This is a genomic window from Pseudomonas sp. 43NM1 (assembly GCF_002836905.1).
GTDB classification, from domain to species: Bacteria; Pseudomonadota; Gammaproteobacteria; order Pseudomonadales; family Pseudomonadaceae; genus Aquipseudomonas; species Aquipseudomonas prosekii.
In genome coordinates this window covers 1-41,596 of the sequence record NZ_MKGS01000158.1, presented here as the reverse complement: position 1 = coordinate 41,596, position 41,596 = coordinate 1, and the positions used below count along the sequence as shown (strand labels likewise).

Genomic DNA, 41,596 nt, shown 5'->3' with positions numbered 1-41,596 from the left:
ACGTGAAGTGCCGAGCTGGCCAAAAAAGCCCTAGGCATTCGCCCTCGATCTGACGCGGGGGCGAATGCCAGACCCCGCGCCGGAACGCTCGACCATGGCCGCCAAGGCAAACGTCGCGCAGCGCCACAAGGTTCGATCAACTGGCCCGGCACTTTGCTCAACGGCCGTCCGCGCCAGCATGAAGACTTGCTGTTTCACCTGCGCAGCCGCTCAGCGCATGAGTTGTGGCTGGTGATCGTCGACGCTTCGGCTTCGACCCGCCGCCATCAGGCGTTGAGCGATGCCAAAGGTTTGCTGGCGCAGCTGTTCGACGACGCCTATCGGCAACGCGCGCGCCTGGCGCTGCTGACCGCCAGCGGCACGGTGCCGAAGTGGCAGGTGCAGGGGCTGAAGGCTTCCAGCGGTTTGCGCGAATGGCTCGACGGGCTCGGCGCGGGCGGTGGCACGCCATTATTGGCAGCGCTGGCGGAGGCGGGGCAGTGGCTGGACGCGCGGCGCAAACGCTTTCCGGCAGAACAACAGCGTTTGTTGCTGGTGACGGATGGGCGGCTGAAGGACTGGCCGGGTTTGCCAGCGCTGGATTGCCCTGGGCTTTTGATTGATATCGAGCGCGGACCGATTCGGCTGGGGCGGGCGCGGCAGTTGGCTTCGGAACTGCAAGCGGAGTATCGGCATATTGATGAGCTGGTTATCGGTTGAGCGCTTCCGTGTCTGGACTGGCCTCTTCGCGGGCAAGCCTCGCTCCTACAGGGTATGCGCATGATTTGTAGGAGTGAGCCTGCTCGCGATTGCATCACCACGGTTGCGGATCATCACCCTCCATCCGCATCTATGCTCAAGCAGGCCAGCCATTCACAGGAGTGAACCATGCGCGTGCTCGTCACCAATCCCCAGGACGATTTCCGCGTCAAAGCCTATGCCGGCACCAACGGCGTGCTGCTGGCCATGGACCTCGCCGAACCTCGGCGCAAAGGCCTGCTCGGGTTTGCCATCGAGAAGCAAACCGGCAGCAAACCGTGGCTGTTTCTGTTCAACAGCCTGACCTTTCCCGGCAAGCCGCACACCTTCCCCCAATATCACGCGACCCCGAGCAATATCGCGCCGCTGCAGAAATTTCGCTGGGCCGATTACGCGGTCAATCCGGGGACAACGCTGCACTACCGCGTGCACCTCGCCTACGGCACGCCCGACGCGCCGCAACTCGCTGAATATCTCGAACTGACAATCACTTCCGACGACGGTCAGCCAAGCAATCAGAGCGTGATTTTCAATCGAGCGGTGGCGGCCAGTCAGGCGTTCCAGCGCAAATTCCCCGAGCTCGACGCGCAGATCAGCGCCAACCAACACTTGCCGATCGAAGCCTGGCCACTGGCGGCGCAGCAGTGGTTGGAAAACGGCTTGCTCGGGCGTTTGCTCGGGTTTATTCAGCGCGCGCAGGACTCGAATTGGGCGCTCGACATCGCGATCTACGAATACCAGTTGCAGTCGATTATCGACGCGGTGAACGACGCATTCGCCCGCGGGGTCAAGGTTCGGGTGCTGTATCACGCGCAACCGGACGACGAAGACACGGCAATCAACCAAGCCAGCCTGGCGAACATCCCGGCAGCGAACAAGCGCGGGCGCGTCACCCATAACATCTTCCACAACAAGTTCATCGTCCTCAGCCAACGCGATGGCGCCGGCCAGTTTCAGCCGCAAGCGGTGCTCTGCGGCAGCACCAATTTCACCGCCAACGGCATTTACCGCCAAGCCAACGTGGTGCATGTGCTGGATGATCCTCGGGTTGCCGCGAGCTATTTGCAAACCTTTGAACAGGTCTGGGACAACCCGGCAGACGCCGGCGCGACGCGCACCTGGCTCAACCGGCACAACCCGATAGATCCGACGCAGGCGCTGTTCGCCGGGTTCTCGCCGCGCTCCGGTCAGGCGGATTTGCAGGCGTTTATCCGGATCATCAACGCCGCGAGAAAGGACGTGCTGTTCGTGACTGCGTTCGCCTTGCCCGACGACATTCTCAACGCGCTGCTCGGCGCACCGCACGACAACATCCTGCGTTACGGACTGCAAAATACCGTCAGCCGCATCAGTGGTTTTCATGCCGACCGCACCGCCGAATTTGCGGCGACGGCGCTACTCAATACCGGGCTGGAAGGCTGGCTGCGGGAGAACATGAAAGGGCAGAAAGGCAATTTGCTGGTGCACACCAAAGCGGTGGTGACTGACTTCACCACGGACACGCCGACGATCATCAGCGGCAGCCACAACCTCAGCGCGGCGGCGAGCAATGGCAATGATGAGAACTACCTGATCATTCGCGGTGATACGGATTTGGCGGACCGCTACGGGTTGGAGTTGCTGCGCTTTTATGAGCATTACCGGTTTCGCTATTTCGCGAAAAAACTGGCGCTGAAAGAGGTGCAGCCATTGGCGGCGGATGATCGCTGGACGCACGATTATTATGTGCAGGGCGATTTGCGTGAGTTGTCGCGATTGCGCTTTTCTGGGAGGTGATTCGGCGCGGTCGATGGCCTCTTCGCGGGCAAGCCTCGCTCCTACGGGTCATGTGCAAAACCTGTGGGAGCGAGCTTGCTCGCGATGGGGCCAGTCAATCCAGCATCAATCTCAGCGGAACCAGTTAGTCCGCGCGAACGAAAGTACCTCGTCGCCACGCCCGCTCATCACCGCTTTGAGCATGTACAAACTGAAACCTTTGGCCTGCTCAAGCTTGATCGCTGGCGGCATCGCCAGTTCTTGAGTAGCGGTGACCACGTTGACTAGCACTGGCCCGTCATGCGCCAAGGCGCGACGTAGCGCCGGTTCCAGCGCTTCGGATTCTTCAACGCGAATCCCGAGTATGCCCATCGCATTGGCCATCGCCGCAAAGTCCGGATTGTGCAGGTCTGTGCCGGTGTCGAGCATGCCGCCAGCCTTCATTTCCATCGCGACGAAACCCAGCGAAGCGTTGTCGTAAACGATGATTTTCACCGGCAGTTTCAACTGCGCGAGCGAGATGAAATCGCCCATCAACATGGCGAAACCGCCGTCGCCGGACATCGAAATCACCTGCCGATCCGGGAACGCCGCTTGCGCGCCAATGGCTTGTGGCATCGCATTGGCCATCGAGCCGTGGTTGAACGAACCGAGCAAGCGGCGCTTGCCGTTCATTTTCAGATAACGCGCGGCCCACACCGTTGGCGTGCCGACGTCGGCAGTGAAGATCGCGTCGTCATCGGCCAGTTCGCTGAGCAGTCGGGTGAGGTATTGCGGATGAATCGGCCGGCCCGGCGCCGAGGGTTCGGCGAGGTCATCCAGGCCTTTGCGGGCTTTTTCGTAATGCTTGAGCGACGAATCGAGGAAGCTGCGGTCGCCGTTGTATGGCAGGCGCGGCAGCAGCGCGGCGAGGGTTTCGCCAACGTCGGCGGCGATCCCCAGATCCAGCGCGGTGCGGCGGCCGAGCGCTTCGGGGTTGTGGTCAACCTGAATGATGGTCGCGTCGGTGGGGTAGAACTGCCGATAAGGGAAGTCGGTGCCGAGCATCACCAGCGTGTCGCAATTGAGCATCGCGTGATAACCCGAGCTGAAGCCGATCAGCCCGGTCATGCCGACGTCGAACGGGTTGTCCCATTCCACATGTTCCTTGCCGCGCAAGGCGTGCACCAACGGCGCGCCAAGGGCGTCGGCCAGCGCCACAACCTGATCATGCGCACCGGCGCAACCGGCGCCGCACATCAGCGTCACCGCTTTGCTCTGGCTGAGCAGTTCGACCATTCGATCGAGGTCATCCGGCGCAGGCAGGTGTCGCGGTTGCGAGAGCGCCGGCCATGCCTTGAGGTTGTCTTCGACTTCCTGCAACGCGACGTCGCCGGGAATCACCACCACCGCGACGCCGCGATTGAGGATCGCGCTGCGCATCGCCCGGTGCAGCACCTGCGGCATCTGCGCCGGGTTGCTGACCAGTTCGACAAAATGGCTGCATTCCTTGAACAGCTCTTGCGGGTGGGTTTCCTGGAAGTAATTGAGGCCGACTTCCGACGATGGAATCTGCGCGGCAATCGCCAATACCGGCACATGGTTGCGGTGGCAGTCGTACAAGCCGTTGATCAAGTGCAGATTGCCCGGCCCGCAACTGCCGGCACACACGGTCAAACCGCCGGTCACCTCGGCTTCCGCGCCAGCGGCAAACGCCGCGACTTCCTCGTGGCGCACGTGCATCCATTCGATGCTGTCCATCTTGCGCAAGGCGTCGGTCAGGCCGTTCAGGCTGTCGCCGGTCAGGCCCCAGATGCGTTTGACGCCAGCCTGTTCGAGGGTGGTCGCGAGTTGCTGGGCAATGGTGATTTTCGCCATGGGATGCGGCTCCATTAATCGATGAATTGTCCTCGGGATAGAAAGAGGACAACTCAACGGCGGCCATGACTCACCGCAAATCATGAAGAATTGCTCATCTCGAGCTTATGGCCGCAGCGCCGCGCCGAGCGTGGAATGCGCCGGGATCGGGCTGCGCATCAACGTGCCGACCACCAGCGCGCCGAGCAATGCCAGTAACCCGGCGACCAGCAGCAACAGACTGAAACCGCCGACGAACGCTTGCCGGGCCAACGGCTCGACCGCCGCGCGCGCAGTTTCTGGCAACAAACCCAGCGCGGCGTTCATGTCGCCAGCGACCACCCGCGAGGCGATGCCGCGCGTCTGCTCCAGCCATTGACCGCCCAGGCTATTGCGCAGGAGCAATTCGGTGTGGCTGGCAAGCAGTGCACCGAACACGCCGATTGCCAGCATGATCGCGCTGAAACGCATGGTCGTGCTCATGCCCGACGCCATGCCGGCGCGGTCGCGCGGCACGCACGCCATGATGTTTTTCTGCGTGTCGCCATTCAGCAGTCCGGCGCCGGCACCGGTCACCGCAATCGCCATGGCAAACGCAGAATAACCGCCGCTGTTGACGGCCCAGGCACTGAGCAAATTGCCGAGGCCAACCAGTGTCAGCCCGGCAGCCATCATGCTTGCCGGGGACAACCGCCTGGCGAGGCGTGCGCCGATGCTCGGGCAGATAAGCATGGTCACGGCGAACGGCAACATGCCCAATCCCGAAGCAATCGCCGAGAATCCCAAGCCGTTCTGCAGGTAGAACGGCAGCAACGTCATCATCACTTGCGCGCAACCGGCGTAGGCAAACATCCCCAGCAGCGCGCCGATGAAACGCGGATGCTTGAACAATTGCAGATCGACCATGGGCCGTTGCTGCATGCGCTCGATGATCACAAACGCGCCGAGCAATGCGGCGCCACCGAGCAGTCGGGCATAGGTCAAAGGGCTGCTCCAACCGATGCGATTGGCCTCGATCAGGCCCCAGATCAGGCACAGCAAACTGGCGCTGAATGCGAGGCTGCCCCACGGATCGAGTCGCGCCGATTGGGTGTCGCGCGATTCCGGGACGTTGCGCCAGACCAACGCCACCAGCAACAAACCCACCGGCAGGTTGAGGTAGAAAATCCAGCGCCAGCCGATGTATTCGGTAATCAAGCCGCCCAACGTCGGCGCGGCGGTCATTGCCACGCCCATGCACGCCCCCCAGAACGCCCAGGCCTTGGCGCGCTCGACGTCATCGTGAAACGTGTGGCCAATCGAGGCGAGCGCCGAGGTCAGCAACAACGCCGCGCCGACGCCTTTGATTGCGCGGGCGATATCGAGCAGCAACGCAGTTGGCGCGGCGCCGCAACCGAGGGAGGCGAGAATGAAAATGCCCAGGCCCCAGAGCAGGGTTTTCTGCCGGCCAAAGCGGTCGGCGATGCTCCCCGCCGGCAATAACAGCGCGGCGAACGCGAGCATGTAGGCGCTGACCACCCATTCGATGTCGGCGAAATTGGCGCCGAGGTCGCGGGCAATGGTCGGCAGGGTTACCGCGACAATATTGGTGTCGAGGACGATCAGCGAGCAGACACCGGAGGCGGTCAGCAGTGTCAGACGCGGGTTGACCCGGCTCATGATCGAATTGTCTTTTGAGTAAGGTGGTTGACGTACATGGTCGGCTCTCTCTACTTTGGATGCCTTGGCAGCTTATCGCGCTCCATAGCAAATGATGTTAGCTGCCAGTCGGGACTTCATTACCTTTGAGCTAACGCACCATGGATATACGGCATTTCCGCTATTTTCTGGCCGTTGCCCGGCAGCGCAATTTCACCCGCGCCGCCGAGCAACTGGGGATCGCACCGCCGACGTTGAGCCGGCAGATCCAGGACATGGAAAGCGAACTCGGCACGCGTTTGTTCCTGCGTCAGCAACGGGAAGTCAGCCTGACCGAGGCCGGAGCCGCGTTGGTCCTCGAGGCCGAGGCGACCGTGCGCCAATTCGAGTTCGCCCAACGCAGCGCGCAACGTGCCGGGCGCGGCGATCTCGGCCATATCGAGCTGGGTTACGTGGCGTCGGCGGTGTATTCCGGTCTGCTGCAAAAACAGCTTCAGGCGTTTGGCCGCGAGTGTCCGGACGTCAGCTTGAATGTGCGTGAAAGCCCGATGGCGGCGTTGCCGGGCATGGTGGTCGATGGGCGGTTCGACATCGGTTATGTGCGTTCGCCGATGCCGTTGCCCGAAGGGCTGGAAGCGATTCGGCTGGATGCGGAAGGTTTTGTCCTGGCGCTGCCGGACGATTCCTGGCTGTGTCGTTTACCGCAGATCAGCCCAGCGCATTTGCAGAACGAAACGTTCATCCTTCCCGAACAAATCAACGGCACGCTGCAGGTCGCGGCGCAGGGCGGCTTCGCCCCGAACCTGGGCGCGCAGCCGGGCGGGTTGGTCGCGGTGATAGCGTTGGTTTCATTGGGGCAAGGAGTGGCGGTAGTTCCGGAATCGGTGGTCGGGCATGTCGGATTGCCGGGCGTGGTGTATGGGCCGATTGCCGGGTGTGAGGCGAGTTCGTGGTTGTCGATGATCTATCGCCGCTTCGAGAAATCGCCGGCGGTGGCCAGGTATATCGAGCAGATCAAAAAGCGCTGAAAGCATCGCGAGCAAGCTTGCTCCCACAGGGATCTTCGGCGTTCGATAGTCCCCTGTAGGAGCGAGGCTGCTCGCGATGGCGCCCTCAAGAACAGCACAATTCCAATCCATTACAGATTTTGTAATGATTTCCCGCTGTAGGAAATGTCGCTGTCCACTGTACGCTCCAAGTCCTTTTTTCCTTTCAGGATCTGCATGAACACCCTCTCGGAGCCTCCCAGTCAGCCACCCATCTCGCGCATTCGCGCGGCCCTGACGCACGCCAGACACCCGGTTTTCCGACCTCGGTTTCCTTCTTTAATCACAGCCCCACGGCCCTCGCGCCGCACTTTGCCGTGCCCGGCATTCTGAATTCGCTGAAGAGATCGAGACATTTTTATGGAATGGATAGCTGACCCCACCGCCTGGCTGGGCTTGTTGACGTTGATCGTGCTGGAGCTGGTGCTCGGCATCGACAACCTGGTGTTTATCGCGATCCTGGCGGACAAATTGCCGCCGCATCAGCGTGACCGCGCGCGAATCATCGGGCTGTCGCTGGCGCTGCTGATGCGTCTGGGCCTGCTGGCGAGTATCTCGTGGCTGGTGACCCTGACCCAGCCGCTGTTCGAGGTGTTCGACAAGAGCTTCTCCGGGCGTGACCTGATCATGCTGTTCGGCGGCGTGTTCCTGTTGTTCAAAGCCACCATGGAATTGCACGAGCGGCTTGAAGGCCACGTCGGCCAGCGCGCGAGCAACGCGGTTTACGCGATGTTCTGGCCAATCGTCGCGCAGATCGTGGTGCTCGACGCGGTGTTCTCCCTCGACGCGGTGATTACCGCCGTCGGCATGGTTGATGAACTGGCGGTGATGATGATCGCGGTGATCATTTCCATCGGCCTGATGATCGTCGCGAGCAAACCGCTGACGCGCTTCGTCAACGAACACCCGACGGTGATCATGCTGTGTCTGGGCTTCCTGATGATGATCGGTTTCGCGCTGACCGCTGAAGGCCTGGGTTTCCACATTCCGAAAGGTTATTTGTACGCGGCCATTGGTTTCTCGATTCTGATCGAAGTGTTCAACCAGATCGCCCGCGCCCGCCGCAAACGCTCGATGCAGGGCTTGCGCCCGTTGCGTGAGCGCACGGCTCACGCGGTAATGCGCCTGCTCGGCGGTCGCCGTTTGGCTGCCGAAGAAGTTGGCGAAGAAATTGCCGATTTGCTCGATCACGGCGAAACGCCGACTGAAGCGCTGTTCGACCGCCGTGAACGGGTGATGATCAGCGGCGTGCTGCAACTGGCCGAACGGCCGATTCGCACGCTGATGACGGTGCGGGCTGACGTCGATCACATCGATTTGTCCGACGATGCCGAGACTATTCGTACACGGCTGATGCATTCGTCCTACTCGCGATTGCCACTGATCCGCGATGGCGCGGTAGATGAGCCGTTGGGCTTCGTGCATAAAAAGGAGCTGCTGAAGGATTACCTGGGCGGCACCGAGCCCGATCTGCGGGACCTGGCGCGCACCACGATCAATCTGCTGGAAAGCTATTCGATCCTCAATGCCCTGGAGCAGATGCGCAAAGCCTCGACGCACATTGCCTTTGTGGTCAATGAATTCGGCGACTTCGTCGGCATTTTGACCATGACCGACATTCTCGAATCGATTGCCGGCGAGCTGCCGGACGCCAGCGAAATCGAAGGCCCGGACGTCATTGAAGAGCAGGGCGGGTTTATGGTCAGTGGTGCGTTGAACCTGACGCGAGTGCGCCAGTTGACCGGCTTCAGCGCCGAGCCGACCGACAACTACCAAACCCTCGCCGGGCTGGTGATGAGCGTGCTCGATCGCTTGCCGATGATCGGCGACAGCCATGAGCGAGACGGCTGGCTGATGACGGTTATGGCGGTTGAAGAGCGGCGGGTGGTGCGGGTGATGTTGAAGCGTATCGACGGCTGATTCTTCAGCGATTTTGCGGGCCTCATCGCGAGCAGGCTCACTCCTACATTGGATCGCGAATGAACACCAAATGTGTGTTCACCACCAATCCCTGTAGGAGTGAGCCTGCTCGCGAAGCTTTCCAACCGACGACACACCCCTCAAACCCCAACCAGCCCTCGCGCCCGCGGCACAGTGCACAACCCCCGCAACGTGCGCCGCAGCCACGCCAGATCATGTCGCGGTTTGCGCGCCTTGTGCCGGGGCCGCCCCCGGCCAATATGCGCAACAAAATCCGCCTCCAGCTTCTGCTGATTGCCAAACCCCTTGAGCTTTTTCAGCAGCTTCCCATCCCGGTAAAACAACACCGTCGGCGTCCCCGTCACATCCGGGTGCCGCGGCGATTCGCGGGTGTTCAACATATAAATGCTCGCGTGATGCCGATACGGCTCGGCGGTCTCGCGGAAAATCGGCGCAGCCTCTTCGCAAGCAGGGCAATGCTCGTTACCGAAATAAAGAATCACCGGCCGCCACGTGTTCAAGGCCTTGCGATACAGCGGCGGTAACGCCGTTGGAGAAGTTGTCGAACGCATGGAAATCTCCTTTTTCACAACGATCATCGAAGGCTCGATGACGTTAAAGGAGGGCGAGGGGTGGGTCTACTGTCAGAAATTACAGTTCGTTTTCCTACGCTCATATGGATTTGTCCCACTGCACTGCAGGACAGGCCTGACGGTAAACGCGGAAACGCAGGAGTGGCGGGCGTGATACTTTTTAGTCAATCGTTCAGGGTGATAACCAAGAGGCATTGAGTGCAGCGTTTATGCCAAAAGGACGGGCCGGACGCGCTTCAGAGTGCTATTTTTAGCACTTCTTAAAGCACCCCGAGGGACAAGGTTATGACACATATCGTGCTTTCGCAGGTTGTTGCGAGTATCTCTGAATTGAAGAAAAATCCAATGGGTACGGTTGCTGCGGGTGGTGGTCTGTCTGTCGCGATACTCAACCGTAACGAACCGGCTTTCTACTGTGTCCCCGCCAAAGAATACGAAGCGATGATCAATCGCTTGGATGATTTGGAGTTGATCGCCCTTTGTAAAGAACGGGAAAACGACCCGACCATAAAGGTCTCAATCGATGACCTATGAGCTGGAGTTTTCTGAAAAGGCTTGGAAGGAATGGAACAAACTCGGGGCGAATCTCAGAGAACAATTCAAAAAAAAGCTGCAAGAACGGATCTTGAATCCGCATGTTGCGGGCGACCGATTCCATGGGCTAGGAAATGCTTACAAGATCAAGCTGCAAAGCGCCGGGTATCGACTGGTATATCGCGTTAGAGATGAAGTTCTTATCGTCACCGTGATAGCCGTAGGCAAACGAGAGCGAGGAGAGGTTTATAAGGAGGCGCAAATGCGCCAATGCGTCACGGATTGACCGTTTCATCTCGCGTTCTCCTGCACTGCTGCGATGCACCCAGTGCGTCCGACTTCAATATTGTGGTGCAAATACCCGCTCAACTGAGGCAAACGGTAGCGCTCGCTAACCTGTGCATCCGGTAACGCTCTCTAGCGTCAGCCACCCATCCCCCTGATTCAAAACACATTTAAATCTCCCCCACATCCCGCACCCATCCTGTGGCACACTTTCTGCTGTCTATTCCGTTGTTACACACCGACGTCCGGTATAGCGGAATAAACATTAATCTGGAGTGCTTGCCATGCATCGCCGACCTTCCTTGTTTAAAGCGTGTGTCTTTCTGTTTGTGGCTACGGCTGCGGCTGTGGGTGTTGCCCAGGCGGCGGACAGCAAGCTTGATAGCGTGCTGGCCCGTGGAAAATTGATCGTCGGTACAGGCAGTACCAACGCGCCGTGGCATTTTCAGGGAGCGGATGGCAAGTTGCAGGGTTTTGATATCGACATCGCGCGGATCGTCGCCAAGGGTTTGTTCAACGACCCGAGCAAAGTCGAGTTCGTGGTGCAGTCCTCCGATGCGCGGATTCCCAATCTGCTGACCGACAAGGTCGACATGAGTTGCCAGTTCATCACCGTCACCGCCAGCCGCGCGCAGCAGGTCGCGTTCACCCTGCCGTATTACCGCGAAGGCGTGGGCCTGCTGTTGCCGGCGAACAGCAAATACAAGGAAATCGAAGACCTTAAAGCGGCGGGCGATGACGTTACGGTGGCGGTGTTGCAGAACGTGTACGCCGAAGAGCTGGTGCACCAGGCGTTGCCGCAGGCCAAGGTCGATCAGTACGACAGCGTCGATTTGATGTACCAAGCAGTGAACTCCGGGCGTGCCGACGCGGCCGCCACCGATCAGTCCTCGGTCAAATACCTGATGGTGCAGAACGCTGGCCGTTATCGCAGCCCGACCTATGCCTGGAGCCCGCAAACCTATGCATGCGCGGTTAAACGTGGCGATCAGGACTGGTTGAATTTCGTCAACACCGCGTTGCATGAAGCCATGACCGGCGTTGAGTTTCCGACCTACTCGGCATCGTTCAAACAGTGGTTTGGCGTAGACCTGCCGAGCCCGGCAATCGGTTTCCCAGTCGAATTCAAATGATCCCGTGAGAGCAGGGCGGCTGCCACAGCGCCCCGCTCAAGGTATTGCTGACCATGAATTATCAGTTGAACTTTGCGGCCGTCTGGCGCGATTTCGACACCTTGCTGGCAGGGCTCGGTCTGGGCCTGGAGCTGGCGCTGGTGTCGATCGCGATCGGCTGCGTGATTGGCCTGCTGATGGCGTTTGCCTTGTTATCGAAGCATCGCGCATTGCGGGTGTTGGCCTCGGTGTACGTGACGGTGATCCGCAACACGCCGATTCTGGTGTTGATTCTGTTGATCTACTTTGCCTTGCCGAGCCTGGGGATTCGCCTCGACAAGATCCCTTCGTTCATCGTCACGCTGTCGTTGTATGCCGGCGCGTACCTGACCGAAGTGTTCCGTGGCGGCTTGCTTAGCATTCCCAAGGGGCAGCGCGAAGCGGGGCTGGCTATCGGCCTCGGCGAGTGGCAGGTCAAGGCTTACGTGACCGTGCCGGTGATGCTGCGCAACGTCCTGCCGGCGCTGTCGAACAACTTCATTTCACTGTTCAAGGACACCTCGCTGGCGGCGGCGATTGCCGTGCCGGAGCTGACCTATTACGCGCGCAAGATCAATGTCGAGAGCTACCGGGTGATTGAAACCTGGATGGTCACCACTGCGCTCTATGTTGCGGCCTGTTACCTCATCGCCATGCTGCTGCGTTACCTCGAGCAGCGTCTGGCGATCCGCCGATAGGAGCCTCTCATGTACGAATCCCCCAGTTGGCTGCATGAGTTATGGATTGCCCGCGAAACCCTGCTGTCGGGGTTCATCACCAGCGTGCAAGTCTCGGCGCTGGCGATTCTGTTCGGCACCTTGATCGGCATTGTGGCCGGGCTGGTGCTGACTTACGGCAACGTCTGGATGCGCGCACCGTTTCGCTTTTACGTCGACATCATCCGTGGCACGCCAGTGTTTGTGCTGGTGCTCGCCTGCTTCTACATGGCGCCGGCGCTGGGCTGGCAGATCAGCGCGTTTCAGGCCGGTGCCTTGGGGCTGACGCTGTTTTGCGGTTCGCACGTCGCGGAAATTGTCCGCGGCGCCTTGCAAGCCTTGCCCCGTGGGCAGATGGAAGCGGGCAAGGCGATTGGCCTGACGTTTTATCAATCGCTGGGCTACGTGCTGTTGCCCCAAGCCTTGCGGCAGATCCTGCCGACCTGGGTCAACTCGTCCACCGAAATCGTCAAGGCCTCGACCTTGCTGTCGGTGATCGGCGTCGCCGAGTTGCTGCTGAGCACGCAACAAATCATCGCCCGGACCTTCATGACTCTGGAGTTTTACCTGTTCGCCGGTTTCCTCTTCTTCGTCATCAACTACGCCATCGAATTACTCGGCCGGCACATTGAAAAGCGGGTGGCTTTGCCATGACTCAGACTTCTATTGCAGCAAACGGCCAGGCCCTGCTGGACATTCGCGGCCTGCACAAACAATACGGCCCACTCGAAGTGCTCAAGGGCGTCGACCTGACCATGCAGCGCGGCAACGTGGTCACGCTAATCGGTTCCAGCGGCTCGGGGAAAACCACGCTGCTGCGTTGCGTGAACATGCTCGAAGAGTTTCAGGGCGGGCAGATCCTGCTCGATGGCGAATCGATCGGTTATGACGAGGTCAACGGCAAACGCGTGCGTCACGGTGAAAAAGTCATCGCCCGCCATCGCGCGATGACCGGCATGGCGTTCCAGCAATTCAACCTGTTTCCGCACCTCACGGCGTTGCAGAACGTCACGCTCGGCTTGCTCAAGGTCAAGAAGCTGCACAAGGACCAAGCCGTCGCGCTCGCGGAAAAATGGCTGGAGCGCGTCGGCCTGCTGGAGCGCCGCGATCACTATCCCGGCCAGTTGTCCGGCGGGCAGCAGCAGCGCGTGGCAATTGCCCGGGCGATTGCGATGAACCCGAGCCTGATGCTGTTTGACGAAGTGACTTCGGCGCTCGACCCGGAGTTGGTCGGCGAAGTGCTGAACGTGATCAAGGGCCTCGCCGATGAAGGCATGACCATGCTGCTGGTGACCCACGAAATGCGTTTTGCCTTCGAAGTCTCGGACAAGATCGTGTTCATGAATCAGGGCCGGATCGAAGAGCAGGGGCCACCCAAGGAATTGTTCGAACACCCGAAATCGCCGCGTCTGGCGGAGTTTCTGAAGAACACGCGTTTCTGATTTTTTCAAAATTTTACGAATTTTCAACCAGGAGAAACATTCATGAGCATTACTCGTTACGGCACCGGCAGCACCGCTGCTGGCGGCCAGCCTCGACCTTTCGCCCGCGCCGTTGAAGCCGATGGCTGGCTGCACGTTTCCGGGCAGGTGCCGGCGGTGGATGGCGAGATCATCACTGGCGGCATTGTCGAACAGACCCACCAGACCATGAAGAACCTGATCGCGATCCTCGAAGAAGCCGGTTATGGCCTGGAAGACGTGGTGCGCGCCGGAGTGTGGCTGGAGGATCCGCGGGACTTCAGCAGTTTCAACAAGGTTTTCTCCGAGTACTTCAAAAGCGAACACGCCCCGGCCCGCGCCTGTGTGCAGGCGAACATGATGGTCGACTGCAAAGTCGAGATCGACTGCATTGCGTACAAGAAAAAGGCCTGAGACTGGCGGTGACTGCTTCGCGGGCAAGCCTCGCTCCTACAGGGGAATGCGGTTTCATGTAGGAGCGAGGCTTGCCCGCGAAGGCGCCGTAACAGTCACCACCGTACTCTGGTTAAACTCCCGGCACTTTGAATGGGAACTTGAAACATGACCGAAGACACCATCAAGCGCCGGGCACGGGGTCTGGACCGGGCGTTCGATATTCTCGATTTCCTCAAGGAAATCGGCCAGCCGCTGCGCCCCAACGAAATTGCCAGTGGCATCGGCAGCCCGAAATCGACGGTTTACGAACTGGTCGCTTCGCTGCTCGAACGACGGATTCTCGAACCGGTCGGCAAGGACGGTCACGTCTACCTCGGCCGCCAGTTGTACTTCCTCGGGCAGGCGCACTTGCGGCATTTCGACCTCACTCGCGAGGCCGATCACGCCTTGCAGGAGATCGTCAGCCAGACCCGCGAAACCGCGCAGATGTGCCTGCTGAACGGGCGTAAATACACGGTGGCGCTGATGAAGGAGGGCGAGCGGCATTTCCGCATTTCCTCAGATATTGGGGAAAACGCGCCGATTCCGTGGACCGCTTCCGGGCGCCTGCTGCTGTCGCATTTGAGCGATCAAGCGATCGTCGACCTGATCGACCACGATGACTTCATCCTGCCCAACGGTGAACGCCTGCCGCTGGAGCAGTTTCTTCAAGAGATCCGCCAGGCCGGTGTCGACGGCTTTTTCTCCTTCGACAGCGTCGCCGACACCTTCACCCACTGCTTCGCCGCCCCGGTCAAAGACCCCAACGGCGTGGCCATTGCGACCCTGTGCATCGTCGCCCCACGGGCCGACGCAAAAAACAATTACAACGACTATCGCCGGGTGCTGATCGACAGCGCCAACAGCCTCGCCCGGCGTATCAACGAATAAAGCGGCTGCCTGCGGCCGCGAATGTAAGGAGTTCGACCATGTCTTCTGCCAAATCCGCTGCGCCATCCACTGCTCAAGCCACTGCGCAATCAACGGCCAACGTCGAAAAAGGCTTCGCGCCATTGGGCGCACACCTGGTGCGCGACGTCAGCCTGCCGGCGCTGGTGCTGCACCGTGAAGCGCTGGAACACAACATTCGCTGGATGCAGGCGTTTGTCAGCGACAGCGGCGCGCAACTGGCGCCGCACGGCAAAACCAGCATGACCCCGGCGCTGTTCCGGCGCCAACTGGACGCCGGCGCCTGGGGCATCACCCTCGCCAGCGCCACGCAGACCCGCGCCGGTTACGCGCATGGCGTGCGCCGGGTGTTGATGGCCAACCAATTGGTCGGCACACCGAACATGGCGCTGATCGCCGATTTGCTCGCCGACCCGACGTTCGAATTCCACTGCATGGTCGATCACCCAGACAACGTCGCCGACCTCGGCGCCTACTTCGCCTCGCGCGGCGTGCGGCTCAACGTGATGATCGAGTACGGCGTGGTCGGCGGTCGTTGCGGTTGCCGCAGCGAGCAGGAAGTGATCGAGCTGGCCAAAGCCATCACCGCCCAACCGGCACTCGCTTTGACCGGCATCGAGGGTTACGAAGGGGTGATTCACGGCGATCACGCGGTCAGCGGCATTCGCGAATTCGCCGCGTCGCTGGTGCGCCTCGCGGTGCAGTTGCAGGACAGCGGCGCGTTTGCCATTCCCAAGCCGATCATCACCGCGTCAGGCTCGGCGTGGTACGACTTGATCGCCGAATCGTTCGAAACCCAGAACGCCGGCGGACGTTTCCTCAGCGTGCTGCGCCCCGGCAGTTACGTGGCGCACGACCACGGTATCTATAAAGAGGCGCAATGCTGCGTGCTCGACCGCCGCAGCGACCTGCACGAAGGCCTGCGTCCGGCGTTGGAAGTCTGGGCGCACGTGCAATCGTTGCCGGAGCCGGGGTTTGCGGTGATTGCCCTGGGCAAACGCGACGTCGCCTATGACGCCGGTTTACCGGTGCCGTTGTTGCGCTACAAGGCCGACGTAGTGCCAGCGATTGGCGACGACGTGAGCGCCTGCAAAGTGACGGCGGTGATGGACCAGCATGCGTTCATGACGGTCGCGCCGGGAGTTGAGTTGCGCGTGGGCGACATCATTTCGTTCGGCACTTCGCACCCATGCCTGACCTTTGATAAATGGCGTACCGGGTGTCTGGTGGATGAGCAGTTGCAGGTGATCGAGAACATGCAGACCTGTTTCTAAGGATTGAGACCGAGGCGCGGCATTCGCGGGCAAGCCTCGCTCCTACGGGGGAACGCACCCTGCAGGAGTGAGCCTGCTCGCGATGGCATCCGCCCAGACAACATCGCATCACCAGAGACCCGAACAACCATGAACACCGCAAAATCCCCACGCATCGCCCTGATCGGCGAATGCATGATCGAACTGCAACAGCGCGCCGATGGCAGCCTGCAGCAAAGTTTCGGCGGCGACACACTGAACACCGCGGTTTACCTGTCCCGCGAACTGGCCGAGCGGGCGACCGTGGATTACGTCACCGCGCTCGGCGATGACAGTTTCAGCGACGCCATGTGCCAGAGCTGGGCCAGTGAAAACATCGGCCTGGGCATGGTTCAGCGTTTGCCCGGTCGTTTGCCCGGTTTGTATTGCATCCAGACCGACGCCGCCGGTGAGCGGCGCTTTCTCTACTGGCGCAACGAAGCGGCGGTGCGCAGCTGCTTCACCACGCCCGCCGCGGCGCCGATTCTCGCGGCGTTGCCGGATTACGACGTGTTGTATTTCAGCGGAATCACCTTGGCCGTGCTCGGCGAACAAGGTCGCGTGAAGCTCCTGCAAACGTTGATTGACGCGCGCCAGCGCGGCGCGCAGATCGTCTTCGACAACAATTACCGACCACGCCTGTGGCCGTCACTGGAAGAGGCGCGCGCGGCGTATCGCAGTGTGCTGCCGTATGTGGACCTGGCGCTGCTGACCGTCGATGACGAGCAGGCGCTGTTTCACTTCGCCGACAGCGATGCGGTGTTTGCTGCTTACGAACAGATCGGCACGCCGGAAGTGGTGCTCAAGCGTGGCGCCGAGGCTTGCCTGATTCGTTGCGCGGGTGAGTCGTTTGCAGTGCCGGCGCAGCGGGTTGAGCGGGTGGTCGACACCACGGCGGCGGGGGATTCGTTTAGTGCGGGTTATCTGGCGAGTCGGTTGCAGGGTGGCAGCCCGGTTGCGGCGGCGGAGGCTGGGCACGCGTTGGCGAGCAGGGTTATTCAGTTCCCTGGAGCATTGATCCCAAGAGATTGAACTATCACCATGGTGGCGAGGGGGGCGAATGCCGCATAAGCGGGGGCGAGCCCCCTCGCCACAGGGGAATGCAACCGATCAATCGCGGTAAAACACTTGCACCAGGTGATAGCCAAATTTGCTCTTGATCGGCCCGTGCACCACGCGCAGCGGTTTTTTGAAGATGACCGCGTCGATCACGCCAACCATCTGCCCCGGTCGCACTTCGCCCAGATCGCCGCCGCGCTTGCCGGACGGGCAGGTCGAGAACTTCTTGGCCAGCACATCAAACGCTTCACCCTTGGCGATGCGTTGTTTCAGTTGCTCGGCTTCTTCTGATGTTTTCACCAGAATATGGCGGGCTTGAGCTTTCATGGATACGTTTACCTTGCAACGGTGATGACAGCGGGGCGCGCGATTATGCCTCAACTCACTGTGGTTGGCCGATCATCGTGCGAATCTTGTTCGCCAACACCTCAATCGAAAACGGTTTGGCGACCATGTCCATGCCTTCATCGAGGAAGCCCTGACGCTCGGCGGCTTTCTCGGCGTAACCGGTCATGAACAAGACTTTCAGGTCCGGCCGATGCTGGCGGGCGATTTCCGCCAATTGCCGGCCATTCATGCCCGGCAGTCCGACATCAGTCACCAGCAAATCCACGCGCAGATCCGATTCGAGCAAGGGCAGGGCGGCGCGTGCGTCTTCAGCCTCGTGCGCGTGATAACCCAGCTCGTTGAGCAAATTCAGCACCAGCATCCGCACCGCCGGATCGTCCTCGACCAACACCACGGTTTCCCCTTCGATGGCCGAAGGCGCCGCGCCGCTGTCCGCGAGCAAAACGTCCTGCGGCGTGCCGAGGTGCAAGCGCGGCAAGTACAGGCGCACGCAAGTGCCTTGGTCCGGGACGCTGTCGAGGCTGGCGTGGCCGCCCGATTGCTGGGCAAAACCGTAGATCATCGACAAACCGAGGCCGGTGCCCTGGCCGATGGGCTTGGTGGTGAAGAACGGATCGAAGGCTTTGGCCAGCACCGACGGGCTCATGCCGGTGCCGTTGTCGCTGACCGCAATCATCAGGTAGTCGCCGGCCTTCACCGATTCCAGCGACAGCAAATCGCTGCCGTCGAGATAGACATTGGCGGTTTCGATCAGCAAGCGGCCGCCGTCAGGCATCGCGTCGCGGGCGTTGATCACCAGGTTGAGCAGGGCGTTTTCCAGTTGGCTGACGTCGGTGCTGACCGGCCAGACGTCTTCGGCGAGTTTCAGGTGCAGCTCGATATGGTCGCCTTTGGTGCGGGTCAGCAGGTCTTCCAGCGACTCAATCAGCTCGTTGGCATTCAGCGGTTTGCGGTCCAGCGACTGCCGCCGCGAAAACGCCAGCAAGCGGTGGGTCAGCGCCGCCGCACGGTTGGCCGAGGACACTGCGGCTTCCATGAACCGCCCGACTTCGGCCGCGCGGCCATCGGCGATGTAGCGCTGCATCAAGTCGAGGCTGCCGATGATGCCGGTGAGCATGTTGTTGAAGTCGTGGGCAATGCCGCCAGTGAGCTGGCCGACCGCTTCCATTTTTTGCGCGTGGCGCAAAGCGTCTTCGGCGCGCTCGCGCTCGACCATCTCGTTTTGCAGACGCTGGTTGGCTTCGGCCAGTTGCTGGGTGCGCGCGCCGACGCGCTCTTCGAGGGTTTCATTGAGATTGCGCAGCGCTTCTTCAGTGACTTTGCGTTCGCTTTCATCAATGACAAAAATGTAAAAACCATTCACTGCGCCGTCCGCGCCGTGACGCGGCAGGTAATTCATCAGCGCGCTGCGGATGCTGCCATCGCGATGTTTGGTGTCGATGCTGAACGAGCAGGGTTTGCCGGCCAGCGCCTCTTTGATGTATTCGGCACGCAATTGATACGCGTGCTCGCCGAGCACCTCCTCGATGGTTTTGCCGAACAGTTCCTGTGGCGTCAGCCCGTACCAGTCGAGGTACGCCGCGTTGTTCAAGCGAAAACGCTGATCCCGGTCGACGTAGCTGATCAGGATCGGCATCGCGTTGATGATCAGTTGCAGCTCGGTCTGGCTCTGGCGCAACGCCTGCTCGGTATTTTTGCGCTCGGTCAGGTCCAGCGCGGCGCCGAGGAAGCGTGTCGGTCGGCCATGGTGATCCTTGTAGCAACGCCCTCGGGCGAACACCCAGCGCAACTCGCCGTCGGCTTGCAGCAAGCGGTATTCCTCGGCGTATTCGGTGCCGTGGGTGATGCAATGCTTGATGCTGCGCGCGACCATGCTGCGGTCTTCGGGGTGCACGCCTTGCAGGTATTCACTGATCGGCAACTGGCTGGCCTGCGCCGGATCGACGCCGTGCAACTGGGCAAAATGCGCGTCGGCAATGAACCGATCTTCGCCGATGTCCCAATCCCAGGTGCCGACCGCATCGGTCGCGGCCAGCGCCAGTTGCAGACGTTGTTCGGTATCACGCTGGGCCTTGAGGCTGTCGGCGGAGCGCTGTTCGAGTTCGAGGGCGATGCGCCGGCGTTCGTTGGTTTCGATGGCGGTCACCAGAATCCCGGCGACCTCGGCGTTTTCATCGCGTATCGGGCTGTAGGTCAAATCGAGCCAGAAGTCAGAATTGCCTTCGTCGCGATGCAGGGTAAAGCGCTGCTCGCTGTAGGAACGCACCTGGCCTTGCAGGACGGCGCGGTAAATCGGGTCGGTAAAGTCTTTTAATTCAGGCCACACCAGGTGCGTAGGCTGTCCGAAAGCGTGCGGGTGCTTGCTTCCGGTCAACAGGGCGAAGCCGTCGTTGTAGATCTGTGTGAGCTGCGGGCCCCATAACAAAAGCATGGGCATCGGCGAATGAATCACGATGTCTACCGCGGTGCGCAGGCTCTGCGGCCAGCGACTGGCGGCGCCCAAGGGGCTGCGGCTCCAGTCGAGTCGGGCGATCAAAGCCTGGGCATCGCTGCCGGTCGGTGATGCGTTCATCAAAATGTCCTGCACGTCGGTCGCTGTGGCTACGTCTTTTTGAGGCTACGTCTACTTGTGGCTACGTCTACTATTGCTGCAAAGCGATAGACGCTGGATGGCCCGAGTCGTCACTGATTCGGGTCATATCTGTTCATTGAAAGCTTTGCAGGTGTTTTTTGCCATGGAAATTAATGCGCTGTTGCGGCAACTGGCCAGTCAGGACGGCTCCGATCTTTACCTCTCCACCGGCGCGCCGCCCAGCGCACGGTTCGATGGGGTGCTCAAAGCGCTGTCGGACGAGCGCTTCAAACCCGGCGAAATCGCCGCCATGGCCGAGTCCATCATGGACGCCGAACAGCGCCTGGAGTTCGATCGGGAATTGGAAATGAACCTGGCGATCTCCCTCGCCGGCATCGGCCGCTTTCGCATCAACCTGTTCAAGCAGCGCAACGACGTGTCGATTGTCGCGCGCAACATCAAACTCGATATCCCGCGTTTCGAAGACCTCAACCTGCCACCCGTGCTGCTCAAAGCGGTGATGCTCAAGCAAGGCTTGATGTTGTTCGTCGGCGCTACCGGTTCCGGCAAATCGACGTCGCTGGCGGCGCTGATCGATTACCGCAATCGCCACAGCAGCGGCCACATCATCACCATCGAAGACCCGGTGGAGTATATCCACCGGCACAAAAAATCGATCATCAACCAGCGCGAAGTCGGCGTTGATACCCGCAGCTTTCACGCGGCGCTGAAAAACACCCTGCGCCAGGCCCCGGACGTGGTGCTGATCGGCGAGATTCGCGACCGCGAAACCATGGAGCACGCGCTGTCGTTTGCCGACACCGGGCACCTGGTGATTTCGACATTGCATGCGCATAACGCCAATCAGGCGCTCGACCGCATCGTCAATTTCTTCCCGCAGGAACGCCGGGAGCAGCTGCTGCATGACTTGGGCAACAACCTCAAGGCGTTCGTTTCGCAACGCCTGGTGCGCACCATTGACGGCCAGCGGCGGGCGGCGGTGGAAGTGATGCTTGGCTCGCCGACCATTGCGGATTTGATCCGGCGTAATGCGCTGGATGAGCTGAAGGGCATCATGGAGAAATCGCTGGAACTGGGCATGCAGACGTTTGACGGGGCGTTGTATGGGTTGGTGGTGGAAGGCGCAATCAGTGAGGCGGAAGCGTTGAAACATGCCGACTCACAAAACAACCTGCGCCTGCGCCTGAAGCTGCACGCCGACGCATCGCCCACCCAGCCCCCCTCCGGCGAATGGGGCTTGATGGACTGAAATCAGCACAAATCCCTCATCCTGCACAAACCCCTGTAGGAGCTGAGCTTGCTCGCGATAGCGGTGGGTCATCCAGCGTTGATGTCGGCTGACACGACGCCATCGCGAGCAAGCTTTGCTCCTACATTGGTAACGCGCCGCACGCAAATCCCTCATCCTGCACAAATCCCTGTGAGAGCTGAGCTTGCTCGCGATGGCGGTGGGTCAGTCAACATTGATGTTGAATGTGCGGCAGCTTTCGCGAGCAAGCTTTGCTCCTACATTGGTTACGCGCCGCTCGCAGATCCCTCATCCGGCACAAACCCCTGTGGGAGCCGAGCTTGCTCGCGATAGCGGTGGGTCAGTCAACATTGATGTTGAATGTGCGGCAGCTTTCGCGAGCAAGCTTTGCTCCTACGGGTCGGTGTTCAGTCCGAGAGTTCTGGGCGATTGCGGAATTGTTCCAGGGCTTCGGGGTTGGCCAGCGCATCGGTGTTTTTCACCGCTTGCCCGTGCACCACGTTGCGTACTGCCAACTCCACTACCTTGCCGCTGATGGTGCGGGGAATATCGCTGACTTGAACAATCTTCGCCGGTACATGCCGGGGCGTGGTGTTGGCGCGGATGACTTGGCGAATCTGCTGTTGCAGCGTTTCATCGAGCGTCACGCCGTCCTTGAGCCGGACAAACAACACCACGCGCACGTCATCCTGCCATTGCTGGCCGATCGCGACGCTGTCCAGCACCTGCGGAATTTTTTCCACCTGACGATAGATTTCTGCGGTGCCGATGCGCACGCCGCCGGGGTTGAGCACGGCGTCGGAGCGGCCGTGAATCATCATCCCGCCATGCGCCAACTGTTCGGCGTAATCGCCTTGCGCCCACACGCCCGGGAACTGGCTGAAGTACGACGCGCGGAGTTTTTCGCCGTCCGGGTCGTGCCACAAACCAACCGGCATCGCCGGAAAGTGCCGGGTGCAGACCAATTCACCTTTCTCGCCGATCACCGCTTGCCCGGCGTCATTCCACACCTCGACCGCCATGCCCAGGCTTTTTTTGCCCATCATCTCGCTGCGGCGCACGGCGGACAGGGGATTGCCGTTGACGAAACACGAAACTATGTCGGTGCCGCCAGACATTGAGGCCAGGCACACGTCGCTTTTGAAGTCGCGGTAGACGAAGTCATAACTCTGCGGCGACAGCGCCGAACCCGTGCACAGCAGGGTTTGCAGACTGCTCAGGTCATGGCTTTGCCGAGGTCGCACGCCATTGCTTTCCAGCGTCGCCAAAAACTTTGGGCTGGTGCCAAAAACGTTGATGCGTTCGTCGTCGATCAAGTCGAGCAAACGCTCGGGGCCGGGATGAAACGGTGAGCCGTCGTACAACACCACCGCGCTGCCGACCGCCAGCGCCGAGACCAGCCAGTTCCACATCATCCAGCCGCACGTTGTGTAGTAGAACAAGCGGCTGCCGGGGCCAAGGTCGCAGTGCAAACCGTGTTCCTTGACGTGCTGCAATAACACGCCGCCGCTGCTGTGGATGATGCACTTCGGCACGCCGGTGGTGCCGCTGGAATACAGGATGTACAGCGGATGCGCAAACGGCACAGCGACGAAATCCGGCTCGCCGCCGACAGCATAAAAATCCTGCCACAGCGTCACGTTGGCCTTGGTGCGAAAGTCATCGCTGCGCGTTTGCGGCCGCGCGTACGGGACGATGATCAACTGCTGCAACGTCGGCAGGCGTTCAAGGATTTCGTTGAGTTTGGCTGACTGGTCAATGTCCTTGCCGGCATAACGATAACCGGCGCACGTGATCAGCACTTTCGGCTCGATCTGGCCGAAACGGTCGATCACTCCTTGGGTGCCGAAGTCCGGCGATGAACAGGACCAGATTGCCCCAAGGCTGGTGGTCGCAAGCATGGCCACCAGGGTTTGCCAGGTATTGGGCATGCACGCGGCGACGCGGTCGCCGAGGCCGACGCCGGCGGCTTTCAGGCTGTTCTGGAAACCGCTGACGTGGCTGGCCAGTTCAGCCCAGGTCAGTTGTTCGCGCTGACCGTTTTCGGCGATGGCGACCACCGCAACCGTATCGTCGCGCCGGCGCAGCAAGTGCTCCGCAAAGTTCAGGGTCGCGCCGGGGAACCACTCGGCACTGGGCATGTGCGAGCCTTCGCGCAGCACCGCGTCGGGTTGCTGGTGAAAACGAATGTCGAAGACATCGGCGATGGCTTGCCAGAAGGCTTCGCGCTGATCGATCGACCATTGATGCAGGGCAGGGTAGTCGGCGATTTCCAGCTGATGCCGCTGATTGATGAGGCGCCGAAACGCCTCCATGCGGGTCTTGCCGATGCGCTCGGCGCCGGGTTGCCACAAGATGTCGGACATGGCTTGCCTCTTTTTGCTTACCTGCACACACGCGGGCGATTTGTTGAACGGGCTTGCGTGGCGAGGGGGCTTGCCCCCGTTCGGCTGCGAAGCAGTCGTAAATCCATGCAACTCGGTGGTCCGAAGGAATGCAGGGCCCGCTGCGCGACCCAACGGGGGCAAGCCCCCTCGCCACAGGAAACCTCACGCATTCGGGGTCTAGTGCCTGGTTACTGCGCCAACCACCCGCCATCAATATTCCACGCCGCGCCACGCACCTGGCTGCCGGCCTCGCTGCACAGAAACAGCACCAGTTCGCCGAGTTGCGGCGGTGTGACGAACTCCAGCGACGGCTGCTTCTCGGCGAGCAAATCATGCTGCGCCTGCTGCGGGTCGATGCCTTTGGCGGCGCGGTCATCAATCTGCTTTTGCACCAGCGGCGTCAGCACCCAACCCGGACAAATCGCATTGCACGTCACCTGCGTGGTTGCAGTTTCGAGGCCGACCACTTTGGTCAGTCCAATCACCCCATGCTTGGCCGCGACATACGCCGCTTTGCCCACCGAGCCGACCTGGCCGTGTACCGACGCGATGTTAATGATCCGCCCCCAATTCTTCGCGCGCATTTGCGGCAGGCACAAACGGCTGCTGTGAAACACCGACGACAAGTTGATCGCGATAATCGAATCCCAGCGCTCCAGCGGGAAATCTTCCACCGCCGCCACATGCTGAATGCCCGCGTTGTTCACCAGAATGTCGACGCCGCCGAACTCACGCTCGGCGTAGGCGATCATCTCGGCGATCTGCTGCGGGTCGCTGACGTCGGCCGGGTGATGGCCGACCTTGCCGCCAAATTGCCCGACCTCGGCAATCACTGCCGTCGCATCGCCGAAACCATTGAGGACCACGTTGGCCCCAGCCTTGGCCAGGCTCAGGGCAATACCCAGGCCGATGCCGCTGGTGGAACCGGTGACCAATGCGGTCTTGCCTGTCAGAGTCGTCATGAATACCTCACACAATGCCAGTGGCGTAGAAAGTACCGATCACCACAAAAACCGCCAGGGTCTTGATCAGCGTAATACAGAAAATGTCTTTGTAGGCTTCGCGGTGCGTCAGCCCGGTGACCGCGAGCAGGGTAATCACCGCGCCGTTGTGCGGCAGGGTGTCCATGCCGCCGCTGGCCATCGCCGCCACGCGGTGCAGCACTTCCAGCGGAATGTCCGCCGCGTGCGCTGCGGCAATGAAATCATTGGCCATCGCCGCCAGCGCAATGCTCATGCCGCCCGACGCCGAGCCGGTGATGCCGGCCAACAGGGTCACGGTGATCGCTTCATTGACCAGCGGATTGGGAATGTTCTTCAGCCAGTCGGCCAGCACCAGGAACCCCGGCAAGGACGCGATCACCGCGCCAAAGCCGTATTCGGACGCGGTGTTCATCGCCGCCAGCAACGCGCCACTGACCGCACTTTTGCTGCCCTCGGCCAGCTTGCTGCGGATCGCCTGAAAACCAAACGCCAACACCATGAGGATGCCGACCAGCAGCGCCGCTTGCACCGCCCAGATCGCCGTGAGTTTGGCGATTTCAGTGGTGACCGGCGTCGCCATGCCGGGCAACGACAGGCTGTGGGTCTTGCCGTACCACTGCGGAATCCAGTGAGTGAACAGCAGGTTCATGATGCCCACCGCCAACAGCGGCGACAGCGCGATCCACGGATTGGGCAGCTTGATGTCGGCAGCGGTTTCCGGTTCGTTGCGCAACTCGGTGCCGTAACCTTCACCGGCACGCTGGGCCTTGTTGCGTTGGCGTTGCAGAAACAGCATGCCGGCGCAGAACACGAAGATCGTCCCGATCAGCCCCAGCCACGGCGCGGCCCACGCGGTGGTGTTGAAGAAGGTACTGGGGATGATGTTCTGGATTTGCGGGGTGCCGGGCAGGGCGTCCATGGTGAAGGAAAACGCGCCGAGAGCGATGGTCGCCGGGATCAGGCGTTTGGGGATATTGCTCTGGCGGAACATCTCGGCGGCAAACGGGTACACCGCAAACACCACCACAAACAGCGAAACGCCGCCGTACGTCAGCAGCGCGCAGACCAGCACAATCACCAGCATCGCTTGCCGCGTGCCGAGCAAACGGATGGCCGCCGCAACAATCGAGCGCGAGAAACCCGACAACTCGATCAGCTTGCCGAACACCGCGCCGAGCAGGAATACCGGGAAATACAGTTTGATGAAACCGACCATCTTGTCCATGAACACCCCGGTAAACGCGGGTGCGACGGCGGACGGATCGGTGAGCAGCACGGCACCGAGGGCGGCAATCGGGGCAAAAAGGATAACGCTGTAGCCACGGTAGGCAGCCAGCATCAGCAGCGTCAGCGCTGCCAAGGCAATGATCACACTCATGGGTGTGTCTCTCCTGAATTGTTATTTTTGTAGGGTGATGCTTGTGGGAGAGGGCTTTAGCGGGAATCGTGCCAGATGGATAAGGTGTTGAAATATAAGGGGAATATTTTCTGATGGGAGGCGTATTTTGAAATTTGTCTCGGTTTTGAGATTTACTTTGTTGGTGAGGACGCCTTCGCGGGCAAGCCTCGCTCCTACAGGTGCGACGCCGGCCTTGTAGGAGCGAGGCTTGCCCGCGAAGGGGCCCTGTCTACCAACAGAGATCGATATCTCTCTACAGAGACTCAACAATCCCCAACGCCACCATCTTCTTGTACAAAGTCGACCGCCCCAGCCCTAATCGCGCCGCCGCTTCAACCACTTTGCCGCCACATTGCGCCAGTGCCGCCTCAATCAACTGGCGATCAAACCGCTCCCGCGCCTGGCTAAACGTTTCCAGAACCACCGGCTCAAACACCGAATTCGCCACACGCTCAACCGGCGTAAACGTGCCAATCGCGCCGCGCATATCCGTCGCCGTCAGCACCAGGTCATCACTCAACAACGCCGCGCGCTCCAGCACATTGCGCAGTTCGCGAATATTCCCCGGCCAGGCATGCTGCGCGAGCAACTCCAGCGCTTCGCGATTCAATTCATGCTGACTGCGCAGCTCTTCAAGAATCGCTTCGCTGAGCGCCGGAATATCATCCAGACGATCACGCAGCGGCGGCACCTGGATCGGCAACACGTTGAGCCGGTAATACAAATCCGCACGAAACTCGCCGCGCTTGATCGCCGCTTCGAGGTCGGTAGACGTCGCCGCGATCACCCGCACATCGCTCTGGATCACTTCGTTGGAGCCCACCGGTTCGAACTCTTTTTCCTGCAATACCCGCAGCAGTTTGCTTTGCAGCGGCAACGGCATGTCGCCGATTTCATCAAGAAACAACGTGCCGCCCTGGGCGATTTGCAGTTTGCCGACTCGGCCCTTGCGATCGGCGCCGGTGAACGCGCCGGGGGCGGTGCCGAAGAATTCCGCTTCCAGCAACGCCTCGGGAATCGCCGCACTGTTGATGCTGACAAACGCCTTGTGCGCGCGCGGCGAAGCGCCGTGAATGGCCTGTGCCAACAGCTCTTTGCCGGTGCCGGTTTCGCCGAGCAACAACACCGGCGATTCGGCGCTGGCACTGCGTCGGGCGCGGCGTTTGACCTCAAGGCTGGCGGCGCTGGTGCCGATGAAATGGGCAAAGTTGTATTTGGTCTGGCGCGCACGCAGCAGCGAACGGGTCGAGGCCAGTTCTTCCTGCATGCTCAGGTAGCGCTTGAGCATCGGCGACAGGCTGCGCAACTCGTCGAACAAGGCAAAACCAATGGCGCCAATCACCGCGCCGGCGTCGTCGTGGATCGGCAGGCGCATCACCACCAGCGGTTCCTTGGGCGTGTCCTGCATGTCGAGCAGGATCGGCCGCCCGGTGCGCACCACTTCGCGCAACAGACTGCCGGGGATCACGCTTTCACAGGATTTGCCGATCGCCACTTCAGCGGACTCCAGACCAAAACGCCGGGCGTAGCGCTCGTTCATCCAGACGATGTTGGCGTCGCGGTCGACAATCACCGTGCCTTCGCTCGATTGCTCGATGATCTCAAACAACGAACGGATCGCCAGCAAGCGCACGCGCTGGTAGTCCTTGAGGCTTTCGCTGGTGTTCATGTTGGTCAGGTCCGGAAGTTGTGTGTTTTTCAGGGCGCTATCGCGAGCAAGCTCGCTCCCACATTGGATTTGTGAACGCCACAGATCCCCTGTGGGAGCGAGCTTGCTCGCGATGGCCGCACCTCGGTTACAAGGCCTTACACCAAATGCGCCGCCGCCAGCAGTTCCTTGGTGTACGGATGCTGCGGCGCATCGAATACGTCATGGCTGGCGCCGCTTTCCACGACTTTGCCGTCCTTGATCACGATCATGTCGTGCGCCAGCGCGCGCACCACCGCCAGGTCGTGGCTGATAAACAGATAGGTCAGCCCATGCTTTTCCTGCAGATCGCGGAGCAGGGCGACCACTTGTTTTTGCACCGTGCGGTCGAGCGCCGAGGTCGGTTCGTCGAGCAGGATCAGCGCCGGTTTCAGCACCAGCGCGCGGGCGATGGCGATGCGTTGGCGCTGGCCACCGGAAAACTCGTGCGGATAACGATGGCGGCTCTGGGGGTCGAGGCCGACCTCCTCGAGTGCGCGAATCACTTCAGCCTTGCACTGTTCGGCGGTCAGCTGGCTGTGCACTTCCAGGCCTTCGCTGATGATCTGCGCCACCGACATGCGTGGGCTCAAACTGCCGAAAGGATCCTGGAACACCACCTGCATTTTCTTGCGCCACGGTCGTAACTGTTTCTGCGTCAGCCCGTCCAGCGCCTCACCCTGAAAGCGAATGCTGCCTTCGGAATCGAGCAACCGCAGGATCGCCTGACCCAGCGTCGACTTGCCCGAACCGGACTCACCGACGATGCCCAAGGTCTTGCCGCGCTGCACGTTGAGGCTGATGCCATCCACCGCGTGCAAATAGGTCTTGCGCTGAAACAAACCGCCGCCCATGGCGAATTTGACTCGCAAGTCGTCGACCTCCAGCACGTTCTCGCGCTCATCGCGCGGCAACGCTTCACCCTCCGGTTCGGCGTTGAGCAGCACGCAGCTGTAAGGATGTTTCGGCTCGGTAAACAGGGTTTCGCACGGCGCTTGCTCGACAATTTCCCCGGCCTTCATCACGCACACACGCAGGGCGATGCTGCGCACCAGATTGAGGTCATGGCTGATCAATAACAGCGACATGCCAAGGCGTTGTTGCAGGGATTTGAGCAGCAGCAGAATTTTGCGCTGCACCGTGACGTCGAGCGCGGTGGTCGGCTCGTCGGCGATCAGCAATTCCGGTTCGCAGGCCAGGGCCATGGCGATCATCACCCGCTGCCGTTGGCCGCCGGACAACTGATGCGGATAAGCCTTGAGCCGTTCCTTGGGATGTTGGATGCCGACCAGTCCGAGCAACTCAAGAATCCGCGCCTGCGCCGCTTTGCCCGCCAGGCCCTTGTGCACCAGCAGGGTTTCGCCGATCTGCTTTTCGATGCTGTGCAGCGGATTCAGCGAGGTCATCGGCTCCTGGAAAATCATCGCGATGCGGTCGCCGCGCAACTGACGCAAGACCTTGGCATCGGCGCCGACCAGCTCCTGGCCGCGATAACGAATGCTGCCAGTGGTCACGGTGCCTTCTTCGGGTAGCAGTTGCAGGATCGAATGCGCGGTCACCGATTTGCCCGAACCCGACTCGCCGACCAGCGCCAGGCACTCGCCGGGGCGGATGTCCAGGCACAGATTGCGCACCACGGTCTGGCCGCTGAAGGCGACGCTGAGGTCACGGATTTCGATGAGGTTTTCAGTCATGTCCAGTGTCCGCTTCATGATCTTGGGTCGAAGGCGTCACGCAACGCCTCGCCGATGAACACTAATAAAGAAAGAATCAGCGCCAGAGTGAAAAATGCAGTCAGTCCCAGCCACGGCGCTTGCAGGTTTTGCTTGCCTTGGGCGATCAGTTCGCCCAGCGAAGCGCTGCCGGCCGGCATGCCGAAACCGAGGAAATCCAACGCCGTCAGCGTCGAAATCGCCCCGGTCAAAATGAATGGCAGATAACTCAGGGTCGCGTTCATGGCGTTGGGCAGGATATGCCGGACGATCACTTTACGGTCGCTGAGGCCCAGTGCGCGTGCGGCTTTGACGTATTCCAGGTTACGTCCGCGCAAGAACTCGGCGCGCACTACATCGACCAGCGCCAACCAGGAAAACAGCGCCATGATCCCCAGCAACCACCAGAAATTAGGTTCGACGAAACCCGAGAGGATGATCAACAGATAAAGCACCGGCAGCCCCGACCAGACTTCGAGCAAACGCTGGCCCAGCAAATCCACCCAGCCGCCGTAATAACCTTGCAGCGCACCGGCAGCGATGCCGATCAGCGCACTGACAAACGTCAGCATCAGCGCAAACAGAATCGACACCCGCGCGCCGAAAATCACCCGCGCCAGCACATCGCGCGCCTGGTCGTCGGTGCCCAGCCAGTTGACCTCGGACGGCGGGCTCGGCGCCGGTTTGTTGAGGTCATAGTTCGGCGTGTCGTCACTGAACGGGATCGGCGGAAACAGCAGCCAGCCGCCATCCTGCTTGATCAGCTTCTGCACGTAATCGCTGCGGTAATCGGCCTGGAACGGCAGTTGCCCGCCAAACTCCTGCTCGGTGTGGCGCTTGAACGCCGGGAAGTACAGCGAGTCCTGATAGCTGACGATCAACGGCTTGTCGTTGGCAATCAGTTCGCCGCCGAGGGTCAGCAGGAAGAGGCCGATAAACAGCCACAGCGACCACCAGCCACGGCGGTTTTTCTTGAAACGTTCGAAACGGCGTCGGCCCAGCGGCGAGAGCTTGAACATCAGGCGTTCCTCGCGGCGAAGTCGATACGCGGGTCGACCAGGGTGTAGCAAAGGTCGCCGACCAGTTTTATCAGCAGTCCGAACAACGTGAAGATGAACAACGAACCGAACACCACGGGATAGTCCCGCGATACCGCCGCTTCGTAACTCATGCGGCCGAGGCCGTCGAGGGAGAAGATCACTTCGATCAACAGCGAACCGGCAAAAAACACGCTGATAAACGCCTGCGGAATGCCCGAAACCACCAGCAACATCGCGTTGCGAAACACGTGGCCGTAGAGCACGCGGCGCTCGCTCAAGCCTTTGGCACGCGCGGTGACTACGTACTGGCGGGTGATTTCATTGAGGAAAGAGTTCTTGGTGAGGATGGTCAACGTCGCGAAGCCGCCGATCACCAGCGCCGTGACCGGCAACACCAGATGCCAGAAGTAGTCGGCGATTTTGCCCACGGTCGACAGCGATTCGAAATTGTCCGAAACCAGACCGCGCACCGGGAACCAGTTCAGCGAAGTGCCGCCGGCGAAAACCACGATCAAAAACATCGCAAAGAGGAATGCCGGCATCGCGTAGCCAATGATGATCGCGGTGCTGCTCCAGATGTCGAAATGGCTGCCGTGGTGCACGGCTTTGCGGATGCCCAGCGGGATCGACACCAGATAGGTGATCAGCGTCGCCCAGAGCCCGAGGGAAATGGTCACCGGCATTTTTTCGAGGATCAGGTCAGTCACTGTCGCGCCACGGAAAAAGCTCTTGCCGAAGTCCAGTTGCGCATAGCTTTTGAGCATCAGCCACAGGCGTTCCGGGGCCGGTTTATCGAAGCCGTACTGTTTTTCAATTTCTTTGATCAACTGCGGGTCCAACCCGCGACTGGCGCGCGAATTGCCGTGCAGGGTTTCGCCCGAACCGCCGCCGACACTGGCGCCGCCGATGCCTTGCAGGTGTGCAATCGCCTGTTCCACCGGACCACCGGGCGCCGCTTGGACGATCACAAAGTTGACCAACAGAATGATCACCAGCGTCGGAATGATCAGCAGCAAACGCCGCAGTATGTAAGCCCACATCAGTGCGCTCCTCCGGATTGCCCGCGTTTGATCAATTCGGCGGTCATCTGCTCGTTGGTCAGCGGCGTCGAGCTCACTTGCCACCAACTTTCGATCGCTTCGTCATTGCTCGCTTGCACGTTGGGAATGCCGAAACGGTTCCACCATACGGTCGAGCTGCCCGGCGGGTAATAGTTGGGAATCCAGTAGTAATTCCATTGCAACACCCGGTCCAGCGCGTGGGCGTAATGCAGCATGTCGGCCTGGGTGTCGGCGCGAATCAGGCCGTTGATCAAGCTGTCGACGGCCGGGTCCTTGAGCACCATGTAGTTGTTGGCGCCGGGATCGTTGGCCGACGAGGAACCAAAATAATTCACCAGTTCGCTGCCGGGGGAGGTGGTGACCGGGTAGCCGGTGATGATCATGTCGTAGTCGCGCGACATCAAGCGGTTGACGTATTGCGAGGAGTCGATGCGGCGGATGTTCAGGTCGATGCCGATCTGTTTCAGCGTGCGTTTATACGGCAGGAGCAAGCGGTCGAGGCCGTTCTGGCTGGTGAGGAAGGTGAAACTCAGCGGCTTGCCTTGGGCATTCACCAGTTGATCGCCGTCGGGTTTCCAGCCGGCTTGTTCGAGCAGCTCCAGCGCCTGCAACTGTTTGTCGCGAATCACCCCGCTGCCATCGGTTTTCGGCGCTTCGAACACTTTGCTGAAGACTTCGTCGGGAATCTGCCCGCGCAGCGGTTCGAGAATTTTCAACTCGGCCTCGTCCGGCAGTTTGCGCGCGGCGAGGTCGGTGTTGGAGAAGAAGCTCTGCTGGCGGATGTACAAGTTGCGCATCATCTGCCGGTTGCTCCATTCGAAATCCCAGAGCATCGCCAGGGCTTGGCGCACGCGGCGGTCCTCGAACAGCGGATTTTGCAGATTGAACACAAAACCCTGGGCGGCTTGCGGCGCTTCGGTAGCCAGATGCGCCTTGCGTAAACGACCGTCACTGAGCGCCGGGCTTTCGTAGCCGATCGAGTAACCCGTCGCGGAGAATTCGCGGTTGTAGTCGTAGGCGCCGCCGCGCAGCACTTGGCGGGCGACGTCGGTATCGCCGAAATACTCGATGCTGAAGTGATCGAAGTTGTACAAGCCACGGCTGACCGGCAGGTCTTTGCCCCACCAGTCGGCATTGCGCTCAAAGGTAATGCTGCGCCCGGAGTCGACTTTGCCGACACGATAAGGGCCGCTGCCCAACGGCGGCTCGTAACCGCCGCCACTGGCGAAATCGCGGGTTTTCCACCAATGCTCGGGGAACACCGGCAGCGTCGCGACGTCGAGCGGCAGGGTACGGTTTTCGTTGCTTTTGAAGTCGAAACGCACCACCAGCGGCGACTCGATCACCACTTCTTTGACGTCGGCGAATTGCGTGCGATAGCGCAGGCTGCCCTGGGTCATCAGCAAGTCGAAGGTGTAACGCACGTCTTGGGCGGTGATCGGCTTGCCATCGGCGAAACGCGCTTTCGGGTTCAGGTAGAAACGCAGCGACAAGCCGTCTTCGGAGCGCTCGATCTGCTGCGCCACCAGGCCGTACACCGTGTAGGGCTCGTCCTGGGAACGCTGAGCCAGCGGCGAATAGAGCAAACCATCGATCTGGTTAACGCCGATGCCTTTGTCTATATAAGGAAGGATGTGATCGAAGTGACCGATCTCGATTGCGGAGCGGCGCATGGTGCCGCCCTTGGGTGCCCGCGGATTGGCGTAGGCGAAGTGACTGAAGCCGGCAGGATATTTCGCCGGTTCGCCATACACGGTCAGTGCATGTTGCGGTGCTGCATTCACACCAACGGCGCTCAACAGCAGGGCTGCGGCAGTGAATAGCAAAGTAGGGAAAGCCAGTCGCATTGTCAGCCTTAGAGCCGGGTGATCGATAAGCACAATTTGTACGCTAGCGGCGCGTCCCTCGCCAGCCGTATCACGTATCGCAAACACAACGGCCCACCAAAAGGCGGGCCGCTGTGCACAAAACTCAGGCGTCGGATCAGTCCTGGCGGCTGGTCACTTCCAGCAGGTGATAACCGAACTGGGTTTTAACCGGGCCTTGCACGACGTTGATCGGCGCGCTGAAAACCACGGTGTCGAATTCCTTGACCATCTGGCCTGGACCGAACGAACCCAGATCACCGCCCTGACGGCTGGACGGGCAAGTGGAGTTGGCCTTGGCAACTTCGGCGAAATCAGCGCCACCTTCGATTTGCGTTTTCAGTTCGTTGCACTTGTCTTCGCTGGCAACGAGGATGTGACGGGCAGTGGCTTTAGGCATGGGAAATTCTCCAGTCAATGTTCAGTAAAGTGCGGAGCCTACCGGATTCAGTGGCCTATTTCTTCTCAAAGTTCCATCCGAAGCTGGCCAGCGGGGCAAACCGGGGCGCCGCATCACAGTCCGACTTTTCTCAGACGCTCGGCATGCAGCAGGTACAGCTCGATCGGGTCGACGCCTTTGCGGCTGCGTCCCGGCGTGTGCATCAGGCTGTCCAGATGGTCCATCGGGTAATCCGAACGAATCACCTTGCCCAAGTGCGAACTGAAGCGACCGACCAGCCCGTCGTTTTGCCCGGCTTCGGTGGTGAAGTATTCGGAAAAGGCCCGCAGGAATGCGTGGGCCGGGTCGAAAGCACCGAGGCCTTCATCAATGATCGATTCCGGCAAAATGCCGCTCCACGAGTAATAACGCACACCATTGACCAGCTCTTTACCCTTGCCGCCCCAGGTTTTCGGCAGGCCTTGCGGGTATTTGTCATTGAAAGCGCCGACGCCTTCGGTGGTCAGCGCGTTGAGCGCGGCGACGGCGTTTTGCGGCATCTGATGGTTGCCGCTGAGCAGCGACAGAAAGTCTGCAAATAACGTTGCGATCTGCTTGGCCACTTTCTCCGGTAAACGCCCGGGCTTAAGCGCCATGCGCAACGAGTCCGCCAGTTCCGAGCCGTGATTCGGGCCACTGACGGAGGTCACCGACGCCACGCAATCTGGCGCGATGGCCGCAGCGTAACGGGCTGCCAATGCACCTTGGCTGTGGCCAATCAGGTTGACCTGACGTGCGCCGGTTCCTTGTAAAACACGATCGATCTGCGCCAACAACTGTTCGCCGCGTACCTCGTTGCTATGGGTAGCCGACAGGTGTGGGACAAAGACCCTGGCGCCGTGGCTGCGCAGAGCCTGCTTGACGTCCTGGAACAATTCGACTTTGCCGATACGGTCGAAGCCAAAAAGACCATGTACCAGAAGGATTGGATGTTGAGTTGTCGCATTCCGTTGCATGTTCTTACCTTTTTCGCAGAAGTTCAGGGAGGTGAGCAGACGGCCACTCTAAAACACTCCAGCGGGTAGGCGATGTACGAAAAAGCCGCGGTGATTGCGGGAAAACGGAATAGAAAAAGTATGAAATTTCCGATCTGGGTGAAGCCTGTTTCGGAACATTTCGACATCTTTTTGCGTGGATACACGGAATTCGCACCAGTGGCCTACCGAGCGGACAGCATTTGCCTGGCCTCTGTAGAGCGATCCCCTGACATCCGCCAGCAAAACGTTGAGCTTAAATGGGCCTCGTTCGATGCCGCCCTGCGGGACGGCACGTATACCAAGGACTGGAGTAGATGAATGAGCACACTTGAAGCAGAAGCAGGAAGGCTGGCAGCTCCACAGGTAGAAAAAGCTGAGAACCAGGTCCTTGATCCGGCACTTAAAAAAGCCATCGTCAGGGTCCTGCCTTATCCGGGCATGGCGAGCGGTGACAGATTGGTGCTGCATTGGTCGGGGCTGGACGCCGAAGGCTTGGCTTATCAACACGACGCGACGCATTTTGTCAGCCAGCGCCAGGTGGGCCGGGAGGTGATTTTTTCCGTCGCCCGTCAGCACCTCGGCGCGATTGATGGCGGCTCTCTGGAGATTTACTACACGCTCACCAGCCGTTGCCTGCCCGAGTCGGTGCAGTCCCGGCGTTTGCAGTTGAACGTGGGCGATACGCCCAGCGGGTTGCTGCCGGTTGTGATCAATGATGCGGTCAGCGGCACACTCGATCCGGATCGGGTGACTGAAGGTGCGCGAGTGACGATTCGACCGTATGCGCGGATGGCGGCGGGAGATCGCGCCGTACTCTTTTGGGAAGGCGCGACGCCACAGACCAGTTTCAGCGACCGCCTGAAAATCGAAGCGTTCGCCGTTGGCCAGGCGCTGTCGTTCTGGGTCAATCCCGAGTTCATTGCGCCGGTCTTGGGTAAGTCGGTGATGATCAGGTATTGCATTGAACAACACGGCCAGGCGCCGCATTACTCGGAGCCGACGCAACTGTCCATCGGGCCGCTGCAGCGCGCGCCGCTGCTGGCGCCGGTGATACTGGAAGCCGAGGAAGGCTGGCTGGACCTGCAAGACTCGATTGATGGCGTCACCATCGTGATTGACGATCCGAAGACCGAGGAGGGCGAGTTGGTCTACCTGAAAATCGACGGCAGCCATTTCAGTCACCGCGACGAGCGCGATATCTCACAAGAGATGGCCGGCGAACCGCTGGTGTTTGTCGTTCCCTATCGGTTCTGGCGAGAGCATCAGGGCTCGTCGGTACGAGTCAGCTATTCGATTGAACGGCTGGATGACATGACGCAGGTTTCGGAGGCGGCTCTGGTACAGGTGCAAGGCTGATACGGGTGCAACGCTGATACAGGTGCAACGCTGAGCGATTGCTGAATTGTCAGGCCTTCCAGTCTTCGATTGAAAACCGGAAGGCCTGATAGTTAGCGCGTTTGTGCGCGCAACTGTTCGGCGGCCTCGCGCAGCAACTGCTCGGTGCCGGTCCAGCCCAGGCAACCGTCGGTCACCGATACGCCGTACTGCAACGACGGGCTCAACGGCTGGCAGCCCTCGAACAGGTGGCTTTCGATCATCATGCCGATCAGCGAGCGATCACCGTGCAGACGTTGTTCGAGAACATCGTTGAACACCGCAGGCTGGCGCAGCGGGTTTTTGCCGCTGTTGGCGTGGCTACAGTCGACCATGATCCGTGCTGGAATTTTCAGTTTGGTCAGGTCGTGGTTGATCCGGGCGACGCTCTCGCGGTCGTAGTTGGGGCCGTGATGGCCGCCGCGCAGCACCAGATGGGTGTCGGGGTTGCCAGGGGTTTGAATGATCGCCGGATGCCCTTGGCTGTCCACGCCGAAATGCCGGTGCGGATGGGCCGCTGAACGCATGGCGTCGCTGGCGACGGTGACGCCGCCGTCGGTGCCATTCTTGAAACCGACCGGCATGCTCAAGCCGCTGGCCATCTCGCGGTGAATCTGCGATTCGGTGGTCCGTGCGCCAATGGCAACCCAGCTCAGCAAATCGTCGAAGTACCCGGCGGCCATGGGTTGCAGCAATTCGGTGGCAATCGGCAAACCGAGCTGGAGCATTTCGCGCATCAGTTCTCGCGACAGGGTCAGGCCGGCGGCCATGTCGTCGCTGCCATCGAGGTGCGGATCGTAGGCCAGGCCTTTCCAGCCGACAGTCGTGCGGGGTTTTTCGACGTAGGCGCGCATCACCAGAAGCATTTCGTCGCTGAGCTCAGCGGCCAGTCGGGCGAGGTTGGCGGCGTATTCCAGTGCGGACTGCGGGTCGTGGATCGAGCAAGGGCCGACGATCACCAGCAAACGGGAGTCTTCACCGTTGAGAATCGCGCGAACGGCTTGGCGGTGCGCGGCGACTTGCTGGGTCAGGGCAGTGCTGAGGGGTAATTGCTGTTTGAGCTGCAATGAGCTGGGCAGACGCAAGGTCAGTGCTTCATTGGCCGGGCTCAAGGTGGACAGTGGCAAAGCGGAGACGGACGAGTTCATATGCAAATTCCTGGGCTGGCGGCGGGTTTGTTCCCGCGTGCTCGGCCCTACTGGGGTGTTCGACAATTGGCATGATTGGCTGCGTGTGTGTGCTTGCCACCTGTGGGTGACCGATCGGAGGCGGCAGGCTGTCCCGAGCGGAGGCTGGTAAATCGCCAGGCGGAAAAACTGTCGTGACGGTAATAAGTGGCGTAGTTCATTGGGTAAATCCTCAAGTTGTCTGGTAGGTGTCGCTGAATTTTTGTACGGCTGAAAAAACAAAACCCCCGGTCGGGAAGCCGACCGGGGGTTGAGAATTCTCTGGTGGCGACCCGTTTAAAGTGGGCGCCGTGTGGGTATCAGGCGCGCCAGTGGCTAAACCAATACCCAAAATAAAAGCTGACCGGAGCGCAAACGTCATTCACCCGGGCAGCCGCCACCGAGCGCAGGGCGCTGACGGTACGAAGCTGTGGGAGGGCGTTGAACATGGTCTGTCTCCGATGAATGCGCCGAGCTTACTAGAGGGCGGCAGGCGGATTCAATCAGAAAATGCTATCGGCGCTGCGCGGCAATTTCTATCGCTTGAGTGCTCGCAGGGTTGTGACACACTCGGGGCTCGGCCGAATCGGTCACTGTTTCGGGGCTCTGAATGACTTACGCATTACGGCCGGCGACATCTTCGGACCTGGGATTCGCGCGCGACCTGACCTGTCAAAATATGCTGCGCTACTACATTCAGTACGATTTGCTCTGGCAGGACGAAGCCTTCGATGTCGCCTGGGCGGGGCGCGAAAACTGGATGATCATGCGGGGCGACCTCTGCAGCGGATTCGTCAGCCTGAGTCGTGATGCCAAGGCGCTGTACATCCGCGAATTGCAAATCAGCGAAGCCTTTCGCGGGCAGGGCGCCGGTTCCTGGGCGATCGATCAGGTTCTGGCCAAGGCCCGCGCCGAGCGAAAACCTGCATTGCGCCTGACCGTGTTCAAAAATAATCCGGCGCAGGCGCTGTATCGGCGAATGGGCCTGGAGGTGGTCGGCGAGGACGAGTGTTTCCTCAGAATGCAGCGCGATGTCGAGGCCTGCTCCCCGCTGAAACACACGGATAGCAAGCCCTGAAAGACGAATTGAAACTTTTTATATGCCGCTTGCCGCTAGGTCTGCCAGTCGCTTTTTGCTAAGGTGTCCGGCAACCCAATACGACCATATCGCGAGGTGTCTGCTTGATTAGGGTGCTAGTAGTCGATGACCATGATCTCGTTCGTACAGGCATTACACGAATGCTGGCTGACATCGATGGCCTGCAAGTAGTCGGCCAGGCCGAGTCGGGAGAGGAATCCTTGCTCAAGGCGCGTGAGTTGAAACCCGATGTGGTTCTGATGGACGTCAAGATGCCCGGGATCGGCGGTCTTGAAGCCACGCGAAAACTGCTGCGCAGTCACCCGGACATCAAAGTCGTCGCGGTCACTGTGTGCGAAGAAGATCCGTTCCCGACGCGCTTGTTGCAAGCCGGGGCCGCGGGTTATCTGACCAAGGGCGCCGGTCTGCCGGAAATGGTCCAGGCCATTCGCCTGGTGTTTGCCGGCCAGCGCTACATCAGCCCGCAGATTGCCCAGCAACTGGCGATCAAGTCGTTCCAGCCAACCAATGATTCACCTTTCGACGCATTGTCCGAGCGCGAGATCCAGATCGCCCTGATGATTGTCGGTTGCCAAAAGGTCCAGATCATCTCCGACAAACTCTGTCTGTCACCGAAAACCGTGAATACCTACCGTTACCGCATTTTCGAGAAGCTTTCGATCAGCAGCGATGTAGAACTGACACTGTTGGCGGTTCGTCACGGCATGGTTGATGCCAATCTCTGAAAATGACTGAAGTCTTCGATCCGAGTGCATTCCTGTCGACAGTGAGCGGACGCCCAGGCGTCTACCGCATGTTCGACAGCGACGCGCGCCTGCTTTACGTCGGCAAAGCCAAAAACCTCAAGAAGCGTCTGGCGAGTTATTTCCGCAAATCCGGTCTCGCGCCGAAAACGGCGGCGCTGGTCGGGCGTATCGCCCAGGTCGAAACCACGATCACCTCGAACGAAACTGAAGCGTTGTTGCTTGAGCAGACGTTGATCAAGGAATGGCGGCCGCCGTACAACATCCTGCTGCGCGACGACAAATCCTATCCGTATGTATTTCTGTCGGACGGCCAGTTTCCACGGCTGAGCATCCACCGTGGCGCGAAAAAAGCCAAAGGCAAGTATTTCGGGCCTTACCCCAGCGCCGGCGCCATTCGTGAAAGCCTCAGTCTGTTGCAGAAGACTTTTTTCGTCCGTCAGTGCGAAGACAGCTACTACAAGAACCGCACGCGGCCCTGCCTGCAATATCAGATCAAACGTTGCAAGGCGCCGTGTGTCGGGCTGGTTGAGCCGGAAGTGTATGCCGAGGACGTGCGACATTCGGTGATGTTCCTCGAAGGCCGCAGCAATGCGCTGACGGACGAGTTGTCGGCCGGAATGGAAGAGGCGGCGATCAACCTCGAGTTCGAGCGCGCAGCCGAATTGCGCGACCAGATTTCCTTGCTGCGGCGGGTCCAGGACCAGCAGAGCATGGAGGGAGGCTCGGGTGACATCGACGTGATCGCCGCGTTCGTCAACCCGGGCGGCGCCTGTGTGCACCTGATCAGCGTGCGTGGCGGGCGGGTACTCGGCAGCAAGAACTTCTTCCCGCAAGTCGGTATTGAAGAAGACGTTTCCGAAGTCATGGCGGCATTTCTGGGCCAGTACTTCATTAGCAGTCCCGAACGGGATTTGCCGGCCGAACTGATCGTCAACGTGGTTCACGAAGATTTTCCGGTGCTGATCGAGGCCATCCACGAACTGCGCGGTCGCGAACTGTCCATCAGCCATCGGGTGCGTGGCACCCGGGCGCGCTGGCAGCAGTTGGCGGTCACCAACGCCGAGCAGGCATTGGGCGCACGTCTGGCCAATCGTCAGCATGTTGCCGCTCGTTTCGATGCGTTGGCCGAAGTGCTGAACCTCGACGAGCGGCCGCAACGCCTCGAATGCTACGACATCAGCCACTCCAGCGGCGAAGCCACCGTAGCGTCCTGCGTGGTGTTCGGGCCGGAAGGGCCGATCAAGTCCGATTACCGCCGCTACAACATCGAAGGCGTGACGCCGGGCGATGATTACGCGGCAATGCACCAGGCCCTGACCCGGCGTTTCAGCAAACTCAAGGACGGCGAGGGCAAGTTGCCTGACATTTTGCTGGTGGACGGCGGCAAAGGTCAGCTGTCGATGGCGCGCGACGTGCTTAATGAACTCGCGGTGCCGGACCTGATTTTGTTGGGCGTGGCCAAGGGGGCGACGCGCAAGGCCGGTTTTGAAACCTTGTATTTGAATGACGCCGCACATGAATTCACGTTGCGCGGTGATTCCCCCGCGCTGCATTTAATCCAGCAAATTCGCGACGAAGCTCACCGTTTCGCCATTACCGGGCACCGCGCCCGACGTGGCAAAACCCGCCGAACGTCAACGCTGGAAGGCGTTGCGGGGGTTGGGCCGACACGTCGCCGTGATTTGCTGAAACATTTTGGTGGATTGCAGGAGCTGTCTCGTGCCAGCATCGAAGAGATCGCCAAAGCACCGGGGATCAGTAAAAAGCTCGCTGAGTCGATTTATGCAAACCTGCACAGCGAGTAGAATGCCCAACTCACCTCGTAGCCAGTTGTGCCGATGAATATCCCTAATCTGATTACCGTTCTACGCGTCCTGCTCATCCCGATCTTCATTCTGCTGTTCTATCTGCCTTACCAATGGAGCTACCTGGCCTCCAGTTCGGTCTTCGCTTTCGCCGCAGCCACTGACTGGCTCGACGGATACCTGGCCCGCCGCCTGGAACAAAGCACACCATTCGGAGCGTTTCTTGATCCGGTGGCCGACAAACTGATGGTCGCCGTTGCGCTGGTGTTGCTGGTGCAAGAACACGGCAACCTGTGGCT

The 41,596-nt window shown here is 60.2% G+C and carries 37 protein-coding genes; 21 read left to right on the top strand and 16 right to left on the bottom strand.

Annotated features, from left to right (window positions below; genetic code table 11):
* The first annotated feature begins 36 nt into the window (after window positions 1-36).
* Window positions 37-699, top strand: a complete 663-nt coding sequence (locus BI292_RS18855) for a VWA domain-containing protein (protein ID WP_101208768.1) — start codon at window positions 37-39, stop codon at window positions 697-699.
* 168 nt (window positions 700-867) lie between these two features.
* On the top strand, window positions 868-2,514 hold the full coding sequence (locus BI292_RS18850; RefSeq protein WP_101208767.1) for a phospholipase D-like domain-containing protein: 1,647 nt from the start codon (window positions 868-870) through the stop codon (window positions 2,512-2,514).
* 111 nt (window positions 2,515-2,625) lie between these two features.
* Here the strand turns inward: BI292_RS18850 and poxB are convergent, their stop codons facing one another.
* Both poxB and BI292_RS18840 read right to left on the bottom strand, forming a co-directional pair.
* Window positions 2,626-4,350 (bottom strand): ubiquinone-dependent pyruvate dehydrogenase, encoded by a 1,725-nt coding sequence (gene poxB / locus BI292_RS18845; protein ID WP_101208766.1) that lies wholly within the window; start codon window positions 4,348-4,350, stop codon window positions 2,626-2,628.
* Window positions 4,351-4,455: 105 nt separating this feature from the next.
* Window positions 4,456-5,988 (bottom strand): MFS transporter, encoded by a 1,533-nt coding sequence (locus BI292_RS18840; protein WP_101208765.1) that lies wholly within the window; start codon window positions 5,986-5,988, stop codon window positions 4,456-4,458.
* Window positions 5,989-6,128: 140 nt separating this feature from the next.
* Here BI292_RS18840 and BI292_RS18835 point away from each other — a divergent pair, with 140 nt between their 5' ends.
* Together BI292_RS18835 and BI292_RS18830 are read left to right on the top strand one after the other, a co-directional pair.
* Entirely contained in the window at window positions 6,129-6,995 is an 867-nt protein-coding gene (locus tag BI292_RS18835; protein WP_101208764.1) for a LysR family transcriptional regulator, read from the top strand.
* Window positions 6,996-7,373: 378 nt separating this feature from the next.
* The gene (locus BI292_RS18830; protein ID WP_092269254.1) at window positions 7,374-8,933 is read left to right on the top strand and encodes a TerC family protein; all 1,560 of its coding nucleotides are present in this window, start codon (window positions 7,374-7,376) and stop codon (window positions 8,931-8,933) included.
* Between the two features lie 140 nt (window positions 8,934-9,073).
* Here the strand turns inward: BI292_RS18830 and BI292_RS18825 are convergent, their stop codons facing one another.
* Window positions 9,074-9,505, bottom strand: a complete 432-nt coding sequence (locus tag BI292_RS18825) for a thioredoxin family protein (RefSeq protein WP_101208763.1) — start codon at window positions 9,503-9,505, stop codon at window positions 9,074-9,076.
* A 306-nt stretch (window positions 9,506-9,811) separates the two neighbouring features.
* Here BI292_RS18825 and BI292_RS18820 point away from each other — a divergent pair, with 306 nt between their 5' ends.
* The 10 genes from BI292_RS18820 (at window position 9,812) to BI292_RS18775 (ending at window position 17,340) form a co-directional block, all read left to right on the top strand.
* A complete protein-coding gene (locus BI292_RS18820; RefSeq protein ID WP_092269249.1) occupies window positions 9,812-10,060 on the top strand; it encodes a type II toxin-antitoxin system Phd/YefM family antitoxin in 249 nt (82 codons plus the stop codon).
* Window positions 10,050-10,346, top strand: coding sequence for a type II toxin-antitoxin system RelE/ParE family toxin (locus BI292_RS18815; RefSeq protein ID WP_101208762.1), 297 nt, complete (start codon window positions 10,050-10,052; stop codon window positions 10,344-10,346). The genes BI292_RS18820 and BI292_RS18815 overlap by 11 nt, the downstream gene beginning before the upstream one ends.
* Window positions 10,347-10,629: 283 nt before the next feature.
* Window positions 10,630-11,478, top strand: coding sequence for a transporter substrate-binding domain-containing protein (locus tag BI292_RS18810; protein WP_101208761.1), 849 nt, complete (start codon window positions 10,630-10,632; stop codon window positions 11,476-11,478).
* A 53-nt stretch (window positions 11,479-11,531) separates the two neighbouring features.
* Window positions 11,532-12,194 (top strand): amino acid ABC transporter permease, encoded by a 663-nt coding sequence (locus BI292_RS18805; RefSeq protein ID WP_092269241.1) that lies wholly within the window; start codon window positions 11,532-11,534, stop codon window positions 12,192-12,194.
* A 9-nt stretch (window positions 12,195-12,203) separates the two neighbouring features.
* The gene (locus BI292_RS18800) at window positions 12,204-12,866 is read left to right on the top strand and encodes an amino acid ABC transporter permease (RefSeq protein WP_092269237.1); all 663 of its coding nucleotides are present in this window, start codon (window positions 12,204-12,206) and stop codon (window positions 12,864-12,866) included.
* The gene (locus tag BI292_RS18795) at window positions 12,863-13,654 is read left to right on the top strand and encodes an amino acid ABC transporter ATP-binding protein (protein ID WP_092269234.1); all 792 of its coding nucleotides are present in this window, start codon (window positions 12,863-12,865) and stop codon (window positions 13,652-13,654) included. The genes BI292_RS18800 and BI292_RS18795 overlap by 4 nt, the downstream gene beginning before the upstream one ends.
* A gap of 42 nt (window positions 13,655-13,696) precedes the next feature.
* The gene (locus tag BI292_RS18790) at window positions 13,697-14,086 is read left to right on the top strand and encodes a RidA family protein (protein WP_092269232.1); all 390 of its coding nucleotides are present in this window, start codon (window positions 13,697-13,699) and stop codon (window positions 14,084-14,086) included.
* Window positions 14,087-14,233: 147 nt separating this feature from the next.
* A complete protein-coding gene (locus tag BI292_RS18785; protein ID WP_092269230.1) occupies window positions 14,234-14,998 on the top strand; it encodes an IclR family transcriptional regulator in 765 nt (254 codons plus the stop codon).
* A 38-nt stretch (window positions 14,999-15,036) separates the two neighbouring features.
* The gene (locus BI292_RS18780) at window positions 15,037-16,290 is read left to right on the top strand and encodes an amino acid deaminase (RefSeq protein WP_101208760.1); all 1,254 of its coding nucleotides are present in this window, start codon (window positions 15,037-15,039) and stop codon (window positions 16,288-16,290) included.
* Window positions 16,291-16,419: 129 nt separating this feature from the next.
* A complete protein-coding gene (locus BI292_RS18775) occupies window positions 16,420-17,340 on the top strand; it encodes a sugar kinase (RefSeq protein ID WP_101208759.1) in 921 nt (306 codons plus the stop codon).
* A 78-nt stretch (window positions 17,341-17,418) separates the two neighbouring features.
* Here BI292_RS18775 and BI292_RS18770 read toward each other — a convergent pair whose 3' ends face one another.
* Entirely contained in the window at window positions 17,419-17,694 is a 276-nt protein-coding gene (locus BI292_RS18770) for a peptidylprolyl isomerase (protein WP_029293742.1), read from the bottom strand.
* Between the two features lie 55 nt (window positions 17,695-17,749).
* Complete coding sequence (locus BI292_RS18765) at window positions 17,750-20,287, bottom strand: PAS domain-containing sensor histidine kinase (RefSeq protein ID WP_101208758.1); 2,538 nt, start codon at window positions 20,285-20,287, stop codon at window positions 17,750-17,752.
* A 163-nt stretch (window positions 20,288-20,450) separates the two neighbouring features.
* Here BI292_RS18765 and BI292_RS18760 point away from each other — a divergent pair, with 163 nt between their 5' ends.
* Window positions 20,451-21,557 (top strand): PilT/PilU family type 4a pilus ATPase, encoded by a 1,107-nt coding sequence (locus tag BI292_RS18760; RefSeq protein WP_101208757.1) that lies wholly within the window; start codon window positions 20,451-20,453, stop codon window positions 21,555-21,557.
* 407 nt (window positions 21,558-21,964) lie between these two features.
* On the opposite strand, the gene BI292_RS18755 is transcribed toward BI292_RS18760, so the two are convergent.
* The 10 genes from BI292_RS18755 to BI292_RS18695 all read right to left on the bottom strand — a co-directional run bounded on the left by BI292_RS18755 (window position 21,965) and on the right by BI292_RS18695 (window position 35,086).
* On the bottom strand, window positions 21,965-23,923 hold the full coding sequence (locus BI292_RS18755; protein ID WP_101208756.1) for an acetoacetate--CoA ligase: 1,959 nt from the start codon (window positions 23,921-23,923) through the stop codon (window positions 21,965-21,967).
* Between the two features lie 209 nt (window positions 23,924-24,132).
* Window positions 24,133-24,906, bottom strand: coding sequence for a 3-hydroxybutyrate dehydrogenase (gene hbdH / locus BI292_RS18745; protein ID WP_101208754.1), 774 nt, complete (start codon window positions 24,904-24,906; stop codon window positions 24,133-24,135).
* A 7-nt stretch (window positions 24,907-24,913) separates the two neighbouring features.
* Window positions 24,914-26,305, bottom strand: a complete 1,392-nt coding sequence (locus tag BI292_RS18740) for a GntP family permease (protein WP_101208753.1) — start codon at window positions 26,303-26,305, stop codon at window positions 24,914-24,916.
* A 274-nt stretch (window positions 26,306-26,579) separates the two neighbouring features.
* Window positions 26,580-27,995, bottom strand: a complete 1,416-nt coding sequence (locus BI292_RS18730) for a sigma-54-dependent Fis family transcriptional regulator (RefSeq protein WP_101208751.1) — start codon at window positions 27,993-27,995, stop codon at window positions 26,580-26,582.
* Window positions 27,996-28,132: 137 nt separating this feature from the next.
* The gene (locus BI292_RS18720; protein ID WP_101208749.1) at window positions 28,133-29,707 is read right to left on the bottom strand and encodes an ABC transporter ATP-binding protein; all 1,575 of its coding nucleotides are present in this window, start codon (window positions 29,705-29,707) and stop codon (window positions 28,133-28,135) included.
* A 14-nt stretch (window positions 29,708-29,721) separates the two neighbouring features.
* Window positions 29,722-30,744, bottom strand: coding sequence for an ABC transporter permease (locus BI292_RS18715; protein WP_101208748.1), 1,023 nt, complete (start codon window positions 30,742-30,744; stop codon window positions 29,722-29,724).
* Entirely contained in the window at window positions 30,744-31,805 is a 1,062-nt protein-coding gene (locus BI292_RS18710) for a microcin C ABC transporter permease YejB (protein WP_101208747.1), read from the bottom strand. Before BI292_RS18710 ends, BI292_RS18715 begins: the two co-directional genes overlap by 1 nt.
* A complete protein-coding gene (locus BI292_RS18705) occupies window positions 31,805-33,673 on the bottom strand; it encodes an extracellular solute-binding protein (protein WP_101208746.1) in 1,869 nt (622 codons plus the stop codon). The genes BI292_RS18710 and BI292_RS18705 overlap by 1 nt, the downstream gene beginning before the upstream one ends.
* 136 nt (window positions 33,674-33,809) lie before the next feature.
* On the bottom strand, window positions 33,810-34,091 hold the full coding sequence (locus BI292_RS18700) for a peptidylprolyl isomerase (protein ID WP_092269195.1): 282 nt from the start codon (window positions 34,089-34,091) through the stop codon (window positions 33,810-33,812).
* Window positions 34,092-34,204: 113 nt separating this feature from the next.
* Entirely contained in the window at window positions 34,205-35,086 is an 882-nt protein-coding gene (locus BI292_RS18695; protein ID WP_092269191.1) for a triacylglycerol lipase, read from the bottom strand.
* Window positions 35,087-35,158: 72 nt separating this feature from the next.
* Here BI292_RS18695 and BI292_RS18690 point away from each other — a divergent pair, with 72 nt between their 5' ends.
* Entirely contained in the window at window positions 35,159-35,425 is a 267-nt protein-coding gene (locus BI292_RS18690; protein WP_146197719.1) for a hypothetical protein, read from the top strand.
* Window positions 35,426-36,463, top strand: coding sequence for a hypothetical protein (locus tag BI292_RS18685; RefSeq protein WP_101208745.1), 1,038 nt, complete (start codon window positions 35,426-35,428; stop codon window positions 36,461-36,463).
* Between the two features lie 92 nt (window positions 36,464-36,555).
* Here the strand turns inward: BI292_RS18685 and BI292_RS18680 are convergent, their stop codons facing one another.
* A complete protein-coding gene (locus tag BI292_RS18680) occupies window positions 36,556-37,629 on the bottom strand; it encodes a 3-deoxy-7-phosphoheptulonate synthase (RefSeq protein WP_101208744.1) in 1,074 nt (357 codons plus the stop codon).
* A 628-nt stretch (window positions 37,630-38,257) separates the two neighbouring features.
* Here BI292_RS18680 and BI292_RS18675 point away from each other — a divergent pair.
* The 4 genes from BI292_RS18675 to BI292_RS18660 all read left to right on the top strand — a co-directional run.
* On the top strand, window positions 38,258-38,725 hold the full coding sequence (locus BI292_RS18675) for an N-acetyltransferase (protein WP_101208743.1): 468 nt from the start codon (window positions 38,258-38,260) through the stop codon (window positions 38,723-38,725).
* A gap of 104 nt (window positions 38,726-38,829) precedes the next feature.
* Window positions 38,830-39,471 (top strand): UvrY/SirA/GacA family response regulator transcription factor, encoded by a 642-nt coding sequence (gene uvrY, locus BI292_RS18670; RefSeq protein WP_082356623.1) that lies wholly within the window; start codon window positions 38,830-38,832, stop codon window positions 39,469-39,471.
* A 2-nt stretch (window positions 39,472-39,473) separates the two neighbouring features.
* Entirely contained in the window at window positions 39,474-41,297 is a 1,824-nt protein-coding gene (uvrC, locus tag BI292_RS18665; protein WP_101208742.1) for an excinuclease ABC subunit UvrC, read from the top strand.
* A gap of 33 nt (window positions 41,298-41,330) precedes the next feature.
* Window positions 41,331-41,596, top strand: a 266-nt coding sequence (locus tag BI292_RS18660) for a CDP-alcohol phosphatidyltransferase family protein (protein ID WP_178076598.1), incomplete at its 3' end; no start/stop codon positions are given.

What these genes read in the sequence shown, in the direction of transcription:
- BI292_RS18850 (WP_101208767.1), top strand. Translation starts at nt 868, where the DNA reads ATGCGCGTGCTCGTCACCAATCCCCAGGACGATTTCCGCGTCAAAGCC.
- poxB (WP_101208766.1), bottom strand. Translation starts at nt 4,350, where the DNA reads ATGGCGAAAATCACCATTGCCCAGCAACTCGCGACCACCCTCGAACAG.
- BI292_RS18840 (WP_101208765.1), bottom strand. Translation starts at nt 5,988, where the DNA reads ATGAGCCGGGTCAACCCGCGTCTGACACTGCTGACCGCCTCCGGTGTC.
- BI292_RS18835 (WP_101208764.1), top strand. Translation starts at nt 6,129, where the DNA reads ATGGATATACGGCATTTCCGCTATTTTCTGGCCGTTGCCCGGCAGCGC.
- BI292_RS18830 (WP_092269254.1), top strand. Translation starts at nt 7,374, where the DNA reads ATGGAATGGATAGCTGACCCCACCGCCTGGCTGGGCTTGTTGACGTTG.
- BI292_RS18825 (WP_101208763.1), bottom strand. Translation starts at nt 9,505, where the DNA reads ATGCGTTCGACAACTTCTCCAACGGCGTTACCGCCGCTGTATCGCAAG.
- BI292_RS18820 (WP_092269249.1), top strand. Translation starts at nt 9,812, where the DNA reads ATGACACATATCGTGCTTTCGCAGGTTGTTGCGAGTATCTCTGAATTG.
- BI292_RS18815 (WP_101208762.1), top strand. Translation starts at nt 10,050, where the DNA reads ATGACCTATGAGCTGGAGTTTTCTGAAAAGGCTTGGAAGGAATGGAAC.
- BI292_RS18810 (WP_101208761.1), top strand. Translation starts at nt 10,630, where the DNA reads ATGCATCGCCGACCTTCCTTGTTTAAAGCGTGTGTCTTTCTGTTTGTG.
- BI292_RS18805 (WP_092269241.1), top strand. Translation starts at nt 11,532, where the DNA reads ATGAATTATCAGTTGAACTTTGCGGCCGTCTGGCGCGATTTCGACACC.
- BI292_RS18800 (WP_092269237.1), top strand. Translation starts at nt 12,204, where the DNA reads ATGTACGAATCCCCCAGTTGGCTGCATGAGTTATGGATTGCCCGCGAA.
- BI292_RS18795 (WP_092269234.1), top strand. Translation starts at nt 12,863, where the DNA reads ATGACTCAGACTTCTATTGCAGCAAACGGCCAGGCCCTGCTGGACATT.
- BI292_RS18790 (WP_092269232.1), top strand. Translation starts at nt 13,697, where the DNA reads ATGAGCATTACTCGTTACGGCACCGGCAGCACCGCTGCTGGCGGCCAG.
- BI292_RS18785 (WP_092269230.1), top strand. Translation starts at nt 14,234, where the DNA reads ATGACCGAAGACACCATCAAGCGCCGGGCACGGGGTCTGGACCGGGCG.
- BI292_RS18780 (WP_101208760.1), top strand. Translation starts at nt 15,037, where the DNA reads ATGTCTTCTGCCAAATCCGCTGCGCCATCCACTGCTCAAGCCACTGCG.
- BI292_RS18775 (WP_101208759.1), top strand. Translation starts at nt 16,420, where the DNA reads ATGAACACCGCAAAATCCCCACGCATCGCCCTGATCGGCGAATGCATG.
- BI292_RS18770 (WP_029293742.1), bottom strand. Translation starts at nt 17,694, where the DNA reads ATGAAAGCTCAAGCCCGCCATATTCTGGTGAAAACATCAGAAGAAGCC.
- BI292_RS18765 (WP_101208758.1), bottom strand. Translation starts at nt 20,287, where the DNA reads ATGAACGCATCACCGACCGGCAGCGATGCCCAGGCTTTGATCGCCCGA.
- BI292_RS18760 (WP_101208757.1), top strand. Translation starts at nt 20,451, where the DNA reads ATGGAAATTAATGCGCTGTTGCGGCAACTGGCCAGTCAGGACGGCTCC.
- BI292_RS18755 (WP_101208756.1), bottom strand. Translation starts at nt 23,923, where the DNA reads ATGTCCGACATCTTGTGGCAACCCGGCGCCGAGCGCATCGGCAAGACC.
- hbdH (WP_101208754.1), bottom strand. Translation starts at nt 24,906, where the DNA reads ATGACGACTCTGACAGGCAAGACCGCATTGGTCACCGGTTCCACCAGC.
- BI292_RS18740 (WP_101208753.1), bottom strand. Translation starts at nt 26,305, where the DNA reads ATGAGTGTGATCATTGCCTTGGCAGCGCTGACGCTGCTGATGCTGGCT.
- BI292_RS18730 (WP_101208751.1), bottom strand. Translation starts at nt 27,995, where the DNA reads ATGAACACCAGCGAAAGCCTCAAGGACTACCAGCGCGTGCGCTTGCTG.
- BI292_RS18720 (WP_101208749.1), bottom strand. Translation starts at nt 29,707, where the DNA reads ATGACTGAAAACCTCATCGAAATCCGTGACCTCAGCGTCGCCTTCAGC.
- BI292_RS18715 (WP_101208748.1), bottom strand. Translation starts at nt 30,744, where the DNA reads ATGTTCAAGCTCTCGCCGCTGGGCCGACGCCGTTTCGAACGTTTCAAG.
- BI292_RS18710 (WP_101208747.1), bottom strand. Translation starts at nt 31,805, where the DNA reads ATGTGGGCTTACATACTGCGGCGTTTGCTGCTGATCATTCCGACGCTG.
- BI292_RS18705 (WP_101208746.1), bottom strand. Translation starts at nt 33,673, where the DNA reads ATGCGACTGGCTTTCCCTACTTTGCTATTCACTGCCGCAGCCCTGCTG.
- BI292_RS18700 (WP_092269195.1), bottom strand. Translation starts at nt 34,091, where the DNA reads ATGCCTAAAGCCACTGCCCGTCACATCCTCGTTGCCAGCGAAGACAAG.
- BI292_RS18695 (WP_092269191.1), bottom strand. Translation starts at nt 35,086, where the DNA reads ATGCAACGGAATGCGACAACTCAACATCCAATCCTTCTGGTACATGGT.
- BI292_RS18690 (WP_146197719.1), top strand. Translation starts at nt 35,159, where the DNA reads ATGTACGAAAAAGCCGCGGTGATTGCGGGAAAACGGAATAGAAAAAGT.
- BI292_RS18685 (WP_101208745.1), top strand. Translation starts at nt 35,426, where the DNA reads ATGAGCACACTTGAAGCAGAAGCAGGAAGGCTGGCAGCTCCACAGGTA.
- BI292_RS18680 (WP_101208744.1), bottom strand. Translation starts at nt 37,629, where the DNA reads ATGAACTCGTCCGTCTCCGCTTTGCCACTGTCCACCTTGAGCCCGGCC.
- BI292_RS18675 (WP_101208743.1), top strand. Translation starts at nt 38,258, where the DNA reads ATGACTTACGCATTACGGCCGGCGACATCTTCGGACCTGGGATTCGCG.
- uvrC (WP_101208742.1), top strand. Translation starts at nt 39,474, where the DNA reads ATGACTGAAGTCTTCGATCCGAGTGCATTCCTGTCGACAGTGAGCGGA.